This window comes from Rhodoferax sp. RT4P68, from assembly GCF_056521305.1.
This window is the reverse complement of sequence record NZ_JBWMBB010000005.1, coordinates 446,282-490,497: the sequence shown is the minus strand read 5'-3', so window position 1 is coordinate 490,497 and position 44,216 is coordinate 446,282. Positions and strand designations below refer to the sequence as shown.

Annotated in this window: 35 protein-coding genes and 1 riboswitch; of the genes, 20 read left to right on the top strand and 15 right to left on the bottom strand. The window is 70.8% G+C overall.

All coding sequences use genetic code 11. The features are described from left to right. From AC099J_RS14255 to AC099J_RS14240, 4 genes are all read right to left on the bottom strand, one after another. On the bottom strand, window positions 1-12,591 hold a 12,591-nt coding region (locus tag AC099J_RS14255; RefSeq protein WP_479615910.1), incomplete at its 3' end, for an Ig-like domain-containing protein. A 123-nt stretch (window positions 12,592-12,714) separates the two neighbouring features. Continuing rightward, window positions 12,715-13,281: a PEP-CTERM sorting domain-containing protein gene (locus AC099J_RS14250; protein ID WP_479615909.1), complete on the bottom strand. Its 567-nt coding sequence runs from the start codon at window positions 13,279-13,281 to the stop codon at window positions 12,715-12,717. Window positions 13,282-13,565: 284 nt separating this feature from the next. Beyond that, a complete protein-coding gene (gene radA / locus AC099J_RS14245; RefSeq protein ID WP_479615908.1) occupies window positions 13,566-14,930 on the bottom strand; it encodes a DNA repair protein RadA in 1,365 nt (454 codons plus the stop codon). Window positions 14,931-14,966: 36 nt separating this feature from the next. Then, entirely contained in the window at window positions 14,967-15,935 is a 969-nt protein-coding gene (locus tag AC099J_RS14240) for a Bug family tripartite tricarboxylate transporter substrate binding protein (protein ID WP_479615907.1), read from the bottom strand. Window positions 15,936-16,184: 249 nt separating this feature from the next. Here AC099J_RS14240 and AC099J_RS14235 point away from each other — a divergent pair, with 249 nt between their 5' ends. The 14 genes from AC099J_RS14235 (at window position 16,185) to AC099J_RS14170 (ending at window position 29,565) form a co-directional block, all read left to right on the top strand. Further along, on the top strand, window positions 16,185-16,460 hold the full coding sequence (locus AC099J_RS14235; protein WP_479615906.1) for a phosphopantetheine-binding protein: 276 nt from the start codon (window positions 16,185-16,187) through the stop codon (window positions 16,458-16,460). A gap of 55 nt (window positions 16,461-16,515) precedes the next feature. Beyond that, window positions 16,516-17,163 carry a COG4648 family protein gene (locus AC099J_RS14230; protein ID WP_479615905.1) on the top strand — a complete coding sequence of 216 codons (648 nt, stop codon included), beginning with the start codon at window positions 16,516-16,518 and terminating at the stop codon, window positions 17,161-17,163. Further along, on the top strand, window positions 17,163-18,527 hold the full coding sequence (locus AC099J_RS14225; RefSeq protein ID WP_479615904.1) for an AMP-binding protein: 1,365 nt from the start codon (window positions 17,163-17,165) through the stop codon (window positions 18,525-18,527). Before AC099J_RS14230 ends, AC099J_RS14225 begins: the two co-directional genes overlap by 1 nt. Continuing rightward, window positions 18,527-18,856, top strand: coding sequence for an ApeI family dehydratase (locus tag AC099J_RS14220; RefSeq protein WP_479615903.1), 330 nt, complete (start codon window positions 18,527-18,529; stop codon window positions 18,854-18,856). The genes AC099J_RS14225 and AC099J_RS14220 overlap by 1 nt, the downstream gene beginning before the upstream one ends. A 332-nt stretch (window positions 18,857-19,188) precedes the next feature. Next, window positions 19,189-20,058: an LpxL/LpxP family acyltransferase gene (locus AC099J_RS14215; RefSeq protein WP_479615902.1), complete on the top strand. Its 870-nt coding sequence runs from the start codon at window positions 19,189-19,191 to the stop codon at window positions 20,056-20,058. Beyond that, window positions 20,033-20,620 (top strand): LolA-related protein, encoded by a 588-nt coding sequence (locus AC099J_RS14210; RefSeq protein ID WP_479615901.1) that lies wholly within the window; start codon window positions 20,033-20,035, stop codon window positions 20,618-20,620. Before AC099J_RS14215 ends, AC099J_RS14210 begins: the two co-directional genes overlap by 26 nt. Before the next feature lie 42 nt (window positions 20,621-20,662). Next, window positions 20,663-23,047, top strand: coding sequence for an MMPL family transporter (locus AC099J_RS14205; protein ID WP_479615900.1), 2,385 nt, complete (start codon window positions 20,663-20,665; stop codon window positions 23,045-23,047). A 12-nt stretch (window positions 23,048-23,059) separates the two neighbouring features. After that, window positions 23,060-23,887 carry a polysaccharide deacetylase family protein gene (locus AC099J_RS14200; RefSeq protein ID WP_479615899.1) on the top strand — a complete coding sequence of 276 codons (828 nt, stop codon included), beginning with the start codon at window positions 23,060-23,062 and terminating at the stop codon, window positions 23,885-23,887. 68 nt (window positions 23,888-23,955) lie between these two features. Then, window positions 23,956-24,678: a class I SAM-dependent methyltransferase gene (locus tag AC099J_RS14195; protein ID WP_479615898.1), complete on the top strand. Its 723-nt coding sequence runs from the start codon at window positions 23,956-23,958 to the stop codon at window positions 24,676-24,678. Next, complete coding sequence (locus AC099J_RS14190) at window positions 24,675-25,922, top strand: beta-ketoacyl-[acyl-carrier-protein] synthase family protein (protein ID WP_479615897.1); 1,248 nt, start codon at window positions 24,675-24,677, stop codon at window positions 25,920-25,922. The genes AC099J_RS14195 and AC099J_RS14190 overlap by 4 nt, the downstream gene beginning before the upstream one ends. Before the next feature lie 8 nt (window positions 25,923-25,930). After that, window positions 25,931-26,743, top strand: a complete 813-nt coding sequence (locus tag AC099J_RS14185) for a beta-ketoacyl synthase chain length factor (RefSeq protein ID WP_479615896.1) — start codon at window positions 25,931-25,933, stop codon at window positions 26,741-26,743. Then, entirely contained in the window at window positions 26,743-27,183 is a 441-nt protein-coding gene (locus AC099J_RS14180; RefSeq protein WP_479615895.1) for a hotdog family protein, read from the top strand. Before AC099J_RS14185 ends, AC099J_RS14180 begins: the two co-directional genes overlap by 1 nt. Beyond that, window positions 27,180-27,914 (top strand): 3-oxoacyl-ACP reductase FabG, encoded by a 735-nt coding sequence (gene fabG, locus AC099J_RS14175; RefSeq protein WP_479615894.1) that lies wholly within the window; start codon window positions 27,180-27,182, stop codon window positions 27,912-27,914. The genes AC099J_RS14180 and fabG overlap by 4 nt, the downstream gene beginning before the upstream one ends. Window positions 27,915-27,924: 10 nt before the next feature. Next, entirely contained in the window at window positions 27,925-29,565 is a 1,641-nt protein-coding gene (locus tag AC099J_RS14170) for an NAD(P)/FAD-dependent oxidoreductase (protein WP_479615893.1), read from the top strand. Between the two features lie 180 nt (window positions 29,566-29,745). Here AC099J_RS14170 and AC099J_RS14165 read toward each other — a convergent pair whose 3' ends face one another. The 10 genes from AC099J_RS14165 to AC099J_RS14120 all read right to left on the bottom strand — a co-directional run bounded on the left by AC099J_RS14165 (window position 29,746) and on the right by AC099J_RS14120 (window position 37,062). Continuing rightward, window positions 29,746-30,072: a hypothetical protein gene (locus AC099J_RS14165; protein ID WP_479615892.1), complete on the bottom strand. Its 327-nt coding sequence runs from the start codon at window positions 30,070-30,072 to the stop codon at window positions 29,746-29,748. A gap of 81 nt (window positions 30,073-30,153) precedes the next feature. Next, window positions 30,154-31,368, bottom strand: coding sequence for a beta-ketoacyl-[acyl-carrier-protein] synthase family protein (locus AC099J_RS14160; protein ID WP_479615891.1), 1,215 nt, complete (start codon window positions 31,366-31,368; stop codon window positions 30,154-30,156). Between the two features lie 4 nt (window positions 31,369-31,372). After that, window positions 31,373-31,618: an acyl carrier protein gene (locus tag AC099J_RS14155; RefSeq protein ID WP_479615890.1), complete on the bottom strand. Its 246-nt coding sequence runs from the start codon at window positions 31,616-31,618 to the stop codon at window positions 31,373-31,375. Continuing rightward, window positions 31,615-32,334 (bottom strand): phosphatase PAP2 family protein, encoded by a 720-nt coding sequence (locus tag AC099J_RS14150; RefSeq protein ID WP_479615889.1) that lies wholly within the window; start codon window positions 32,332-32,334, stop codon window positions 31,615-31,617. The genes AC099J_RS14155 and AC099J_RS14150 overlap by 4 nt, the downstream gene beginning before the upstream one ends. Window positions 32,335-32,357: 23 nt before the next feature. Continuing rightward, a complete protein-coding gene (locus tag AC099J_RS14145) occupies window positions 32,358-33,131 on the bottom strand; it encodes a glycosyltransferase family 2 protein (RefSeq protein WP_479615888.1) in 774 nt (257 codons plus the stop codon). Then, window positions 33,128-33,853, bottom strand: a complete 726-nt coding sequence (locus AC099J_RS14140; RefSeq protein WP_479615887.1) for a lysophospholipid acyltransferase family protein — start codon at window positions 33,851-33,853, stop codon at window positions 33,128-33,130. Before AC099J_RS14140 ends, AC099J_RS14145 begins: the two co-directional genes overlap by 4 nt. Before the next feature lie 80 nt (window positions 33,854-33,933). Then, the gene (locus AC099J_RS14135) at window positions 33,934-34,818 is read right to left on the bottom strand and encodes a MipA/OmpV family protein (RefSeq protein WP_479615886.1); all 885 of its coding nucleotides are present in this window, start codon (window positions 34,816-34,818) and stop codon (window positions 33,934-33,936) included. Then, window positions 34,818-36,257 carry an NAD-dependent succinate-semialdehyde dehydrogenase gene (locus AC099J_RS14130; protein WP_479615885.1) on the bottom strand — a complete coding sequence of 480 codons (1,440 nt, stop codon included), beginning with the start codon at window positions 36,255-36,257 and terminating at the stop codon, window positions 34,818-34,820. Before AC099J_RS14130 ends, AC099J_RS14135 begins: the two co-directional genes overlap by 1 nt. Window positions 36,258-36,411: 154 nt before the next feature. Beyond that, window positions 36,412-36,615: a hypothetical protein gene (locus tag AC099J_RS14125; protein WP_479615884.1), complete on the bottom strand. Its 204-nt coding sequence runs from the start codon at window positions 36,613-36,615 to the stop codon at window positions 36,412-36,414. Window positions 36,616-36,726: 111 nt separating this feature from the next. Next, complete coding sequence (locus AC099J_RS14120) at window positions 36,727-37,062, bottom strand: hypothetical protein (RefSeq protein WP_479615883.1); 336 nt, start codon at window positions 37,060-37,062, stop codon at window positions 36,727-36,729. A 125-nt stretch (window positions 37,063-37,187) separates the two neighbouring features. Then, a riboswitch (cyclic di-GMP riboswitch) is annotated at window positions 37,188-37,283 on the bottom strand. A gap of 148 nt (window positions 37,284-37,431) precedes the next feature. Between AC099J_RS14120 and AC099J_RS14115 the strand changes: the two genes are divergently transcribed. The 4 genes from AC099J_RS14115 to AC099J_RS14100 all read left to right on the top strand — a co-directional run bounded on the left by AC099J_RS14115 (window position 37,432) and on the right by AC099J_RS14100 (window position 40,824). Further along, a complete protein-coding gene (locus AC099J_RS14115; protein ID WP_479615882.1) occupies window positions 37,432-37,842 on the top strand; it encodes a 5-carboxymethyl-2-hydroxymuconate isomerase in 411 nt (136 codons plus the stop codon). Between the two features lie 29 nt (window positions 37,843-37,871). Further along, window positions 37,872-38,678: an aldolase/citrate lyase family protein gene (locus AC099J_RS14110; protein WP_479615881.1), complete on the top strand. Its 807-nt coding sequence runs from the start codon at window positions 37,872-37,874 to the stop codon at window positions 38,676-38,678. Between the two features lie 162 nt (window positions 38,679-38,840). Then, complete coding sequence (locus tag AC099J_RS14105) at window positions 38,841-39,830, top strand: Bug family tripartite tricarboxylate transporter substrate binding protein (protein WP_479615880.1); 990 nt, start codon at window positions 38,841-38,843, stop codon at window positions 39,828-39,830. 4 nt (window positions 39,831-39,834) lie between these two features. After that, window positions 39,835-40,824, top strand: coding sequence for a 2-dehydropantoate 2-reductase (locus AC099J_RS14100; RefSeq protein ID WP_479615879.1), 990 nt, complete (start codon window positions 39,835-39,837; stop codon window positions 40,822-40,824). A gap of 43 nt (window positions 40,825-40,867) precedes the next feature. Here AC099J_RS14100 and alr read toward each other — a convergent pair whose 3' ends face one another. Continuing rightward, entirely contained in the window at window positions 40,868-41,974 is a 1,107-nt protein-coding gene (gene alr, locus AC099J_RS14095) for an alanine racemase (protein WP_479615878.1), read from the bottom strand. Between the two features lie 154 nt (window positions 41,975-42,128). Between alr and lplT the strand changes: the two genes are divergently transcribed. Beyond that, window positions 42,129-43,409 carry a lysophospholipid transporter LplT gene (lplT, locus tag AC099J_RS14090; protein WP_479615877.1) on the top strand — a complete coding sequence of 427 codons (1,281 nt, stop codon included), beginning with the start codon at window positions 42,129-42,131 and terminating at the stop codon, window positions 43,407-43,409. A 169-nt stretch (window positions 43,410-43,578) separates the two neighbouring features. Beyond that, on the top strand, window positions 43,579-44,067 hold the full coding sequence (locus AC099J_RS14085; RefSeq protein WP_479615876.1) for a glutathione peroxidase: 489 nt from the start codon (window positions 43,579-43,581) through the stop codon (window positions 44,065-44,067). Window positions 44,068-44,216 lie beyond the last annotated feature (149 nt).

The following is a 44,216-nucleotide window of genomic DNA, read 5'->3' as shown; positions in this document are numbered from 1 at the left end:
GTTGGCCAGGTTGTTCTCGCCATAGACGCCGCGCTGGTCGTAGCCGTAGGTGATGTCCGCCCCGGCGTTGATGGCCGTGTCGGCCAGCGTCGCGCCGGGCAGGTTGAAGGTGCTGGCGCCCTCGACGAAGCCGCTGCCCGACAGGCCCAGGCCGCTGGCCTCGGTGAAGGCGTGCAGCGTGGGCACGATCTGCAGCAGCGGCTGGCTACCCGAGCCGAAGACCTGCAGCGCAAAGACCCCGTTCACCTGGTCGGGCAGCACCAGCGTGGCGCGCGTGCCATCGGCAGCGGCGCTGGTGGGGCTGACACGCACCATGGACAGATTGCCCAGGTAGTCGGTGTAGCGCAGCAGCACATCGGTGGCCACCGACAGGCCGCTGCCGTTCAGCACGATGGCCTGGCCGGCGTTGGCAGAGGCCTGCGCGGCATTGGCCGGCGTGCCGCTGAAGGCCACGCTGGTGATGCTGGCCACGCTCACGCTGTAGCCGGCGCTGGCACCGCCGGCCGTGCGCACGCTGATGGCGCCGAACACGCCGGCCGACAGTGGCACGGTGAGCGTGACCTGGCCGTTCTCCACGAAGCCCAGCACCGGGTCGCTGCGACCCTGCACGTTGGGGCCGGTGGTCAGACTGAGATCGGTGATCACCTCGCTGCCGATGCGGTACTCCGACGCGTTGGCCTCGGCAAAGCCCAAGCCCTGCAGCACGATGATGGCCGAGCTGCCGTCGGCGGCGACCGACTGCACCTGCACGCCGGTGACGATGGGCACGATCTGTAGCGGCACCGTGCCGTCCGCGAAATCGGTGCGCACGGTGCCCACCTGGCCGTAGACGATGGCGTCGCCCGTGGTGGCATTCAGCGGCACCACGAAATACGCCGTGCCGGTGGTGACGTCGAAGCGGCGCGCATTCACCACGGTGGTGGCGCGTGTGCCGTTGCTGTCGATGGTGGCGAACTGTGCGCGGCCGGTGGCCGGGTCGAACGGCACCTGGATGGCGATCTCCTGGCCCGGGTTGGCCGAGGGCGCCTGCTGCACGTCCGGCACACCCTGGGCGGCCTGCACGCCGCTGGCCGGGCGCACCGTGAAGTTGCGCACGATGGGCGCGGCGAGCTGGTTGCCCGCCCGGTCAGCCACGATGGTGTTGGAGATGACCAACCGGTAGTCGCCCGCGCTCAGGAACACATCGGGCAGCACCGACAGGCCCTGGCCGAAGGCGCGCGTGTCCAGCCGCGTCGGGATGGTCACGTCGTCGGCCGTGCCGAATGCACCGTCCGCACCGGCCCGCACCAGGCTCACGCCGGTGGTGGCCAGACGGCTCAGGTCCAGCGGCTCGTCGAACTGCAGGTCCACCGAGCGCACGAAGAAGCGGCGCGCCCCTTCGGCCACGCTGATGGACTGCACTTGCGGCGCGAAGGTGTCTGGCACCACGGTCAGCGTTGTGATGGCCGACAGCGTGGCGTTGCCGCCGGTGTCGGTGGCGCGCACCTGCAGCGTCAGCGTGTTGCCGGCCGTCGCGATGTTGGGCGCCTGCGCGAACAGGTCGAACGGGAAAGCGGCGTCGTTGGACACCACCACGCCGTTGACCAGCAGCTCCACGTTGCGCACCTGCACGTCGTCGCCCACCGTCGGGCGGATCTGCACCGTGCGGCCTTCCAGCACCTGGATGCCGGGGGTGCCGGCGTCCACATCCACGCCGTCGATGGCGATGGTGACGGTCGGCGCCACGCCGAATGCGTCGAAGCCCTGGTAGCTGACGATCTGCAGCCCGCCCGCGCCATCGGCCACGAAGGCCAGGCCGTTGGCCAGCGCCAGGCCCTGTGGCGGGTTGGGCAGGTTGTAGCGCGCGACGAAGCCACCGGTGTTGGCGGCGTCGCGCACGTTGCTGACGTCCAGCACGTTCAGCCGCTGGCCCTGCGGCCCCGTCAGCGCCCCGACGCTGACCAGCAGGCCCGAGCCGTTGGTGGCCACGGCCAGTCCAGCGGTGGCGGGCTGGTCGACGCCGCTCAGCAGCAGCAGGTTGGCCGGGTCCGCCGCGTTCACGGCCAGGAAGCCCTGCAGGAAGCTGTCGCCAGCGCCCACATGCACGACGCCGCCGCCGGCGAAGATGCGGCCGCCGCCCGTGGGCAGCGCGAGTGTGTCCAGCGCCACCAGCTGGTTGCCCGCGATGCCGAAACTGCGCAGCATGTTCTGGTCGTCCACGGTGTAGACCGTGCGGCCGTCCAGCGCCATCCCGGTGATGCGGCTGCCGCCGCTGTTGACCAGGTTCAGCGTCTGCAGCAGATCGCCCGTGTTCAGGTCGACCATGGCCAGATTGGCGCCGGTGGCGACGAACGCCATGCCGTCGCGCTCGCGCACATGCTGCACGCTGTCGGCGAACACCAGCGTCTGGCGCAGCACCGGCGCGGCCGGGTTGCCGATGTCCACCAGATGCAGGCCGGCGTCGCTGCCAGCCACCAGGGCCAGCTGGCGCTGCACGTCCACCGCCACGTCCACGTTCAGGCCCGACAGATCCAGCTGCGCACGCACGGCCGGCGTGGTGGTCTGCGAGACGTCGACGATGGCCAGGCCGTGGTTGCCGGTGGCCACATAGGCAAACAGTTGGCCGCCACTGGTGCCGCCGGTGCCGGTCACGGCCACGGCCTGGGCCGAGCCCAGCAGCGCCGCACTGGCGACCACGCCGGTGGGCATGGACTGGCCGCCCAGCGGGTCGAGCTGCTGCTGCAGTTCGGCGCGGTCGCGCACGCCATCGCCATCGGTGTCGGCGCGGTCGGCGCGGGTGCCGACGATGAACTCGGCCAGGTCTTCCAGGCCATCGCCGTCGGCATCCGGCGTGAAGCGCCCGCCCATCACGATCTCGGGCAGTTCGAAGTCGTTGCCCGAGGCCGGCGTCACGTAGTCGCTGATGCCGATGGTGTTGGTCTCCACGTGGTAGACGTACTGGCGGTAGCGCGTGTTGGGCGCCAGCACCACGCCGTCGGGGCAGACGGTGCCGCCCTCGGCCACGACGGTGCTGTCACGCATCAGCAGGCCGGTGTCCAGGTTGTGGATCGCGAAGTAGTAGTGGCCGCTGGTGTAGCTGGCGGTGCTGGCCGGCGTGGTGTAGGTGCTGATCTGGTGCACCTCCAGCGCGTTGATCGCCACCGGGCTGAAGTCGCTGAACAGCCGCAGATCGAGCACGCCGTCGTGCACCTCGACGCGGTGCGTCATGGTGATGTGCTCGCCCAGCAGCGTGGAGACAGCGCCGCGGCGCGCACCCTCGATCTCGTAGGCCATGCGGTCGCGCGCCGAGGCATCGTCGCCCAGCGTGAGGCTGATCTCGTAGGTGCCGTTGGCCACCGCGACGGAGAAGGTGGCGTCGCGTGTCTGCGCCAGGTCGCCGGTCAGCGGGTTGCTGCCGGTGGTGGCGGTGCTGACGGTGTTCGCGGTGCGCCAGCCATAGCCACTGGCGGTGCTGTAGACCTGGGCTGCGCCGACGGCCGTGAAGCCGGGCGCCGCCGCCCCGTTGCCGAAGTCGAAGGCGCGCATGACGTGGGTGTCGACCGTGGCAGCGGCCGCTGCGGGGCCCCAGTTACCGCCGGCACCGGCCTGCAGCAGTTCGCCGTCGGTGGTGTTGACCGGCGTCAGTGTGCCGGGGTGGAAAGTGAAGCCTGCACCCGGCAGCGTGTAGGCCTGGGCCAGGGCCAGGTTCACGCTGTAGCCCATGTCGCTCAGCGCGGCGATGCTCAGCGCGCTCAGCGGGGTAGCGATGCCGGTGTCCAGCAGCGGCGTCATCAGCTCGTTGCCGAAGGTCGATTCACGCCAGTGCGTGGCGGAGGCGCCGGTGCGGTTGTCCAGCGGCACGCCGACCACTGCGCCACCGGTCAGCGCAGCGAACGCGGCCATGCCGGCCGCACCCGTGTAGCGCGGGTTGGCGGGCACGCTGGTATCGACCAGGCCCATGCCGGCCCACAGCTCGCCGAAGCCCAGCGCGTGCCCGATCTCGTGCAGCATGGTGGCCAGGAGCGTGGCCGGCGTGGCGGCGGCCAGGTCGGCCGCGTCCAGCGTGATCTCGGCCAGCGCCGGCAGGCCCATGGCGCCGGGGCGCCGCTGCAGGATGTTGGTGGTGGCGAGCGTGCCGCCAGCGCCGTCGCCGGCGACCACGCGCACGTCGATGCGCAGGTCATCCACCAGGCCGTAGACCGTCAGCGCCGACGGGATGTCGGTGGTGATGATGCTTTCCCACTGCCCGATGGCCGTGCCGATGACGGCGCGCTCGGCCGGCGTCAGCACCAGGCCGATGTCGACCATGTCGATGTTGAAGCCGGTGAAGCGGTTGGGCGTGCCGCCGATGGGCGAGATGATGCCGGGCGTGGGCGTGCTCTGGCCCGGCGGCGTGGTGGTGAAGATCGGCGGCACCGGTGTCCACGGCAGGAGCGGCGGTATCGGCGCCGGTGTCGGCGCGGGCGCAGGGCTCGGCGAAGGCGCCGGGCCGGGGCCTGGCCCAGGGCCGGGCCCTGGGCCAGGCCCGGGGGCTGGCCCAGGGCCGCGTGGCGGGTCGCGCCGGCCCCAGGGCCCCGGCGGGCTGAGGCCGTGCCAGCCGGGCGCGAGGATGCCCGAGCCCTCGTCGGAGACGACCGTCTTGCCATCGGCCGACACCGTGCCCGTGCCATTGATGACCAGCCGGCCGGTGGTGTGGTCGAAGCTCATGATGTTGAGCTTGGTGCCCGGCGCGGCGTTGAACACGTTGGGGAACGTGATCTGCAACGGCACGGCGAACGTGTCCACGCCGGGGGCCTGGATCGTGATGTCGAAGGTGTGCTCCAGCACGCCGGCCGGCAGCATCTCGCGCACCAGTTCCGGCGGTACGGTGTTGATGCCGATCTGCACGTTGGTGAGCGGCTGGCCGTCGAAGCCGATGGCGGCGCCGGGCTGCACGGTCAGCGTCAGCGCGTTGCGCCACTCGTCGATCACGCCGGGGGCGGACTGCTCGTCCACGGTGATCACGGTGGGCACCGTGTCGCTCACGGCCTGCATGGCCGAGGTCTGCACGCGCGGCAGGTAGATCTCGCTGCGGTCGGCGTTCTCGCGCTGCGACTCGTCCTTGCCCATGCTGCCCATGGCGGTGTTGGTGATGCCGGGCCGCAGCACCAGGTCCATCACCATTTCCGGGAAGAAGATGCCGGCCGGTGCATTGCTGGCGGTGCGTCCGTCGATGGCCAGCTTGACCGTGCCCACGGGCACGCCGTCGAACGCGAAGTTGCCCTGCGCGTCGGTGAAGACGGCCCGGTCTTCCTGGCCGATGATCCAGACCTTGGCGTTGGCGATCGGGTTCAGGAACACGTCGTCCGGTGTGTGGATCACGCCATCCGGCCCGCGGCGGATGTCGTCGAAGGTCATCGGCAACAGATCGGCGCCGGGGTCCAGCACGCGGCCGACGAGGCGGGTGCCGATGACCGAGGTGGTGCTGACGGTCGTGAAGCTCCAGCTGAAGTCGCCGCCGGCCGTGCCGTTGCCATAGGCATCGAGGAAGGCGCCGTCCTGCGCGGCGCGGATCGATGCGCCCTTCAGGTGCAGCGTGATGGTCGAGCCGCCGGGCATCGGCGCGTCGGGCAGCAGCCAGGCGAAGCTGCCGTCCAGCGCCGGCACGATGGTCATGGCCAGCCGGCTGCCGTCGGGCCCGGTGGCGTAGAAGCTGTCGGCCGTCAGCGTGGCCGGGTTCACGGCGCGGCTGAAGAAGACCTGCGGCCGGTAGGTGCTGCCGATGTCGCGCATGGCGTCGTCGGGCGTGACGCGGGTGATGCTGAAGGGCGCCAGCTCGGCCAGCGAGACCGTGCGCGCCAGCGTGCTGGTGTTGCCGGCCGCGTCGGTGGCGACCAGGCGCAGCGTGTGCTGGCCCACCGACAGGTCGCCCAGCGGCAGGGCCTGGTCGAAGCCGCCGGTGGTGGCGTCGAAGGTGATGGTCTTGCTGGCGCCGCCGTCGATGCTGTAGCGCAACGCGACCAGCGCCGTGCCGGTGGCGTCGGCAGCGCCGATCAGGCGGCTGTCTGCGTCCAGCGCGGCGGCGTTGGCGATGCTGGTCAGCGCCAGCGTCGGCGCCCGCGTGTCCAGCGTGAAGCTGCGCGTATACCCCGCGCTGATGTTGCCGGCCGCGTCGCGTGCGATCAGCGTGACGGTGTGCTCGCCGTCCTGCGAGCCGTTCAGCGCGAACGCGGTGGTGATGCTGAAGCGGCCATCGGCCCCCAGCGTCAGGTCCGCCAGCGCCCCGTTGTCGATACGGTACTGCGCGCTCGCGACACCCGACAGGTTGTCCAGCACCTGCCCGGTCAGCGTCAGGTTGGCATTCGTGTCTGCCGCGCTGTCGGCCATCACCACGTTGGGCGCCTGCTCGTCCTCGGTCAACGCAAAGCGCGCCAGCACCGCATCGGCCACCTTGCCGCCGATGACGGCGCCCTCGGTGTTCGCAAAGCTGGTGTGGATGCCGGCGTAGATGCGGCTCATGCCCGCCTCCTGCGCGGCCTGCGTGAAGCTGGTGAAGCTGCGCGTCACGCCCGGCACCGTCACGCTGATGGTGCTGAAGGCCGTGTTCTCGCCGAACGTGGCCGACAGGATGCCGGCGGCCGCGGCGCTGAAGGTCGAGTGGCCGGACACATAGTCCGGGTGCGGCGGGCTGATCAGGAGCGAACGCCAGGTGGCATCGACCTGCGTGCCGGCATTGCCGTCCAGGTCGGCATTGTTGATCGCGGTGACGGGCCGCCAGAAGTCGTAGGTGTACTTGGTGTCCCAGCAGGCAATGGCCGCATCGGCCAGCGCCACGTTCAGCTGCGCCATCAGGCGTGCGTTGGCCGTCAGGCTGTTGCCCTGCGCGCTGGCGATCTGCTGGGCGATCAGGTTCCAGTGCCCCGGCGGCGTGTAACTGCCCCCGCCATCGGCCCAGAACTGCGCCTGCTGCGTCTGGTCGGCCGTGCGCACGCTGCTGGTCTCGCCACCGATCAGGCGCACCTGCTCCACGGCGGCCGCGTACGCCGCCGAATCGATGGCCGGTGGCGGCGGCGCGCGGAACTGGTCGCCCGAGGCGAGCGCGAACGGCGTCACGCTGCCCCACTGCGGATGCTCGGCCACCAGGTACATCGGCCCGGTCGGGCGCCACTGGCCGATGGCGGTGCCGCCATCGTCCACCGTGAAGTCCTGGTAGCCATCGTTCGCACGCAGCATCACGATCGACTGCGCCACGCGCTGGCCCAACGCGATGCCGGCCGTCTTGGCGGCGCCATCGGTCACCGCCGCCAGGCTGCTGGCCAGGGCGGCATCCAGCACCGTGCGCTGCGAGGGGTAGAACGCATGCAGGATCTCGTAGGCCGCCTGGGCCACCGCCGCCTGCACCGACACCGGCCCCGTCACGCTGTCCTGCACCATGAAGGCGGCCGAGCCTTCGATGGCCGCCAGCGTGTCGTACACCGCCAGGCTCTGCATCGCCAGGATGCGCGTGGCCTCCTCGGGCGTGGTCACATCGCGCTGGATCGATTCCAGCGCAATCTGGTTCCAGGCCAGCACCGGGTCGGCGCTGGTGGTCGGCGCTACGCGCGTGATGGTGCGGGTGATGCTGGTGCTGTTGCCGGCCGCATCCAGCACGCCCAGCGTGACGGCGTTGCTGCCCAGGGCCAGGTCCACACCCGGCAGCGTGAAGGCGCCGGTGCCGCTGGCGACCACGGCCAGGCCCTGCGCGCCCAGCGTGACGGAGGCATTGGCCTCCACCGTGCCGGCCAGCACGGCAATCGCATCGTCCGTGCGGCCGGTGTCGCCACCCAGCGCATCGGTGATGCTGATGCCGAAGCTGCCGCCCGTGGGGGCGATGGAGTCCAGCGTGAAGGCCAGATTCACGGCGGCCGAGCGGTTGCCAGTGGCGTCTTCGGCCACCACGCGCAGGGTGTGCGCGCCTTGCGCCAGCGTGCCGCCGGCCAGGGTGGCCAGCTGGGCGGCGGTGATCGTGAAGGCGCCATTGGCGCCCAGCGCGACGCTGAGGTCGGTGAAGGTGGGCACGGCGCCGGGGTCCAGCGCCACCAGCAGCCGCGTGGCCGCCACGTTGTCGCTGGCAAAGCCCGAGACGCGCGCGTCGTTGGTGATGCCGTCGGTGGCCGAGCGGCCGCTGTCGCTCAGCAGCGCCATGTTGACGACCGGCGCTTCGCCATCGACGGTGCCGGGGGCCGTGCGCTGCACCGAGAGGTTCACCGTGCCGGTGTTGCCGGCCAGGTCTGTCAGCGTGAACGTGAAGGGGTTGGCGCCCAGGGTGAGCGGCACACCGTTGAAGGCGAACACGCCGGTGGTCTCGTCGGCCGTCATGCTGGCCACGCCGAGCTGCACGATGGTGCCGGGCGCGGTGGTGCCCTGCAGCGTCACGCTGGCGCTCTCGGTGATCAGGTCGCCGACGGTGCCGGTGTCGGAGGCGGCGGCCAGGGTGGCCGTGCCGGTGGGGGCGACGGAGTCGAGCGTGAAGGCCAGCGTGCGGGCTGTGGAGCGGTTGCCTGCGGCGTCGACGGCCACCACGCTGAGGGAATGGGCGCCTTGGCCCAGCGTGCCGCCAGCCAGGGTGTTGAGTTGCGCAGCAGTGAGGCTGAAGGTTCCAGCGGTGAGGGCGCTGGTCAGGTCGACCTCGCTCGCCGCATCGAGCGCGACCAGCAACTGCGTCACGCCCACGTTGTCGCTGACGGTGCCGGTGATGCGGGCGTCGTTGGTGATGCCGTCGTTGTTGGAAGCGCCGGTGTCGGCCACCAGTGCCAGCGTGTCGACGGTGGGCAGCGTGGTATCGGTAGGCGGCACCACGACACGCTCGACCGTGAGGCTGGCGGTACCGGTGTTGCCGGCCGCATCGGTCAGCGTGAAGTTGAAGGCGTTGGCACCCACGGCCAGCGGCACGCCATTGAACGCGAACACGCCGGTGGTCTCGTCGGCCGTCATGCTGGCCACGCCGAACTGCACGGCGACGCCGGGGCTGGTGGTGCCCACGAGCGTCACGCTGTCCAGCGTGGTCTGGCCATCGCCCACCGTGCCGGTGTCCGAGGCGGCGGCCAGCGCGACTGTCGCGGTGGGGGCGGTGGTGTCCAGCGTGAAGGACAGCGTGCGGGCTGTGGATCGGTTGCCGGCGGCGTCGACCGCGACCACGCTCAGACTGTGCGCACCCTGGGCCAGCGTGCCGCCTGCCAGCGTGCTCAGCTGCGCGGCGCTGAGGCTGAAGCTGCCAGCGGTGAGCGCGCTGGTCAGATCGACCTCGCTCGCCGCATCGAGTGCGACCAGCAGTTGCGTCACACCCACGTTGTCGCTGACGGTGCCGGTGGCACGGGCGTCGCTGGTGATGCCATCGCTGGCCGAGCGGCCGGTGTCGGCCACCAGCGCCAGGGTGTCGACGGTGGGCAGCGTGGTGTCAGTAGGCGGCACCACGACACGCTCGACCGTGAGGCTGGCCGTGCCGGTGTTGCCGGCAGCATCGGTCAGCGTGAAGTTGAAGCTGTTGGCACCCACGGCCAGCGGCACGCCGTTGAACGCGAACACGCCGGTGGTCTCGTCGGCCGTCATGCTGGCCACGCCGAACTGCACCACCGTGCCAGGGCTTGTCGTGCCGACCAGGGTCACGCTGTCCAGCGTGGTCTGGCCATCGCCCACTATGCCGGTGTCCGACGCTGCGGCCAACGCGACCGTGGCGGTGGGGGCGGTGGTGTCCAGCGTGAAGGACAGCGTGCGGGCTGTGGATCGGTTGCCTGCGGCGTCGACGGCGACCACGCTCAGGCTGTGTGCGCCTTGGCCCAGCGTGCCGCCGGCCAGGGTGTTCAGTTGGGCCACGCTCAGACTGAAGCTGCCAGCGGTGAGCGCGCTGGTCAGATCGACCTCGCTCGCCGCATCGAGCGCGACCAGCAACTGCGTCACACCCACGTTGTCGCTGACGGTGCCGGTGACGCGGGCATCGCTGGTGATGCCGTCGCTTGCTGAGCTGCCGGTATCCGCGACCAGTGCCAAGGTATCGACGGTGGGCAGCGTGGTGTCAGTAGGCGGCACGACAACGCGCTCGACGGTCAGACTGGCCGATCCCGTGTTGCCGGCCAAATCGGTCAAAGTGAAGCTGAAGGGGTTTGCCCCGACTGCCAGCGGCACGCCGTTGAATGCAAACACGCCGGTGATCTCGTCGGCCGTCATGCTGGCCACGCCGAACTGCACGGCTGTGCCGGGGCTGGTGGTGCCGACCAGGGTCACGTTGTCCAGCGTGGTCTGGCCATCGCCCACCGTGCCGGTGTCCGAGGCAGCGGCCAGCGCCACCGTGGCGGTGGGGGCGGTGGTGTCGAGTGTGAAGGCGAGCGTGCGGGCTGTGGATCGGTTGCCGGCGGCGTCCACCGCCACCACGCTCAGGCTGTGTGCGCCTTGGCCCAGCGTGCCGCCGGCCAGGGTGTTCAGTTGGGCCACGCTCAGACTGAAGCTGCCAGCGGTGAGGGTGCTGGTCAGGTCGACTTCAGTGGCGGCATCGAGCGCGACCAGCAGTTGCGTCACGCCCACGTTGTCGCTGACGGTGCCGGTGACACGGGCGTCGCTGGTGATGCCATCGGTGTTGGAAGCGCCGGTGTCGGCGACGAGCGCCAGCGTGTCCACAGTTGGATGCGTCGTATCCCCCGGCGGCAGCGCCACGCGCTCCACGCTCAGGCTGGCCGTGCCCGTGTTCCCCGCCAAGTCCGTCAGCGTGAAGCCGAAGGTGTTGCCCCCCAGCGCCAGCGGCACGCCGTTGAAGGCGAAGGCGCCGGTGGTCTCGTCGGCCGTCATGCTGGCGGCACCCAACTGCACGGCCACCCCGGGGCCGGTGGTGCCGGTCAGCGTCACCGTGCCCAGCGTGGTCTGGCCATCGCCCACCGTGCCGGTGTCAGACGCCGGCGCCAGCTGCACCGTGGCCGTTGGGGCGGTGGTGTCCAGCGTGAAGGCCACGCGGGCGACGGCCGAGCGGTTGCCGGCGCCATCGATCGCCCGCAGCTCCACCACGTGCGCGCCCTGGGCCAGCGTGCCGCCGGCCAGTTGCGCCAATGCGGCGGCGTCCAGCAAGTAGCCGCCCGTGACGGCGCTGGGCGTGATGGCGGTGTAGGCCGCATTCGGCGCCGCATCGATGCGCGCCTCGAAGCCGGTCACGCCCAGCGCATCGCTGGCCTGCAGCAGCAGCGCGGCCGCATTGGTGACGCCGTCGCTGGCCGAGGCGCCGCTGTCGCTCTGCAGCGCCGCACTGAGCAGCGGGGCCGTGGTGTCGCCGGCCACCACCTGCAGCTGGGGCAGGGCAGTCGGCGCAACGGTGGCGTTGTTCACGCGCACGGTGGGCGGGAACTGCGGGGCGACCACGCGGGTGGTGCCAGTGAGGTTGCCGCCGACCACCAGTTCCTGCAAGCGGTTGGCACTGGTGCCCAGCACGGCGCCGGTGGTGGGGTCCACGCCGGCATGCACCTGGCTGTCCACCACGTCGCCGCCCACGCGCAAGCGGGCCAGCGTGCCGGCCTTGAAGCTGTCGGCATTGGCGCCGGTGCCGCCCAGGGCCCGGTCGGCCCCCAGGTCGGCGCCCACCAGCACGGTCATGCCGCGCATGCTGCCGCCCACCTGCAGCACGCCGATGGCGCTTGCCGCCACCGTGCCGGCGGCATCGCCCACGATGTACAGCTGCGTCACGGCGCCGCCGAAGTGCGCGCGCCAGCTGGGGCTGGTGCTGCCGATCTGCACAGCGCCGGTGCGCCCGTTGATGTCCCAGGTGCCGCTCGCCGTGCCGCCAATGGCCACGCCGCTCAACACCGTGGCGGTTGCGCCGGGCGTGCCAACGGTCAGTGCGGCATCGAAGGCGCCCGTCACGCCCAGCTGCAGCAGCGAGGCGGCGACCAGGCGCGAGGAGCCGCCCGTCCAGCTGTCGGCCTGCACGCGCAGCGCGGTCTGGCCGGCCAGCACGTCGCTCTCGTGCACGTCGCCCAGGCGCAGCGTGGTGCTGGCGCCGGCGAGCTCCAGGGACGCATTGGTCAGGTCGCCCAGCGTGAGGCTGGTGACGGCGCCGCTCAGCCGCGCGCTGCCCTGCAGGTCGGCCAGGGCCAGGTCCAGCGTGCCGATGGCACTGGTGCTGGTGATGCTGGTCAAGAGCGCATGGTCGGCGCCGCCCTGGGTCTGCAGCGTGACGCGGCTGGCCGCGTTGGTGCCGGTGATCGCCAGCGCGTAGCTGCCGTCATCGGCCTGCACCAGCTGGGCCGATCCGGCGCCGGTGACGACCACGCTGGCCTGCACCGCCAGGGCCGAGGCGCTCAGGGCCTGGGCTTGTTCGCGCGCGGGCTCCTGCGTCTGCGTGTCCGCCGGTGGCGGGGCCAAGAGCGTGGCGACATCGGCCGACATCAGCAGGCGCGGCTCCAGCGGCTCGAAGCGCATGCGACCTGCGACCGGGGTCAAGGCATCGACCAGCTCGCGCCGCCAGGTGGAGAACTGGCGCTTCAGCGCCTGCACCAGGTCGTGGAAGATGAAGCGCGTGGCGCGTGCGACCAGGGTCAGCAGCAGGGCGGCGGGGCGCGCGCGCGGGCGCTGCTGTTGCGGGCGGGCGCGGCGGGACGATGCGGAAGGACGGCGCATGGGAACTCCTCGGAGGCGGCGTAATGGACGGGCGCACCGCTGCGCCGGCGGCCTGGTGTCAGGCCACCTGAAGTCGTGACGGATCGAAAAAAGCGGAAAACGCCGCCAGCCGGCGGCGTGGAATCAGACCGGCGGCGTGCTCGGCGCGGCGCGCGGTCGGCGGCGGCTCTTGGCGCTGCCGAGCAGGGCGATGCCCAGGCCCATCAGGGCCCATGTGCCCGGTTCGGGCACGTCGTTGGTAGGTCGGATGGCAATGTTCAGCGTGCCCTGTGCGATCGGTTCGAAGGTGTCGAGGTCCAGCAGCGCATAGAACTGGTCGGCAAACGGCGCGAGGCGAATGAAGCTGATGCTGGCTTCGGCGAACTCACCGATGCCCAGATCGGCGAACGCCTGCAGCGTGAGCTCACCGTCGCTGGGCCCTTGGCCCGGCAACGGCAGTGGCGGCACCCACAGCGGCGACACCGAGCCCAGCGCGAGATCGGCGTAGGCCGCCGTCGGGAACAGCAGGTTGACGGCGTAGTTGGCGGTCAAGTCGCCCACGCGGTAGGTGATCTGCCAGGCGTCCTGGCCGGCCGTGGTGTCCGCCAGATCGGTTGCGGTCGCCGTGATTACCACCGCCTGCGCCTGCAGGCACAGCAGGCAGCCGAAGATCAACGCCAGAAGACGTTTGTGAAACGAGTAGCACGCCATCGAATCCTCCGCAACTGTAAAGAATCGCCTATTGCGCATCAAAGTGCCTGAAAGTAGGCAACTTCATGCAATTGTTGTAAGCCAAAACCCCGTCGAGATCGTGACAAAGTTCCTGGACTACGTCAAATGACATTTGGCTGACAACGTCCACCATTTGAAGGATGCGGGTGGCGGCGGGGCGATCGCATACCGCGCGGGACAGGCGCGGGCGCTGCCTGCACGCCATCGGCGCAGGTACGGCTGCCCCCAATGCGCGCAGCGGGCAGCGCGGCGAAACCGCGCGTTCAGCCCTTGATGGCGGCGATGGCCTCGTCGACGCGGTCGACGGCGTGGATGGTCAGGCCCTCGATCGGCTTCTTCGGCGCATTCGCCCTGGGCACGACGGCGACCGAGAAACCCAGCTTGGCGGCCTCGCGCAGACGCTCCTGCCCACGCGGCGCTGGCCGCACCTCGCCGGCCAGGCCGACCTCGCCGAACGCGACAAAGCCCTTGGGTAACGGTTTGCCGCGCAGGCTGCTGGTGATGGCCAGCAGCACCGCCAGATCGGCTGCGGGCTCGGCGATGCGCACGCCGCCGACGGCGTTGACGAACACGTCCTGGTCCAGGCAGGCGACGCCCGCATGGCGGTGCAGCACGGCCAGCAGCATCGCCAGGCGGTCGCGGTCCAGGCCGACGGACAAGCGCCGCGGGCTGGGGCCGCCGTCGTCCACCAGCGCCTGGATTTCCACCAGCAGGGGCCGCGTGCCTTCCAGCGTGACCAGCACGCAGCTGCCCGGCACCGGCTCGGCGTGCTGGCTCAGGAAGATGGCGCTGGGGTTGCTCACGCCCTTCAGGCCACGCTCGGTCATGGCGAAGACGCCGATCTCGTTGACGGCGCCGAAGCGGTTCTTGATGGCCCGCACCAGGCGAAAGCTGCTGTGCGTGTCGCCCTCAAAGTACAGCACCGTGTCGACCATGTGCTCCAGCACGCGCGGGCCGGCCAGTGCGCCTTCCTTGGTCACATGGCCGACCAGCACGATGGCCGTGCCGGACGACTTGGCCGCGCGCGTGAGGTGCGCCGCGCATTCGCGCACCTGCGCCACCGAGCCGGGGGCCGAGGTGAGCTGCTCGCTGTAGACGGTCTGGATCGAGTCGATCACGGCGATGCCAGGCTTGCGCGCGTCCAGCGTGGCGAGGATTTTTTCCAGCTGCGTCTCGGCCAGCACCTGCACCTGGCTGTTGTCCAGGCCCAGGCGGCGCGAGCGCAGCGCCACCTGGGCGCCACTTTCCTCGCCGGTCACATACAGCGTGGGCATGCCGCCGCGTTGCAGTGTGTCCAGCGCCTGCAGCAACAGGGTGGACTTGCCGATGCCCGGGTCGCCACCGATCAACACCACGCCGCCATCGACGATGCCGCCGCCCAGCACGCGGTCCAGCTCTTCCTGCCCGGTGGGCGTGCGCGCGACGTCGCTGGCCTCGATGTCGGCCAGCGTCATCACGGCGGCGGCGGGCGCCAGCGAGGCGAAGCGGTTCTTGGCCGTGCCGGGCGCCGGCTGCGCCACGGTCTCGACCAGCGTGTTCCAGGCGTTGCAGTGCGGGCACTTGCCCAGCCACTTGGCACTGGTGCCGCCGCATTCGTTGCAGCTGTAGATCGACTTTTCCTTGGCCATGCGGGCGGCGATGGGGTGGCGGTGCGTTGGTGCGGCTTATTCGATCTTGGCGCCGGAGTCCTGCACGATGCTCTTCCACTTGGCGTGGTCGCTCTTGACGAGCGCACCGAACTGCTCGGCGCTCATCACCTGCGTTTCTGCGCCCTGGGCCTGGATGGCGGCCTGCATCTCGGGCATGGCCAGCAGCTTGTTGGCCTCGGCATTCATCTGGGCCACGATCTCTTTGGGCGTGCCGGCCGGCAGGAACAGGCCATACCAGGTGCTGACGTCGAAATCCTTGTAGCCCAGCTCGGCCACGGTGGGGATCTCGGGCGCCGAGCTGCTGCGCTTGGCGGACGTGACGGCCAGCGCGCGCAACTTGCCCGACTTCAGCTGCCCCATGGCCGAGGGCAGCGAGGAGACCATCAAGTCGATGTTGCCGGCCAGCACGTCCATCAGGGCCGGGTTCGAGCCCTTGTAGGGCACGTGGCGGATGTTGATGCCGGCGGCCCCCTTGAAGATCTCGCCGGCCAGGTGGATGGTGGTGCCGTTGCCGGGCGAGCCGAAGGTGATGGTGTCCGGCGCGTTGCGCGCGGCGGCGACCACGTCGCCTAGCGTGCGAAAGCGCGAGGTGCTGGCCGTGACGATCACCACCGGCGTGTAGGCCACGTGGGCCACGGCGATCAGGTCACGCGTGGTCTCGTAGGGCAGGTTCTTGTACAGCCAGGGCGCGACAACCAGGTTGTCCTTCTGGCCCATGACCATCTCGTAGCCGGTGGGCGCTGCGCGCACGGCCTCGCTGATGCCCACGGTGCCGCCGGCGCCGGCGCGGTTGTCGGCCACCACCGTCCACTTGCTGACCTCGGTGAACTTGGCCGCCACCAGGCGCGACAGGATGTCGGTGCCGCCGCCGGGCGGGAAGGGCACGATCAGCCGGATCGGCTTGGTCGGGAAAGCCTGCGCGGCCACCAGCGAGGGGGCCAGTGCACCGGCGGCCAGGGCACTGCAAAACGTACGACGGAACATGGGGGGTGTCTCCTGCAGGGGGTGGGCCCGCACGCCGGCGATGGCGGTCTGCGGGCGGGGGCGCCGGGCTTGCGTGCGCAGGGCCGGGCCGGGGGCGCAGATGATACCTGCGGCCCCAGGCCTGCACAGGGGCGGTTGATATACTCGCCCCCTGCAGCAAGCCCGTCAGATCAGCGCAGCCGAACTGCCCCAATGGCCGAAAGCCGCGAGGTCGGCGCCCATTCCTTCCCCCACCGGACCTGTGATCGCATGAGCTTCGCCCAAACCGACTTGCAACTGGAAGTCGCGGCCCTCCTCGTCGAGGCGCTGAACCTCGAAGTCGCCCCCGAGTCCATCGATCCCGCCGCGCCGCTGTACGGCGAGGGCCTGGGCCTCGATTCCATCGACATCCTCGAAGTGGCGCTGGTCGTCTCGCAGCGCTATGGCTTTCAGCTGCGCTCGGACGACGAGGACAACGTACGCATCTTCGGCTCGCTGGCCAGCCTGGCCGAGCACATTGGCGCGAACCGCACCCCGGCTGCCTGAGCCTTTCCCCCTGACCGTGCCTGCGCGGTTCCCACTTCCTGATCCGCAACCCGCCATGCCCGTCCGCATCGTGGCCGTCCTGCTGACGAGCCTGGCTTACATCGCCGCCTCGCACTGGCTGATGACGCGCGCCGACGCCTCCCCCTGGAACGCGGTGCTGGTGCTGGCCCCCATGCTGCTGGCCATCGCGCTGGGCGCCTGGCGCGCCGGCCAAAAGCCGTTGGCGGCGCTGGCGGCGGTGTCGCTCGTGGCGCTGTGCGCGCAGGCCACCTTGGCGCGCCCGCTGTCGGCCTCGCTGCTCTACCTGGCGCAGCACGTGGGCGTCAACGTGTTCCTGGCGGTGGGCTTCGGCGGCACGCTGCGGCGTGGCCAGACGTCGCTGATCACCACGCTGGCCGCGCGCGTGCACCGCAATTTCACGCCCGAGATGGCCGTCTACACACGCAAGGTCACGCTGGCCTGGACGCTGTATTTCGTGGCGATGGCGCTGCTGTCGCTGGCGCTGTATGCCTGGGCATCGTTCGACACCTGGGCGCTGTTCGCCAACCTGCTGACGCCGGTGGCCGTGGGCGCCATGTTCATCGGCGAGTACCTGCTCCGGTATTGGCTGCACCCCGATTTCGAGCGTGCCAGCCTGGCCGACGCGGTGCGCAGCTACATGCACGGCGGCAAGGACGCCGTGCCGCCGGACACGGTGCTGTGATGCAGGCGCATGCGCTGATCGCTGGCGAGGATGCGGACGCGCCCATCGCCTGGCGCGGCGGCCAGCCGATCGCGCGGCGCACCTACCTGGCCGACGTGCAGGCCCTGGCAGAGCGCCTGCCGGCCGACGGCGCCATGCTCAACCTGTCGGCCGACCGCTACCGCTTCGCCGTCGGCCTGGGCGCCGCCATGCTGCGCGGCCAGCCTAACCTGATGCCGCCCAACCAGCAGCGCGAGACCGTGGCCCGGTTGCTGAGCCTGTTCCCGCGCGCCTACGCGCTGGTCGACCGCGACGACACCGAGGTCGCGCTGCCCCGCATCGCCTATGCAGACGCCGCGCCGGGCGCTGCGGCCAGCCCCGACATCTCGCTGCCGCGCGACGCGCTGGCCGCGCATGTGCTGACCTCCGGCTCGACCGGCCTGCCGGTGCCGCACCCCAAGCGCTGGGGCCCGCTGGTGGACTGCACCGTGGCCGGCGCCAAACGCCTGGCCGAGCACCTGGGGCGGCCCGACCTGCAGGGGCTGAGCCTGGTGGCCACGGTGCCGCCGCAGCACATGTACGGCTTCGAATCGTCGGTGCTGATCGCGCTGCTGGGCGGCGCGGCGTTCGATGCCGAGCGGCCGTTCTACCCGGCCGACATCGCCGCCGCGCTGGCTCGCCTGCCGCGCCCGCGCATGCTGGTGACCACACCGTTCCATCTGCGCATGCTGCTGGAGGCCGGCATCGCGCTGCCGGCCGTCGACCTGGTGCTCAGCGCCACGGCGCCGCTGTCGCCGCAACTGGCCGCGCGTGCCGAGGCCGCGCTGCAAGGCCCGCTGGTCGAGATCTACGGCTGCACCGAGGCCGGCCAGGTCGCCACCCGGCGCACCACCGACGGCCCCGAGTGGCGCACCTACGACGGGCTGGTGCTGTCCGGCGACGGCGAGCACACGCAGGTGCACGGTGGCCACGTCATCGTGCCGACGCCGCTGGCCGACGTGCTGGAGGTGCTGGAGCCGGACCGCTTCCGGCTGCTGGGCCGCTCCAACGACCTGATCAACATCGCCGGCAAGCGCAACTCGCTGGCGCACCTGAACTTCCATCTGAACAGCACGCCCGGCGTGGCGGATGGCGCCTTCTGGCTGCCGGCCGACGAGGTCGACGGTGCCGTGACGCGGTTGGTGGCCTTTGTCGTCGTCGCCCCTGATCTGCCGGCCGGGCAGGCGCAGCAGGCCGTGTTGGCCGGCCTGCGCCCGCGCGTGGACCCGGTGTTCCTGCCGCGCCGCGTCGTGGTGGTGCCGGCGCTGCCGCGCGAGCCGTCGACCGGCAAGCTGCCGGCCATCGCGTTCGGCCAGTGGGCTCGCCAGCAACTCGCGCAGCGGTGATGGACGCCAGCGCCGTGCGCAGCCTGCCGCTGCACATTCCCGCCGACCACCCGGCCTTTGCCGGTCACTTCCCCGGCCAGCCGCTGCTGCCCGGCGTCTCGCTGTTGGCCGAGGTGCTGCAGGCGGTGCTGGCCGACCCCGCGCTGGCTGCGCGCGTGGGCACGGCGCCGCGCATCGGCAACGCCAAGTTCCTGGCGCCGGTGCGGCCCGGGGCGCAGCTGCAGATCCGGCTGGACGCGAGCGGCCGCGGCCTGCGCTTTGCCGTGCATGACCTGGGCGCGGACGAGCGCCTCGCGGCGTCGGGGCAGTTCGAACCTGCAGGCCCATGAGCCGCGCCCGGCCGCCCGAAGAGGCTCGCTCCGCAGGCGAAGCCGAAGGTGTCCCCATGAGCCACGCCCGGCCGCCCGAAGAGGCTCGCTCCGCAGGCGAAGCCGAAGGTGTCCCAGTGCGCCGCGCCCGGCCGCCCGAAGAGGCTCGCTCCGCAGGCGAAGCCGAAGGTGTCCCAGTGCGCCGCGCCGGGCCGCCCGAAGAGACGCGATCCGCCGTAGAAGTCGAACGCGCCCCCCGCGCGCGGCCGGTGCCCGCAGTGCCTCGCGAAGCCGCGCCGCCCGCGGACTGGGCCACGCAGCGCGAACGCGGCAACGCGTGGGCGATGCGGTGCATGTGCGCCATTGCCGTGGGGGCCGGCCGGCCGGCTGCGCGGCTGCTGTTGCTGCCGGCCACGCTGTACTTTCTGCTGTCCAGTGGCCGCGCGCGCCGCGCCTCGCGCCAGTACCTCACACGCGCGCTGGGCCGCCCGGCGCGCTGGCGCGACAGCTTGCGCCACTTCCACAGCTTTGGGGCCACCGTGCTGGACCGCATCTACTTCCTGCGCGGCAAGCTGGCGCGGTTCGAGATCGACAACCGCAACGTGCGCCCGGTCGAGGACGTGCTGGCAGAAGGCCACGGCGTGATGCTTCTCGGTGCGCACCTGGGCAGCTTCGAGGCGCTGCGCGCCGGCGCGCAGAGCATCGGCACGCGCGCCGCGATGCTCATGTACGAGGACAACGCACGCCTGATCAACGCCACGTTGAAGGCGATCGCGCCCAACGCGCAGCTGCACACCATCGCGCTGGGCCGCCCCGGCGCCATGCTGGCACTCAAGCGCTGGCTGGACGACGGCGGCATGGCCGGCCTGCTGGCCGACCGCACGCTGCCGGGCGCGGCGGCTGGGCGCTCGCGCACCTGGATGCTGCCCTTCCTGGGCCAGCCGGCGCCGTTCTCCGATGGCCCCCTGCGCCTGGCGGCCATGCTGCGCCAGCGCGTCTTTTTCATGGCCGGCCTCTACCATGGCGGGCGGCGCTACAGCCTGCGCTTCGAGCCGGTCGCCGACTTCCGTGAGGTGAGCGGCGCCGTGATGGAGCAGCAGGTGCAGGCCGCGCTGCAGCGCTATGTGGTGCTGCTCGAATCCATGTGCCGCGAAGCCCCGTATAACTGGTTCAACTTCTATGACTTCTGGGCAAGTGATGACGCTGCTTCCAAAGCCGGTTGACCGCCGCCAGGCCCTGGCCCTGCTCGCCGCCGGTGCCGTGCCGGCCCTGCATGCGCAAACGGCGTTCGACCTGCGCCAGCTGATGGGGCTGCTGGCCCAGGTGCAGGCCGGCGAGGCCACGTTCACCGAGGTGCGCCACTCCAGCGTGCTCGACCGGCCGCTGGAGAGCACCGGCCGGCTGTCGTTCCAGGCGCCCGACCGCTTCACGCGCGAGACGCTCAAGCCGCGCAGCGAAAGCCTGGCCGTGGACGGCAACACGCTGACCATGCGCCAGGGCAGCCGCAGCCGTACGCTGCAGCTGGACAGCGTGCCCGAGGCCGCGGTCATCGTCGAGGCCGTGCGCGGCACCCTGACCGGCAACCGCGAGGCCATCGAACGGCACTTCGACGCCCAGGTCTCCGGCACGCCGGCCAAGTGGACGCTCCTGCTGGCGCCGCGCGCCGCGCGCCTGCGCGAGCTGGTGACGCAGATCGCCGTCACCGGCCAGCAGGCCATGCTGCGCGAGATCACCGTGTCGATGACCGGTGGCGACTACTCCATCATGAAGATCCAGGCGAAATGACGCGCCGGTGTGCCCGCCGCCTGCGCATGGCGATCACCTGACATGCGCCGCCTGCGCAACGTTGCCATCGCGCTTTGGCTGGTCTTGGTGCTGGCCGCGGCCGCCATCACCGCCCGCACGCAGTACGTGGCCGACCTGTCGGCCTTCCTGCCGCGCGACCCGAGCGCCGAACAGGCCGTGCTGCTGGACCAGCTGCAAAGCGGCCTGGTCGCCCGGCTGGTGCTGGTCGGCATCGAGGGCGGCACGCCGGAGCAGCGCGGCGAGGCCTCGGTGCAGCTGGCCAAGGCGCTGCGCCAGAGCGGCGCGTTCGACGCCGTGCACAACGGCGACAACACCGGCTTCGAGGAGACGGGCAAGTTCCTGTTCGCGAACCGCTACCTGCTGAGCCCGGGCGTGGACGCGCAGCGCTTCACGGTCGACGGCCTGCGCGACGCCATCTACGACACCACGGCGCTGCTGGGCACGCCGGCCGGCAGCTTGATCAAGCCCATCCTGCTGCGCGACCCGACCGGTGAGACCCTGCGCATGGCCGAGACCATGCTGCCCGCGCAAGCGCCGCGCAGCGACGGGCGGGTCTGGGTCTCGCGCGATGGCAACCGTGCCGTGGTGCTGGCCACCACGCGCGCCGACGGTGGCGACCTGGACGGGCAGGAGAGGGCGCTGGCGCTGGTGCGCAGCAGCTTTGCGCCGTCCGAGGCCCAGGGGTTGCAGCTGGTCGTCTCCGGCTCGGGCAGCTTCGCCGTGGCTTCGCGCGCGCAGATCAAGACCGAGGTCGAGCGCCTGGCGATGGCCGGCGGCGTCATCGTGGTCGGGCTGCTGCTGCTGTCGTTCGGTGGCTCGTTGCGCACGCTGCTGACAGCGCTGCTGCCGGTCACCACCGGCGTGCTGGCCGGCATCGCCGCCGTCAGCCTGGTGTTCGGCAACGTGCACGGCATCACGCTGGGCTTTGGCACCACGCTGATCGGCGAGGCGGTCGACTACGCCATCTACTACCTCATCCAGGCGCGCGGCGTGCCCGGCGCTGCGGTGGGCGCGGGTGCGCGGCGCTGGCTGGGCGGCAGCTGGCCCACCGTGCGGCTGGGGTTGTGGACGTCGCTGTGCGGCTTTGCGGCGCTGCTGTTCTCTGGCTTTCCGGGGCTGGCGCAGCTGGGCGTGTTCTCCATCGCCGGGCTGGCCGGTGCCGCGCTGACCACGCGCTACGTGCTGACCGTGCTGTCGCCCGACGGCGCGCCCGGCATGGGCCTGCGCCGCCACCTGGGCCGCGCTGTCGCCGCTGCCATGGGGGTGCTGCAGCGCCTGCGCTGGCCGCTGGCGGCGCTGGCTGTGGCCGCCGCCGTCGCGCTGGCGTGGATGCCCTCGCCCTGGCGCGGCGACCTGGCCTCGCTGAGCCCGGTCGGCGACGAGAAGATGCAGATCGACACCGCGCTGCGGGCCGACCTGGGCGCCAGCGATTCCGGCATCGTCGTCGCCGTGACCGGCACCGACGAAGCCAGCGTGCTGCGCGCCGCCGAGGCCGCCGGTGCCCGGCTCGACGCGCTGGTGGCCGACGGCCGGCTGGCCGGCTACTCATCCCCCGCGCGCATTCTGCCCAGCCCGGCCGTGCAGCAGGCGCGGCGCGATGCGCTGCCGCAGGCCGAGACGCTGCGCGCGCGCCTGCAGGAAGCCGCTGTCGACGGCCCCATCGCCGCCGCCCGGCTGGAGCCCTTCGTCGCCGAAGTCGCGCAGGCCCGTACCCAGCCGCTGCTGACCCGCACCGCGCTGGAAGGCACGCCGCTGGCAGCCGCCTTCGACGCGCTGCTGGTGCGCGGCAGTGGCGAGCGCCCCTGGCGCGGCCTGATCACGCTGGCACAGGGCGAGCAGCCGCTGGACGTGGCCGCAGTGCGCGCAGCCTTCGCCGACCAGCCGCAGGTGCAGGTGGTCGACATCGCGGGCGAGCTGCGTGGCATGTACACCCGCTACCTGCGCGAGGCCGGCGTGCAGGCGGCGCTGGGCGCGCTGGCGCTGTGCCTCGTGCTACTGGTCCATCTGAAGTCGTTCCGGCGCCTGGGCCGCATCGCCGTGGCGGTCGGCGCGGCGACGCTGATCGTCATTGCCGCGCTGGCGGCGAGCGGTGTGGAGCTGGGCATCCTGCACCTGGTCGGCCTGCTGCTGACGGTGGCCATCGGCTCCAACTACGCGCTGTTCTTCGACCAGCTGCGCGCCGAGCAGGACGCCCACACCGGCCCTGAGCCGTTCGCGCTGGACCACGATCTGCTGGCCTCGCTGGCGCTGGCCAACGTGACGGCGGCCACGTCCTTCTTTCTGCTGGCGCTCTCTGGCATCGCCACGCTGAACGCGCTGGGGCAGGTGGTGGCGCCGGGCATCGTGCTGTGCCTGCTGCTCTCGGCGGCGTTCATTCCTACGCGGCCGCCAGCCGTCAACGGGTAAATTCGCGCCGCCATGCATGCTGCACCCGCCCCTGTCCTGCACACCACGCGCTGGCGCGCGCCGATGTTGCTCAAGGCCAGCGCCGCCTGCCATCTGGGCGCGGCCGGCCTGGTGGTGGCCGCGCCAGCGTTGTGGCCCTGGGCGCTGGGCGCCGTCGTGCTGGACCATGCGCTGATCACCGCCACCGGCCTGTGGCCGCGCTCGACCTGGCTGGGTGCCAACGTGCTGCGCCTGCCGGATGCGGCGGCGCGGCGCGGCGAAGTCGCCATCACGCTGGACGACGGGCCGGACCCGCAGGTGACGCCCCAGGTGCTGGACATCCTGGACGTGCACGGCGCACGCGCCACGTTCTTCTGCATCGCCCAGCAGGCCGAGCGCCACCCGGCGCTGGCCCGCGAGATCGTGCGGCGTGGCCACAGCGTGCAGAACCACAGCCTGCGGCACCGCCACCACTTCTCGCTGCTCGGCCCGGCCGGCTTTCGGCGCGAGATCGGGCAGGCGCAGGACCGGCTGGCGCAGCTCACCGGCCAGCGGCCCACCTGCTTTCGCGCGCCGGCCGGCTTGCGCAACCCGTTCCTCGACCCGGTGCTGCACGGCCTGGGCCTGACGCTGGTGAGTTGGACGCGGCGCGGCTTCGACACGCGCCAGAGCGACCCGCAGGCCGTGCTGGCGCGGCTCACGCGCGGCCTGGCCGCCGGCGACATCCTGCTGCTGCACGACCGCCACGGCGCGACGATGGCCGACGGCCGCCCCGTGGTGCTGGCCGCGCTGCCGGCGCTGCTGCAGCGTGTGCGCGAAGCCGGCCTCACCACGACCACCGTACCCGAGGCACTGGCATGACAGCGCCCCGCCCCCTCTCCCCGACCTTCTCCCGCGAGGGGAGAGGGCGACTCACCGCTCAACGCCCGATGACCACCCTCGCCTGGACCACCCTGCTCGACACCGCCTGCGCGCCCTACCGCGCGGCCGGCCGCTTCGCCTGGCATTTCGCGCGCGGCAAGCTCTCCATGGACCCGGTGTTCCGCTATGTGATCGAACAAGGCCACATCCGCCCCGGCGCGCGCGTGCTGGACATCGGCTGCGGTCAGGGCCTGCTGGCCAGCCTGTTGGCCAGCAGCAGCACCCTGGCACAACGAGGCCAGTGGCCGGCTACCTGGCCGCCCGCCCCGGCGCCGGCGCAGGTGACCGGCATCGAACTCATGCCGCGCGATGTCGAACGCGCTCGCGCCGCGCTGGCCGCGCTGGGCGACAAGGCCCGCTTCGTCTGCGGCGACATGCGCACCACCGAGTTCCCAGCCGTCGACGCGGTCGTCATCCTGGACGTGCTGCACTACATCGCCATCGCCGATCAGAACCAGGTGCTCGCCCGCGTGCGCGCCGCGCTGCCACCCGGCGGCCTGCTGCTGCTCCGCGTGGGCGATGCCGCCGTGCGCCGCGGCTTTGCCATCAGCCAGTGGGTGGACGCCGTCGTCACGCGCATCCGCGGCCACCGCGTGCTGCCGCAGTACGGGCGCACGCTGGCCGCCTGGTCGGCGCAGTTGCAGACGCTGGGCTTCGACGTGCGCAGCCAGCCCATGAGTGCCGGAACCCCGTTCGCCAACGTTTTGTTGATCGCCAAGGTAGCCCCATGAATCCATTGGCCATCACGGCCTTCACCCTGACCAGCGCGCTCGGGGCCGGGCAGGCCGCCACGCTGGACGCCCTGCGCGCGCAGCGCTCGGGCCTGGCGCCGCTGCGCTTTCATGGCCTGCCGCTGGCCACCTGGACCGGCGAGGTCGACGGTGTGGACGCCATCGCGCTGCCCGACCATCTTGCGCATTTCGACTGCCGCAACAACCGCCTGGCCTGGCTGGCGCTGCAGCAGGACGGCTTCCTCGATGCCGTGGCGAAGGCGCGCGCGCGTTGGGGTGCGGCCCGCGTCGGCGTGTTCCTGGGCACCAGCACCTCGGGCCTGCTGCAGACCGAGCTGGCCTACCAGAACCGCCAGGCCGATGGCGCGCTGCCCGAGGGCTTTCGCTACGCCGAGACGCAAAACTCGTATTCGCTGGCCGCGTTCACCGCGCGGGCGCTGGGGCTCACCGGGCCGGGCGCCGTGGTCTCCACTGCCTGCTCGTCCAGCGCAAAGGTGTTCGGCAACGCCCAGCGCATGCTGCACGCCGGCTGGATCGACGCGGCCGTCGTAGGCGGCGTCGACTCGCTGTGCCTGACCACGCTGTACGGCTTCAACGCGCTGGAACTGCTCTCGCCCGAGGCCTGCCGGCCCTGGGACGCCGAGCGCCGGGGCCTGTCGATCGGCGAGGCCGGCGCCTTCATGCTGATCGAGCGCCACAACGGCGGCCAAGACAGCGCCGCCCCGCAGGGCTGGGTGCTGGGTGTGGGCGAGACCAACGACGGCCACCACATGAGCACGCCGCACCCCGAGGGCGCCGGTGCCATCGCCGCCATGCGTGCGGCGCTGGCCGCTGCCGGCCTGCAGCCGGGCGACATCGACTACATCAACCTGCACGGCACGGCCACGCCGACCAACGACAGCTCGGAAGACCGCGCCGTGCGCGCCGTCTTCGGCGAGGCCACGCCGCCTGCCAGCTCGACCAAGGGCGCCACCGGCCACACGCTGGGCGCGGCCGGCGGCATCGAGGCGGCGATCTCCCTGCTGGCGCTGCGCCACGGCTTCATGCCCGGCGGCCTGCACCGCAGCACGCCGGACCCGGCGCTGCACGCGCAGTACCTGGACGCGAACCGCGACGCGCCGCTCGCCCATGTGCTGAGCAACTCCTTCGGCTTCGGCGGCACGAACGCCTGCCTGGTGTTGGCGGGAGGCGCCGACAACACCACGGTCCTGCCCGCACGGCGGTGGGATGGAGGCGCCCGATGAGCCAATCGATGAACCAACCCCTGCCCCTGTACATCGACGGCATCGGCCTGCTCGGCCCCGGCCTGCCGAGCTGGGAGGCGGCCCAGCCCGTGCTGCGCGGCGAGGCCGGCCACGTGTTCGCGCCGACCGTGCTGACGCCGCCGGCCCGCCTGCCGCCGGCCGAGCGGCGCCGCTCCGGTGCCGTCATGCGGCTGGCCATGGGCGTGGCCGACGAGGCGGTCGCGCACGCCGGTGTCGACCCGTCGCAGCTGGCCACGGTGTTCAGCTCGTCCGGTGGCGAGGGCGCCAACTGCCATTCGCTGTGCGAGTCGCTGGCCGTGCCGAACCCGCAGATTTCGCCCACGCGCTTCACGAACTCGGTGCACAACGCGGCGGCCGGCTATTGGCACATCGCCGTGGCCAGCCGGGCCACCTCGACCAGCCTGTGCGCGCACGACGGCAGCTTCAGCGCCGGCCTGGCCGAGGCGGCCACGGCTGTGCACGCGGACGGGCGTCCTGTGCTGCTGGTGGCCTACGACCTGCCGTACCCCGAGCCGCTGAACAGCAGCCGGCCGATTCCCGAGAACTTCGGCGTGGCCTTGCTGCTGTCGCCCTCGCGCAGCGCCAAGAGCCTGGCGGCGCTGCAGGTGCAGCCGCTCGCCGGCGGCGTCGAGATGGCCACGCGTTGCGACGACGCCTCGCTCGAAGCACTGCGCACGGCCATCCCCTGCGCGGCTGCACTGCCATTGCTGCAGGCGTTGGCGTTGCGGGCGCCCGGTGTGCTGGTGCTCGATTACCTGGACGGTCTGCAACTGCGCGTGCAGATGCAACCCCAGTCGTGATGCTCGACCACGCCGGCATCGCCCGCCTGATCCCGCACAGCGGCACCATGTGCCTGCTCGCGCGGATGGAGCGCTGGGATGCCAGCACCATCGTCTGCCATGCCACCAGCCACCGCGATGCCGACAACCCTTTGCGCACCACCGGCGGCCTGCTGTCGCCCTGCGCCATCGAATACGCCGCCCAGGCCATGGCGCTGCACGGCGCGCTGATCGGCCAGGCCGCTGGCGTGCCGGCCACGCCCGGCTACCTGGCCAGCGCACGCGGCGTGCAGCTGCACTGTCTGCGGCTGGACGAGCTGGCCGGCGAGCTGCGCGTCGAGGTGACGCGCCAGGCCGGCGATGCGCAGCAGATCCTCTACCACTTCCGCGTGCAGCACGAGGGCCAGCCGGTGGCCGAAGGCCGTGCCGCCGTGGTGCTCAACACCCCCTTATCTGCATGACATCCACTCCGACGCGCAAACGCGCCCTCGTCACCGGCGCCAGCGGCGGCCTGGGCCGCGCGATTGCGCTGCAGCTGGCGCACAGCGGCCACCATGTCATCGCCCATGCCAACCAGCGGCTGGAGGCGGCGCAGGCGCTGGCCGACGAGATCCGCGCGGCCGGTGGCAGTGCCGAGGCCGTGGCCTTCGACGTGACCGATGGCCCGGCCACGGCGGCGGCCTGCGCGCAGCTGGTCGCGGCCGGCGCGGTGCAGATCCTCGTCAACAACGCCGGCACGCACGACGACGCGGCCTTCCCCGCGCTGCGCGCCGAGCAGTGGCACCAGGTCATCGATGTCTCGCTGAACGGCTTCTTCCACGTCACGCAGGCGCTCAGCATGCCCATGGTGCGCACGCGCTGGGGCCGCATCGTCAACATGTCCTCGGTCGCCTCGCTGATGGGCAACCGTGGCCAGGTGAACTACGCCGCCGCCAAGGGCGCGCTCAACAGCGCCACCAAGTCGCTGGCGCTGGAGCTGGGCAGCCGCGGCATCACCGTCAACGCCGTGGCACCGGGCATCATCGCCACCGGCATGGCGCAGGATTTCGACAAAGCCACCATCGAGCGTATCGTGCCGATGAAGCGGGCCGGCACGGCGCAGGAGGTGGCGGCGCTGGTCGGCTTTCTGGCGTCGGACGCGGCGGGCTACATCAGCGGGCAGGTGATCTCCATCAACGGCGGCATGGCATGAAGGACAACCGATGAACACCGCAGAACGCCCTGATTCGCACCACGACGTCGTGATCCTCGGCGGTGGTCTCGCCGGCCTCACGCTGGCGCTGCAGCTCAAGCAGCGCATGCCCGATCTGGACGTGCTGGTGCTGGAGCGCCGCACCCACCCCATGCCCGAAGCGGCGCACAAGGTGGGCGAATCGTCGGTCGAGATCCAGGCCCATCACCTGGCCAACGTGCTGGGGCTGAAGGACTACCTGGACCAGCGGCAGCTGAAGAAGTTCGGCTTTCGCTTCTTCTGGAGCGATGGCGCGCCCGACCTCACGCAGGTGACCGAGCTGGGCGCCAGCACCTTTCTGCCGACGCAGAGCTACCAGCTGGACCGCGGCATGCTGGAGAACGATCTCGCCGGCATGGTGCAGGCGCTGGGTGTGCACCATCGCGACGGTGCGCTGGTGCGCGACTTCACGCTGGGGGCCAAGGGCGCGCTGCACCAGGTGCGCTACGAACAGGGCGGCGTGGCGCACGAGGTCAGCGCCGACTGGGTGGTCGACGCGAGCGGCCGCGCCGGCCTCCTCAAGCGCCGGCTCGACCTGGCGCAGCCGAACGACCACGCGGCGCATGCCGTCTGGTTCCGCATCGACCGCCGCATCGACGTGGCCGAGTGGACGCACGACGCCGACTGGCTGGCCCGCTGCAACCCGCCGAACCGCTGGCTGTCGACCATCCACCTCGTGGGCGCGGGCTACTGGGTCTGGCTGATTCCGCTGGCCTCGGGCTCGCATTCGGTGGGCATCGTGGCCGACCCGGCGCTGCACCCGCTGGAGAGCATCAACAGCTTCGACAAGGCCATGGATTGGTTCAAGGTGCACCAGCCGCAGCTGTACGCCGACCTGGACGGCAAGCGCGACGGCCTGCAGGATTTCGCGTTCTTCAAGCGCTTCTCGTACGGCTGCAAGAAGGTCTTCAGCGGTGCTGACCGTTGGGCGCTGACGGGTGAGGCCGGGCTGTTCCTCGACCCGTTCTATTCGCCCGGGGGCGACTTCATCGCGATCTCGAACACCTTCGTGACCGAGATGGTCGCCCAGGACCGGGCCAAGGCCCCGGTCGGCATGCTGGCGCCGATGTACGAGCGCATCTACTTCTCGCTGTACGACGCCATGCTGCCGATCTATGTGGGCCAGTACCCACTGTTCCACAGCGCCGAGGTGATGCCGCTGAAGGTGCTGTGGGACTACACCTTCTACTGGGGCGTGATGTGCCAGCTGTTCTTCCAGAACAAGCTGGTCGATGTGCAGACCATGTGGCGGCTGCAGCCCGAGCTGGCCTGGTCGCACCGCATGAACATGGCGGTGCAGGACTTTCTGCGCGCCTGGGGCGAAGTGGACGACGGCGCCCGCCCGGCGCGCATGCTGGACCAGGCCAGCCTGCCGTGGTTCGCCGAGATGAACCGCGGGCTGGCCGACAAGCTGGACGCCGCGCAGTTCGCAGCGCGGCTGGAGACCAACATGCAACTGCTGCACCAGGTGGCCGCGCAGTTGATGGACCGGGCGTTGGCCACGCACCCGGATCTGCCGACGAAGGCCCTGCGCGCCGTCATGGCCGAGCGGCCTGCGGCGCCCGCAGAGATGGATTTGCTGTTTCCCGACACGGCGCCCGCGTTGGCCTGAAACACCGCCGGCAGGCGCCGTCGGATTCCGCGATGGACGGGCGTTCGATCCAGATGGGACGAGCGTCCATTCCACATTGGACGGGTCCACGTCCCAGATTGGACGGGCCTTGCGTCCATGGTGGACGACGGTGGCGCCGGCGACGCAGCCGCGTCGGCGGCGCGGTGAACACCGCCAGGCTCAGTTGGGCAGCCCGTTCGGGGGCGAGCCGTGGGCGTCTGCAACGCCTTCGGCCTGGATGCGTTCCAGCTCGCGGATGACGTCGTCGACGATTTCCAGGCACGCCGCGCGGTTGGGCTGGGGCTGGGAGCGGATCAGGTCGGCGGCGCGGCTGGCCAGCGCCTCACGGTGCGCCGATCGGGCCCAACGCCGCACGTCCCAGTAGGTCACGTGCACGAGCCGGCCGAGGTTGTCCGTCCGGCGTGCGTAGTGCAGGTCACCCAGGACATCGTCCAGGTGCAGTTGCAAGGCTGAGTTCGGATTCGCGTTCATGGTGCGGTGCAGCATGAACCCCGATTCTGACGCGAGACTGACGAAACCTTCCGTGCGCCGGGGACTACGTACGCGCCCCTAGGCGGCGGCTGACGTTCAGTCGCGTGTGAACAACAGCACCGCGTTGGTGCCACCGAACGCGAACGAGTTGCTGATCGCTGCCGACAGGCCCGGCGCGGCGGCGCCCTCAGCCGGCACCAGGTTCACCCGGCACTCTGGCTCGGGCGCGCCGCCGTGCATGTTCGGCGGCAGCTGGCCGCGCTCCAGCGCCAAGATCGTGACCACCGCCTCCAGCGCCCCCGCCGCGCCCAGCAGGTGGCCGTGCAGCGCCTTGGTCGAGCTGACGGCCAGATCCGCGAGCGCCTCGCCGAAGACTTGGGACAGGGCCTGGCATTCGACGACGTCGCCGATGCGCGTGGCTGTGCCGTGGGCGTTGCAGTAGCCGACATCGCGCGGCGCCAGGTCGGCGCGGCGCAGCGCGGCGTTCAGGGCGCGGGCCTGCCCGGCAGCGTCGGGCTTGGTCAGATGCGTGGCGTCGCAGCTGAGGCCCCAGCCGGCCACGGTGGCGTGATGGCGCGCGCCGCGTGCACGGGCGCGCTCGGCCGATTCGATGACGACGAAGGCCGCGCCTTCGCCCAGCGCAAAGCCGCTGCGGTCGGCCGCGAAGGGCTTGACGGCGGTTGCGGCCTGGCCGTCCTCGAAGGCTGCCAGCGTGTGCATCGCCTGCCAGGCCAGCACCACGCCGGGCACGATCAGCGCCTCGCTGCCGCCGGCGATCGCCACGTCCAGGTCGCCGCGCTGCACGGCGGCGGCGGCCTCGGCAATCGCCACGGCCGAGGAGGCGCAGGCCACGGAATAGGTCAGCACCGGCCCCAGCACGCGGTGGCGCATGGCGACGTGGCCGGCCGGTGCGTTGGGCATGAAGGCCGGGATGGTCAGCGGCGGCACGCGGCCACCGCTGCGGTAGGCGGCCTCCAGGGCGGCCGCGCCGCCCATGCCGCAGCCGGTGTAGACGCCGATGCGCTCGGGCGTGGCATCGCCCAACGCGCTGGCGTCGCCTGCATCGCGCACGGCCAGCCCGGCCGCTGCCACGGCCAGCTGGCTGACGCGGTCCACGCCGGCCAGCTGCAGCTTGGTGAACCAGGCCAACGGGTCGAATTCGACCGTCGCGGCGCAGGCCGGCTTGGCGAGATCGGGAAACACAGGGGCGATGGCCGAGCGGCCTGCCAGCAGGGCATCGAACATCGTATGCGCGTCGTCGCCGTGCGGCGAGACCACCCCCAGGCCGGTGACGACGGCTGCGCGGCGCACGGGGTCAGGCGGCCTGTTGCTTGGCCGCCACCAGCTTGTCGACGACCTCGGCCAACTGGGCCAGGGTGTCGATGCTGGAGTATTCGTCCGGCACGGAGATGCCGTATTGGTCCTCCACCGCGAACAGGAATTCGACCAGCGCCAGCGAGTCGAAGCCCTTCTCGCGCATGGATGCGTGGGGGTCCAGCGTGGCGGGATCGATCCCGAATTTGCTCTGAACCAGATCCTGCAGGGCAGTCAACGAACTCATGGTGTTGTGGGCAACGGCTGGGGCCGGGGATGATAGCTTGGCGGGCGCCAGCGCAGCGACGGATAAGCAAACACCAGGCCCAGCAGCACGCCGCCCAACACATCCAGCGCCACGTGTTGGCGCACGGCCATGGTCGACCAGGCAATCAGCAGCACCCACACGAGATTGAGACCGCGCCAGACGGCCGGCGCACCGATCTCGCGCAGCACCGCGTGCAGACGCACCGCCGTGAACACCGAGGCCGCCACGTGCATCGACGGGCAGGCATTGCCACTGGCGTCCACGCCTTCCAGCATGGCGAAGCCGAAGTGCGCGGCGCGGTCGATGCCCATGGGCGGCACGGCCGTCGGCCACCAGTAGAAGATCGCCAGCCCGGTCAGCAACAGTGCCGTCATCCACAGGCTGTAGACCACCAGCGGCCAGAACCCGCGCTGCAGCCCCGGCGCCACGCCGATGTACAGCCACAGCGACAGGTAGGGCACCAGCATGGCCGGCTGAAACGGCACCAGCGCGTCCAGCCAGATCAGCGGCATCACGGTGACCGGGTAGGCCGGGTGGCGCAGCAGGTGGAAGTAGCCGACGAAGAACACCGTCGTCCACAACGTGGTGCCGAGCAGCTTGAGCCAAAACAGCTGGCGCGCGCGGAATGCCAGCTCGGCCGTCCAGGGCGCCAGCGGAGCGGACGCTCTGGCGGCGCGCCGTTCGTTGGGCGCCATGCCTGCTGGCGGTTGGGCCGCGCTCACCGTTGGAAGGGCGGCCGCCCGGTCATGCGGCGCCAGAGCAGCACGGGCAGGCGCAGCACGAACTCGACCATCAGCCGCAGGTGCATCCAGCTCAGCAGCAGGTTGTCGCGGCCATAGTGGAAGTGCGAGACGCCGCCCTCTGCTGCCGAGAGGTACTTCACCGGTGCCGCCAGGTTGACCGGCTTGACGCCGCGCCAGGCCAGCCGCACCACGGCCTCAGGGTCGAAATCGAAGCGGCGCATCCACGGCTGGTCGCGCATCACGGCGATCAGATCGGCCACCGGGTAGACGCGAAAGCCATACAGCGAATCGTCGATTCCGGCGCCCAGCGTTTCCAGGTGGGTCCACATGTTCGACAGGCGCCGGCCGCGCACGCGCAGCATCGGCGCCGAGGCGTCGAACACCGGGCGCCCCAGCACCATGGTCTCGGGCCGGGCGATCGAGGCCTGCATGAACTGCGGGATCAACTCGGCCGGGTGCTGCCCGTCCGAATCCATCGTCAGCGCATGCGTGAAGCCGGCCTGCTGTGCCTGCTGCAGCGCGTGCAGCAGGGCCGCGCCCTTGCCGACGTTGACCGGCAGCGTGATCAGCCTGAGCCCCGGGTCCGCCGCCGCCATGGCCTGCAGGCCGGCCGGGGTGCCGTCGTTGCTGCCGTCGGTCACGACCCAGACCGGGTTCCACTGCGCACGCGCCGCGGCGACCGTCTCATAGACCTTGGGGCCGGTGTTGTAGCTGGGGATCAGCAACAGGTGGGTGGTGGAGGGTGTCATGGCTTCAACTCGCTGGCGAAATAGTCTTCCAGCCGCTTGAGCAGCCCCATGTGGTCGGCCTCGGGCGCAAAGCGCTGGCCCAACCGCAGCCGCACCACCACCGGAAACTGCGGCGTGCGCCATATCGGCCAGTCCTTGCCCAGGTAGGGCGAGTCCGATTCGATGATCACGGTCTGGATCGGCACCTGCGCCATGTGCGCCATCAAGGTGATGCCAGGGCGAAACGGGTTGACCGGCGGCACCACCGTGCGCGTGCCTTCGGGGAACAGCACCAGCTGGCCGCCCTGGCGCAGGTTGTGCACGGCGCTGCGAATCATGCCGCGCGGCGGGTCGTTGCGGATGTAGCGCGCCATGCGCGCGCCGGCACCGAGGAAGGGGTTGCGCATCAGGCTGGAGCGCATGATGCAGATGCCGCGTGGCACGCGCGCGATGATGAGCAGCGCGTCCAGCATGGTGGGGTGATTGGCCGCGATGATCAGGCCCTGGTCGCGCTCCAGCGCATCGAGCGCGCGGTTGTCGATGCGCATCAGCCCCAGCCACTGCGCCAGTGTCCACAGGCTGCGGTAGACCGCAGCAACGGCGGCGCGGCCGACGACCGTGCCCTGCGCTCTCGGCAGCAGGGGGTGCAGCCCCATGCACACCAGGTTCCAAGTCAGCGACATCGCGCCCAGGTGGCCGAGCAACAGATAGAACAGCAGGCATTGCCAGCCCCGACGCAGCATGCTCAAGCCTCGCCCAGGGGCACGCATGGAGCGCGCCGACCCGGCCCCGGTGGTCGCAGATCCCCGCACACGGTCCAACCTCAATCGCGTGCCGCCACGCGCTCCGACGAAGTCGCCAAGATCCACGACACCCCCAGTCCGACAGCCAGGGCCGACTTGCGCCGCACCAGCGGGCTGTCTTCGAAGCGGGCGCCGTCCAGCCGGTCATAGCGCACAAAGGCGCCCACCCAGGTATTGCCGAAGCGGCGCGAGGTGGCGGCCACGGCCTGCCAGCCGCCATAGCCGCCGCCTGCGTTGTAGGCCGGGCGGGCGGCCGTGGCGTCGGCCGCGCCCACGCCGTAGAAATAGCGGTGGTAGCGGCTGTCGCCGAACACCGGGCCGGTCAGCAGGCCGACGTTCCAGCCTGCGCCGACGCCGGCCAGATCCAGATTCAGGTTGGGCGAGAAGGTGCCGCCGACGAAGCGGGGCGTGCGCTCCAGCGTGAACGCGGCGCGCAGCGGCAGTCGCAGGTCCAACTTCCAACGGCCGGGCTGCGAGCGGGCCAGCTCCAGGTTCAGGTTGGGGCCGATCTCGGCCAGTCCCTTCAGGTCACGCATGCCGCGCCGGGCCTCGTTGTCTTCGCTGCGGGCCGGCGCCGAAGCGGCCAGGCTCACGTCCAGCTTCACGCGATCGCTGTCCAGCAGCACGGCGCGGGCGCCGTCGCGGTCGGCCTTGAACCAGGTGCCACGGTAGACGATGTAGGGCAGTGGCAGCGCATAGCTGCGGCTCTGATCGGCACCACGGTAGTCGGGCAGGCGCAGGCCGGCCACGCCGACGCCCAGCTCCCACAGCGGACGGGTGGTGCCGGGGGCGAGCCCGGCATCGACATCGGGGCCGGCCTCGGTCGGGCTGGCGGCCAGCGCAGCCGCAGGCAGGGCGACCAGCACAACGGCGCGTTGCAGGCCGCGGCGCACGAGCGAGCGCATCAGACGTTGGTGATGGACACAGCGCGCGTGTTCAGATAGGCCTCCATGGCTTCGGGGCCGCCCTCGGAGCCGTAGCCTGAGTCCTTGATGCCGCCGAACGGCATCTCGGCCGAGGGCGTGGCCGGCTGGTTGATCCACAGCATGCCGACCTCGACCCGTTGCGACAGCAAGTGTGCGTTCTTCAGCGAGCGCGTGAACGCGTAGCCGGCCAGACCGAACGGCAGGCGGTTGGCCTCCAGGATCGCGTCTTCCAGCTTGTCGAACGGGCGCACGGCGGCCATGGGGCCGAAGGGCTCGTCGTTGAACACCTTGGCCGACAGCGGCACATCGGTCAGCACCGTGGGCTGCCAGAAATAGCCGGCGTCGCCGATGCGCTCGCCGCCCAGCGCCAGCGTGGCGCCTTGCTTCACGGCATCCTGCGTGAACTCGGCCATGGCCGTCAGGCGGCGGGGGTTGGCCAGCGGGCCCATCTGCGTGCCTTCGGTCATGCCGTCGCCCACCTTCAGGCCGCGCGCATAGGTGGTGAGCGCCGTGGCGAATTCCTTTTGCACGCTGCTGTGCACCAGGAAGCGCGTGGGCGAGATGCAGACCTGGCCGGCGTTGCGGAACTTGGCGCCGCCGGCGGACTTGACGGCCAGCGCGATGTCGGCGTCTTCGCAGACGATCACCGGCGCGTGGCCACCCAGCTCCATCGTCACGCGCTTCATGTGCTGGCCGGCCAAGGCGGCCAGCTGCTTGCCCACCGGCGTGGAGCCGGTGAACGTGACCTTGCGGATGATGGGGTGCGGGATCAGGTAGTTGGAGATCTCGGCCGGGTTGCCGTAGACCAGGCCGATCACGCCGGCCGGCATGCCGGCGTCGGCGAACGCGCGGATCAGCGCGGCCGGGCCGGCGGGGGTTTCTTCGGGCGCCTTGATCAGCATGGAGCAGCCGGTGGCCAGCGCGGCCGACAGCTTGCGCACCACCTGGTTGATCGGGAAGTTCCAGGGCGTGAACGCCGCCACCGGGCCGACCGGGTCTTTCACCACCAGCTGGCGCACTGCCAGGTTGCCGCGCGAGGGCACGATGCGGCCATACACGCGCAGGCCTTCGTCGGCGAACCATTCGATGATGTCGGCCGAGGCCATGGCCTCGCCCTTGGCTTCGGCCAGGGGCTTGCCGTTCTCTTGCGTCAGCACGGCGCCGATGTCACCGGCGCGCTCACGCATCAACGCGGCGGCACGGCGCATGGTCTTGGCGCGCTCGATGGCGGGCATGTCGCGCCAGACTTCGAAGCCTTTTTGCGCCGCCGCCAGTGCGCGGTCCAGGTCTGGGATACCGGCATGCGCGACGCGGCCGATTTCCTTGCCCGTGGCCGGGTTGTGCACGGCCAGGCTGCGGCCGTCGGCGGCGTCCTGCCACTCGCCGGCAATAAAAAGTTGGGTGCTGGGGTAGGTCATGGAAAGCTCCTGGAGGGGGAGGCCGCGGCGCGTGGCCCGGCCTCGGGCAAGTCGGAAAGCGGGCATTGTCCACGGTTCGCGCACCGGGCAGCAGCGCGGGCTGAGCCGGCCGGCACACCGCGCCGGCATGGCGAGCACCGGGCAGGCGAGCCGGTCAGGCGACCGGAGCCGCCACGCAGTGACCCCGCACACGCGCCAGGCGCCGCATCAGGCCGTCGATGGCGGCCGGGTCCGGGTCGGGCTCGCACTGCAGATCGAACAGGCGCTCGCGCAGCTGGCGGATCGCATGCAGCTGACGGCGCGCACCGGGCGGCAGGGCCTGCGGTGGCGAGGGTGCGAGCTCAGGTGGCATGTGCATGGTGAAGGGCCGACGTGGTATGGGGCCAGCCGATCTTCTGCGCGACACCCTGCGGGCCGTGTGGGATTGCGGGGAGACGCCTCGTAGGCGAGGGCCGACACGCAATGCACGTCAGCGCCACGCCGGCGCAGCGACCTGTCCGAAGGCAAGACCTACCGGGCTGGAGGCCGACGCCTGGCGGCCGCTGTGCCGTGCCTGCGCTGGTTCGTCGCGCTGCACGCGCGGTGTGCGCGGCGTGGCTTGGTCGGAGCTGAGCTGGCCGAAGCGCTTGACGAGGGGCTGCGTGGTCGAGTGCACGCTGCAGCCCACGTCCTGGAAGGTCACGTGGCCATCGGGCGCCACGCACTTGACGACGGCAAAGGCAGCTGTCCACGGTGCCGCCAGCAGGCTGGTCGCCAGGGCCGCGCGCAGCAGCAGGCGGTGGGGAGCGAAGTCAGTGCAATGCATGTCGGTTCCTCAAGCGGCTCACCACGGCGGCGGGCAGGGAACGCGGCGAGGGGCGGCGCAGGCCGGCATGGCGCGGGAACCGCGAGGCACCACAGTGCAGCCGCCATGCGGCAGCGCTCTGGGAGATCAGCGGTCCCGCTGCCCTAGCGCCGGCGTGAGCCGACACCTTAGACCGGTGACTTTGCGACCCCGGCTTTCGCGCGGGTGTGCCGTTGGTGATGGAGCCATCTTAGCCAACTGGATGAAATATGAAACAATTTGTCTCTACACAAGTCTGTTTGCCGCGCGAACTGCCAAAAACCGCACGCTGGTGGCGACGCGACAATTGGAGCGTCCCACCCCCCTTCCCGCGCGCAAGGAGCTGAACCCGTGCCTCACCTCGTCGTTCTGTACAGCCCGAATCTCGAGTCCGAAACCGACATGGATGCCCTGTGCCACGCGTTGTCGGCCACCATGCTGGCCCAGCGCGATGCAGCGGGCGGGCAACTGTTCCCAACCGGGGGCACGCGCGTGCTGGCGTTCGCGGCCACGCACCATGTCGTGGCCGACGGCCAGGGCGACTACGCCTTCGTCTACCTGAACCTGCGCATGGCCAAGGGCCGGCCGGCTGACATCCAGCAGGCTGCCGGCGAGGCGCTGCTGGCCACCGTGCGCGCGCACTTCGCACCGATCTTCGGCGAGCGGCACCTGGGCGTGACGCTGCAAATCGACGAGGGGCACGAGGTGTTCGACGGCAAGCACAGCAACCTGCACCCGCTGTTCGGCCGGCCAGCCGGCTGAATTTCCATCCCCACTCCCGGAGACACCGCATGCAGACCCCTCAGAACCGTTTCAAGCAGGCCCTGGGCCAGCGCCAGCCTCAGATCGGGTTGTGGATGAACCTGGCCGACCCCTACGCCGCCGAGATCTGCGCCTGCGCCGGCTTCGACTGGTTGCTGATCGACGGGGAGCATTCGCCCAACGACCTGCGCAGCACGCTGGGTGCGCTGCAGGCCATCGCGCCCTATCCCACGCAACCGGTGGTGCGCATCCCCATGGGCCATGGCCATGTGGGCCAGGCGCTGATCAAGCAGAACCTGGACATTGGCGCCCAGACGCTGCTGGTGCCCATGGTCGACACGGCCGAGCAGGCCGCCACCCTGGTGCAGAGCATGCGCTACCCGCCGCTGGGCGTGCGTGGCATGGGCGGGGCGCGCGCCTCGCACTGGGGCCACAACCCGCGTTATGCCGCCGAGGCCAACGACCAGGTCTGCCTGCTGGTGCAGGCCGAGAGCACCACCGCGCTGGAGAACCTGGACGCCATCGCCGCCACCGAGGGCGTGGACGGCGTCTTCATCGGCCCGGCCGACCTGTCCGCCTCGATGGGCCACGTGGGCAACCCCGGCCACCCGCAGGTGCAGGCCGCCATCGCCGACGCCATCGCCCGCATCCTGAAAGCCGGCAAGGCGCCCGGCATCCTGTCGCCGGACGAAGAGCTGTCACGCGGCTACCTGGCCCAGGGTGCGCTGTTCGTGGCGGTGGGGCTGGACACCAACCTGCTGGTGCGCCACACGGCAGCGCTGGCGGCGCGCTTCAAGTCGGCCGTGTCGGCGCCTGCGGCCAGCACCACTTATTGAGCGCCGCAGCGCGCGCGATCGACCGCAAAGTCGCTTGCGGCTGGCCGAGGCGCGGATGCCGAAGGTAAACACGGGTATCCGATGCACGGATCGGCTGGAAGAATAGCGCGCCTTTTCGACGGCCCCGGCCGCCGGCACCCCCTTGACACTCAGGAGTTCGACATGACCATCCACCGCCGCCAAATTCTCCAGTCCGCCGGCGCTTCCGCGCTGCTCGCCACGCTGGGCCAGCATGCGCTGGCGCAGAACCAGCCCGAGCTGCTGCGCATCATCACCGGCTTCGCCGCAGGCGGCACCTCGGACACCACCTGCCGCCGTGTCGCCACGCAGTTGGCGCCGTCCTATGCCAAATCGGCCGTGGTGGAGAACCGCACCGGCGCCGGCGGGCAGATCGCGATCCAGTTCGTCAAGGCCGCCACGCCGGACGGCACGACGATGCTGCAGACGCCCACCTCCATGCTGACGATCTACCCGCACATCTACAAGAAGCTGGCGTATGACCCGCAGGTCGACCTGGCCCCGGTGTCGCTGGCCTGCGTGTTCGATTTCGGCCTGGCCGTGGGACCCAGCGTGCCGGCCAGCGTCAAGACCGTGCCCGAGTTCCTGGCCTGGGCCAAGGCCAACACGGCCGGTGCCAACTTCGGCTCGCCGGCGGCCGGCTCCACGCCGCACTTCGTCGGCGCCCTGCTGGGCAGGAATGGCGGGGTGGATCTCAAGCACGCGGCCTACCGTGGCACGCAGCCGGCCATGCTGGATCTGCTGGGCGGCAACGTGTCGGCCGTGTCCGGCCCGGTCGGCGACCTGACGCAGCACCTGGCCAGCGGCAAGGTGCGCATCCTCGGCGTCTCGGGCATCAAGCGCAGCCGTTTCGCACCCGACGTGCCGACCTACGAAGAACAAGGCATCAAGGACTGCACGCACAGCGAGTGGTTCGCCTTCTTCCTGCCGGCCAAGACGCCGGCCGAAACCGTGGCGCGCCTGAACGCTGCGGTGAAGACCGCGCTGGCCCACAAGGACGTGGTCGACGGCCTGGCCACCTTCGGCCTGGAGGCGATGTCGTCTTCGCCGACCGAGCTGGCCGAGCTGATCAAGCGCGACACGGCCAAGTGGGCGCCGATCGTCAAGGCCATCGGCTTCACGGCGGAAGGCTGATCGCTTGACCGCATCGATTCCCCGCGTCTGCATCTTCGGCGCCGGGGCCATCGGCGGCTGGATCGGTGCCCGGCTGGCCCAGGCCGGCTGCACCCTCAGCGCCGTGGCGCGCGGTGCCACGCTGCAGGCGCTGCAGCAGCACGGCCTGCGGCTGGAGCACGGCGGCCAGACGCAGATGGTGCCGGTGCAGGCCAGCGATGATCCGGCCGCACTCGGCCCGCAAGACCTGGTGCTGGTGGCCGTGAAGGCACCGGCCATGGCATCCGTGGCCCAGGCCATCGGCCCGCTGCTGGGGCCGCAGACCATCGTGCTGACCGCCATGAACGGCGTGCCGTGGTGGTTCTTCCAGGGCTTCGGCGGCGCCTATGCGGGCCGCCAGCTGGACAGCGTGGACCCGGGTGGCCGCATCGCCGCCGCCATCGCGCCGCAGCACGTGCTGGGCTGCATCGTGCACGCCAGCTGCGCGCTGCTGGGGCCGGGGCATGTGAAGCACCACTTCGGCAACCAGCTCATCATCGGCGAGCCCGCAGGCGGCGTCAGCGAGCGCGTGCAGGCCCTGGCTGCGCTGCTGCACCGCGCCGGCATCGAGACCCAGCCGTCCGAGCAGATCCAGAAGGACTGCTGGTACAAGCTGTGGGGCAACATGACGGTCAACCCGATCAGCGCCATCACCGGCGCGACAACCGACAAGATCATGGACGACGAGCTGGTGCGCGGCCTGGTCACGCAGGTGATGCTGGAGGCCAAGGAAGTCGGCGCGCGCATCGGCATCCCGATCGCGCAGCAGCCCGAAGACCGCCACGCCGTCACGCGCAAGCTGGGCGCGTTCAAGACCTCGATGCTGCAGGACGTGGAAGCCGGCCGGCCGGTGGAGCTGGATGCGCTGGTGGGCGCCGTGCGCGAGCTGGGGCAGATCACGCAGACGGCCACGCCGTTCACGGATGCGCTGTTCGGGCTGGCGCGGCTGCACGCGCGCGAGCGCGGCCTGTATTGATCACGGCCCCCTGGCGCTTGTTCGGCGACCGGACCGGCGCCGATCAGTCAGCCACGACCGTAGGCACGCGCAACGCCAGCGCGCACATCAGCTCGTAGCCCACCGTGCCTGCAGATTGCGCCACCTCGTCGATCGGCAGCACCGCGCCGCCCACCGACGCGCTGGCGCGGCCCCACAGCGTGACCTCGCTGCCCAGGTGCGCCTGCGGCACGGGCGTCAGGTCCACGGTCACCATGTCCATGCTCACACGCCCCACCAGCCGCGTGCGCACGCCGTCCACCAGCACCGGCGTGCCGGTGCCGCAGTGGCGCGGGTAGCCATCGGCATAGCCGCAGGCGACGACGCCGATGCGCATCGGCGCCTCTGCCACGAAGCTGGAGCCATAGCCCACGGCATCGCCCACCGCCAGCTCCTGCACGCCGATCAGGCGCGATGCCAGCGTCATGGCCGGCTGCAGTTGCCAGTGCGCGCTGTCGCGCACCGGGTGGTCGGGCGCGCCGCCATAGACCGCGATGCCGGGGCGCACCCAGTCGCCGCGCACACCGGGCGTGTCGACGTGGCGCAGCGTCGCGGCACTGTTGGCCACGCTGCGCTCGCCGGGCAGGTCGCGCGTGACCTCGTCGAAGATCGCCATCTGCGCGGCGATGCCTTTGGTGCCATCCGCATCGCTGAAGTGCGTCATCAGCGAGATCTCTTCGACCTGCGGCAGCGCCTCCAGCCGTGTCCACGCCGTGCGCATGCGCGCGGGTGCGAAGCCCAGCCGGTTCATGCCCGAGTTGAGTTTGAGGAACACGCGGTGGCCCTGCTGCGTCTTGTGCGCGGCCAGCCAGTCGATCTGCGCGTCGCAGTGCACGGCATGCCACAGGCCCAGGCGCGAACACAGCTCCAGGTCACGCGGCTCGAACACGCCTTCGAGCAGCAGGATGGGCCCGCGCCAGCCCAGCGCGCGCACGCGCTCGGCCTCGGCCAGGTCCAGCAGCGCGAAGCCGTCCGCACCGCGCAGCCCCTCGAAGACGCGCTCGATGCCATGGCCGTAGGCATTGGCCTTGACCACGGCCCAGACCCGCGCGTCGCGCGCTGCCAGCCGCACGCGGGCCAGGTTGTGGCGCAGGGATTCGGTGTGGATGGTGGCCTGGATCGGACGGGGCATCGGAGGTGGGCCGAACGCCTGTTGGGCAGCGTCCGGTGTGCGAAAAGGGATTGAAGAATTCTCGCATTGGGTGCGTGATATAACCCCGCGACACAATCAGAGACAAGTCCTCTTCACTCAGCATCAGCACGGCTGATGGCACCCACGACATGCAATGAAGCGCGGTTTTTTCACCATCATGTCGGCCCAGTTCTTCTCGTCACTGGCCGACAACGCGATATTCATTGCCGCCATCGAACTGCTCCGCGCCGGGGGCGCGCCGGACTGGCAACGTGCCGCGCTGGTGCCGATGTTTGCGCTGTTCTACGTGGTGCTGGCGCCCTTCGTCGGCGCCTTCGCGGACGCGCTGCCCAAGGGCCGCGTCATGTTCTACAGCAACGCCATCAAGGTCATCGGCTGCCTGATGATGCTGTTCGGCAGCCACCCGCTGCTGTCCTACGCCATCGTGGGCCTGGGCGCTGCGGCCTACTCGCCCGCCAAGTACGGCATCCTCACCGAGCTGTTGCCGCCCTCGCAACTGGTCAAGGCCAACGGCTGGATCGAGGGGCTCACCATCGGCTCCATCATCCTGGGCGTGCTGCTGGGCGGCCAACTGGTCGGGCCGATGATCTCCAGCAAGCTGCTGGCCATCGACCTGCCGTTCATCGACACCAACATCGACAACGCCGCCGAGGCCGCCATCTGCGTGCTGGTCTTCGTCTATGCGCTGGCCGCGTGGATCAACACCCGCATCCCTGGCACCGGTGTGCCGATGCGTGCCATGCCCAAGCGACTGCTGGAGCTGCTGCCCGATTTCTGGCGCTGCAACTCGCGCTTGTGGAACGACCGGCTGGGCCAGATCTCGCTGGCCACCACCACCTTGTTCTGGGGCGTGTCGGGCAACCTGCGCTACATCGTGCTGGCCTGGGCCGCCGCTGCGCTGGGCTACGGCACGACCAAGGCCTCCTCGCTGGTCGGCGTCGTGGCCATCGGCACGGCGGTGGGCGCCGTGGTGGCGTCCATGCGCATGAAGCTGGACATGGCCACACGCGTCATGCCGCTGGGCATCGCCATGGGCGTGCTGGTGGTGCTGATGAACTTCATCGACAACGTCTGGGTGGCGGCGCCGTTCCTGATCCTGCTGGGGGCGCTGGGCGGCTTTCTCGTCGTGCCGATGAATGCGCTGCTGCAGCACCGGGGTCACAACCTGATGGGCGCCGGCCGGTCGATTGCGGTGCAGAACTTCAACGAGCAGGCCTGCATCCTGGGCCTGGGCGCGTTCTACAGTTTGTCCACCGGCCTGGGGCTGTCGGCCTTCGGTGCGATCACGGCCTTCGGTGTCGTGGTCGCCGGGTTCATGTATGTGATCCAGCGCTGGCATGCGTACAACTGCCGCGTGTACAAGGACGAGGTCGAGCACCTGCTCAACATCGCCCGCAACGACCACACGCACTAGCAGAGAACATCCCCAAAGGCCGCTTCGCGTCTTCCCCTTCTGCTGCGCGAAGGGGGGCGCCGCCAGCGGCCTGGCAGAGCCAGTTCCGCGGCGGTTCTGACGGGGCTGCGCCACGGCCCTTCTGGGCGCGGCGCGTGAGAATGGCCCCCGCAATTGAAAGGACCATGTGATGAGCGATTCCGTCTACGATTTCGAAGCCCTCGCGCTGGACGGCCAGCCCGTGGCGCTGGCGCAGTTCAGGGGCCAGCCGCTGCTGATCGTCAACACCGCCAGCGCGTGCGGCTTCACACCGCAGTTCGCCGGCCTGCAGCAGCTGCACGAGGCGTATGGCGCGCGCGGCCTGGTGGTGCTGGGCTTTCCCTGTAACCAGTTCGGCCGGCAAGACCCGGGCAGCGATGCGGAGATCGGCGCCTTCTGCCAGAAGAACTATGGCGTCAGCTTTCCGATGATGTCCAAGATCGAGGTCAATGGCGGCGATGCGCACCCGCTCTACCGGTGGCTCACGCGTGAGGCGCCGGGCTTTCTCGGCACCACAGCGATCAAGTGGAACTTCACCAAGTTCCTGCTCGGCAAAGACGGCCAGGTGATCCGCCGCTACGCGCCGCAAGACAAGCCCGAGAGCCTGGCCAAAGACATCGAGGCCGCGCTCAGCGCCTGAGGCCGTGCCGCCCGGCGGCGCTCTGGCGACAGGGGTCGGCCTCAATGCAATGGTGCGCAGCAGTGCCACCAGGACATCGCCGGTGCGCCGCTGCTGCCGCAGGCCTTCACAGGCACCACCGACGCCAAGTTTTCCAACCTGTATGGCGA

What these genes read in the sequence shown, in the direction of transcription:
- AC099J_RS14250 (WP_479615909.1), bottom strand. Translation starts at nt 13,281, where the DNA reads ATGGCGTGCTACTCGTTTCACAAACGTCTTCTGGCGTTGATCTTCGGC.
- radA (WP_479615908.1), bottom strand. Translation starts at nt 14,930, where the DNA reads ATGGCCAAGGAAAAGTCGATCTACAGCTGCAACGAATGCGGCGGCACC.
- AC099J_RS14240 (WP_479615907.1), bottom strand. Translation starts at nt 15,935, where the DNA reads ATGTTCCGTCGTACGTTTTGCAGTGCCCTGGCCGCCGGTGCACTGGCC.
- AC099J_RS14235 (WP_479615906.1), top strand. Translation starts at nt 16,185, where the DNA reads ATGAGCTTCGCCCAAACCGACTTGCAACTGGAAGTCGCGGCCCTCCTC.
- AC099J_RS14230 (WP_479615905.1), top strand. Translation starts at nt 16,516, where the DNA reads ATGCCCGTCCGCATCGTGGCCGTCCTGCTGACGAGCCTGGCTTACATC.
- AC099J_RS14225 (WP_479615904.1), top strand. Translation starts at nt 17,163, where the DNA reads ATGCAGGCGCATGCGCTGATCGCTGGCGAGGATGCGGACGCGCCCATC.
- AC099J_RS14220 (WP_479615903.1), top strand. Translation starts at nt 18,527, where the DNA reads ATGGACGCCAGCGCCGTGCGCAGCCTGCCGCTGCACATTCCCGCCGAC.
- AC099J_RS14215 (WP_479615902.1), top strand. Translation starts at nt 19,189, where the DNA reads ATGTGCGCCATTGCCGTGGGGGCCGGCCGGCCGGCTGCGCGGCTGCTG.
- AC099J_RS14210 (WP_479615901.1), top strand. Translation starts at nt 20,033, where the DNA reads ATGACGCTGCTTCCAAAGCCGGTTGACCGCCGCCAGGCCCTGGCCCTG.
- AC099J_RS14205 (WP_479615900.1), top strand. Translation starts at nt 20,663, where the DNA reads ATGCGCCGCCTGCGCAACGTTGCCATCGCGCTTTGGCTGGTCTTGGTG.
- AC099J_RS14200 (WP_479615899.1), top strand. Translation starts at nt 23,060, where the DNA reads ATGCATGCTGCACCCGCCCCTGTCCTGCACACCACGCGCTGGCGCGCG.
- AC099J_RS14195 (WP_479615898.1), top strand. Translation starts at nt 23,956, where the DNA reads ATGACCACCCTCGCCTGGACCACCCTGCTCGACACCGCCTGCGCGCCC.
- AC099J_RS14190 (WP_479615897.1), top strand. Translation starts at nt 24,675, where the DNA reads ATGAATCCATTGGCCATCACGGCCTTCACCCTGACCAGCGCGCTCGGG.
- AC099J_RS14185 (WP_479615896.1), top strand. Translation starts at nt 25,931, where the DNA reads ATGAACCAACCCCTGCCCCTGTACATCGACGGCATCGGCCTGCTCGGC.
- AC099J_RS14180 (WP_479615895.1), top strand. Translation starts at nt 26,743, where the DNA reads ATGCTCGACCACGCCGGCATCGCCCGCCTGATCCCGCACAGCGGCACC.
- fabG (WP_479615894.1), top strand. Translation starts at nt 27,180, where the DNA reads ATGACATCCACTCCGACGCGCAAACGCGCCCTCGTCACCGGCGCCAGC.
- AC099J_RS14170 (WP_479615893.1), top strand. Translation starts at nt 27,925, where the DNA reads ATGAACACCGCAGAACGCCCTGATTCGCACCACGACGTCGTGATCCTC.
- AC099J_RS14165 (WP_479615892.1), bottom strand. Translation starts at nt 30,072, where the DNA reads ATGCTGCACCGCACCATGAACGCGAATCCGAACTCAGCCTTGCAACTG.
- AC099J_RS14155 (WP_479615890.1), bottom strand. Translation starts at nt 31,618, where the DNA reads ATGAGTTCGTTGACTGCCCTGCAGGATCTGGTTCAGAGCAAATTCGGG.
- AC099J_RS14150 (WP_479615889.1), bottom strand. Translation starts at nt 32,334, where the DNA reads ATGGCGCCCAACGAACGGCGCGCCGCCAGAGCGTCCGCTCCGCTGGCG.
- AC099J_RS14145 (WP_479615888.1), bottom strand. Translation starts at nt 33,131, where the DNA reads ATGACACCCTCCACCACCCACCTGTTGCTGATCCCCAGCTACAACACC.
- AC099J_RS14140 (WP_479615887.1), bottom strand. Translation starts at nt 33,853, where the DNA reads ATGCTGCGTCGGGGCTGGCAATGCCTGCTGTTCTATCTGTTGCTCGGC.
- AC099J_RS14135 (WP_479615886.1), bottom strand. Translation starts at nt 34,818, where the DNA reads ATGCGCTCGCTCGTGCGCCGCGGCCTGCAACGCGCCGTTGTGCTGGTC.
- AC099J_RS14130 (WP_479615885.1), bottom strand. Translation starts at nt 36,257, where the DNA reads ATGACCTACCCCAGCACCCAACTTTTTATTGCCGGCGAGTGGCAGGAC.
- AC099J_RS14125 (WP_479615884.1), bottom strand. Translation starts at nt 36,615, where the DNA reads ATGCACATGCCACCTGAGCTCGCACCCTCGCCACCGCAGGCCCTGCCG.
- AC099J_RS14120 (WP_479615883.1), bottom strand. Translation starts at nt 37,062, where the DNA reads ATGCATTGCACTGACTTCGCTCCCCACCGCCTGCTGCTGCGCGCGGCC.
- AC099J_RS14110 (WP_479615881.1), top strand. Translation starts at nt 37,872, where the DNA reads ATGCAGACCCCTCAGAACCGTTTCAAGCAGGCCCTGGGCCAGCGCCAG.
- AC099J_RS14105 (WP_479615880.1), top strand. Translation starts at nt 38,841, where the DNA reads ATGACCATCCACCGCCGCCAAATTCTCCAGTCCGCCGGCGCTTCCGCG.
- alr (WP_479615878.1), bottom strand. Translation starts at nt 41,974, where the DNA reads ATGCCCCGTCCGATCCAGGCCACCATCCACACCGAATCCCTGCGCCAC.
- lplT (WP_479615877.1), top strand. Translation starts at nt 42,129, where the DNA reads ATGAAGCGCGGTTTTTTCACCATCATGTCGGCCCAGTTCTTCTCGTCA.
- AC099J_RS14085 (WP_479615876.1), top strand. Translation starts at nt 43,579, where the DNA reads ATGAGCGATTCCGTCTACGATTTCGAAGCCCTCGCGCTGGACGGCCAG.